The 57671-nt window shown below is 44.5% G+C and carries 51 protein-coding genes and 2 riboswitches (2 of these 53 cut by a window edge); of the genes, 15 read left to right on the top strand and 36 right to left on the bottom strand.

Going from position 1 to position 57671, the window contains the following annotated elements; genetic code table 11:
- From pdhA to AC6RGY_RS10685, 5 genes are all read right to left on the bottom strand, one after another.
- Window positions 1–157: the beginning of a pyruvate dehydrogenase (acetyl-transferring) E1 component subunit alpha gene (pdhA, locus tag AC6RGY_RS10705; protein WP_499862827.1), read on the bottom strand. The gene continues 929 nt to the left of window position 1, outside the view; 157 of the gene's 1086 nt are visible here — the first part of the coding sequence; the start codon lies at window positions 155–157; the stop codon falls past the left edge of the window.
- A gap of 478 nt (window positions 158–635) precedes the next feature.
- Window positions 636–1523: a DUF6612 family protein gene (locus AC6RGY_RS10700; RefSeq protein ID WP_499862824.1), complete on the bottom strand. Its 888-nt coding sequence runs from the start codon at window positions 1521–1523 to the stop codon at window positions 636–638.
- Window positions 1524–1840: 317 nt separating this feature from the next.
- Window positions 1841–2272, bottom strand: coding sequence for a ferritin-like domain-containing protein (locus tag AC6RGY_RS10695; RefSeq protein ID WP_499862821.1), 432 nt, complete (start codon window positions 2270–2272; stop codon window positions 1841–1843).
- A gap of 103 nt (window positions 2273–2375) precedes the next feature.
- A complete protein-coding gene (locus AC6RGY_RS10690) occupies window positions 2376–2774 on the bottom strand; it encodes a S1 RNA-binding domain-containing protein (RefSeq protein ID WP_499862819.1) in 399 nt (132 codons plus the stop codon).
- A 176-nt stretch (window positions 2775–2950) separates the two neighbouring features.
- On the bottom strand, window positions 2951–4390 hold the full coding sequence (locus AC6RGY_RS10685; protein ID WP_499862817.1) for an alanine/glycine:cation symporter family protein: 1440 nt from the start codon (window positions 4388–4390) through the stop codon (window positions 2951–2953).
- A gap of 385 nt (window positions 4391–4775) precedes the next feature.
- Here AC6RGY_RS10685 and AC6RGY_RS10680 point away from each other — a divergent pair, with 385 nt between their 5' ends.
- The gene (locus tag AC6RGY_RS10680) at window positions 4776–5135 is read left to right on the top strand and encodes a zinc-binding dehydrogenase (protein WP_499862815.1); all 360 of its coding nucleotides are present in this window, start codon (window positions 4776–4778) and stop codon (window positions 5133–5135) included.
- A gap of 80 nt (window positions 5136–5215) precedes the next feature.
- On the opposite strand, the gene AC6RGY_RS10675 is transcribed toward AC6RGY_RS10680, so the two are convergent.
- Entirely contained in the window at window positions 5216–6670 is a 1455-nt protein-coding gene (locus AC6RGY_RS10675; RefSeq protein ID WP_499862813.1) for an alanine/glycine:cation symporter family protein, read from the bottom strand.
- 581 nt (window positions 6671–7251) lie between these two features.
- Here AC6RGY_RS10675 and AC6RGY_RS10670 point away from each other — a divergent pair.
- Window positions 7252–8781: a VWA domain-containing protein gene (locus tag AC6RGY_RS10670; RefSeq protein WP_499862811.1), complete on the top strand. Its 1530-nt coding sequence runs from the start codon at window positions 7252–7254 to the stop codon at window positions 8779–8781.
- A 200-nt stretch (window positions 8782–8981) separates the two neighbouring features.
- Here AC6RGY_RS10670 and AC6RGY_RS10665 read toward each other — a convergent pair whose 3' ends face one another.
- The 3 genes from AC6RGY_RS10665 to AC6RGY_RS10655 are packed head-to-tail and all read right to left on the bottom strand — an operon-like array spanning window position 8982 to window position 11813.
- Window positions 8982–9167 carry a hypothetical protein gene (locus tag AC6RGY_RS10665; RefSeq protein WP_499862809.1) on the bottom strand — a complete coding sequence of 62 codons (186 nt, stop codon included), beginning with the start codon at window positions 9165–9167 and terminating at the stop codon, window positions 8982–8984.
- 1 nt (window position 9168) lies between these two features.
- Window positions 9169–11202 carry a BREX-1 system phosphatase PglZ type A gene (gene pglZ, locus AC6RGY_RS10660; RefSeq protein ID WP_499862807.1) on the bottom strand — a complete coding sequence of 678 codons (2034 nt, stop codon included), beginning with the start codon at window positions 11200–11202 and terminating at the stop codon, window positions 9169–9171.
- Window positions 11199–11813, bottom strand: coding sequence for a hypothetical protein (locus tag AC6RGY_RS10655; RefSeq protein WP_499862805.1), 615 nt, complete (start codon window positions 11811–11813; stop codon window positions 11199–11201). The genes pglZ and AC6RGY_RS10655 overlap by 4 nt, the downstream gene beginning before the upstream one ends.
- Window positions 11814–12081: 268 nt before the next feature.
- Here AC6RGY_RS10655 and AC6RGY_RS10650 point away from each other — a divergent pair, with 268 nt between their 5' ends.
- From AC6RGY_RS10650 to udk, 3 genes are all read left to right on the top strand, one after another.
- On the top strand, window positions 12082–12384 hold the full coding sequence (locus AC6RGY_RS10650) for a hypothetical protein (RefSeq protein WP_499862804.1): 303 nt from the start codon (window positions 12082–12084) through the stop codon (window positions 12382–12384).
- A gap of 347 nt (window positions 12385–12731) precedes the next feature.
- Window positions 12732–14315, top strand: coding sequence for a phosphoenolpyruvate carboxykinase (ATP) (gene pckA / locus AC6RGY_RS10645; RefSeq protein WP_499862802.1), 1584 nt, complete (start codon window positions 12732–12734; stop codon window positions 14313–14315).
- A 267-nt stretch (window positions 14316–14582) separates the two neighbouring features.
- The gene (udk, locus tag AC6RGY_RS10640) at window positions 14583–15203 is read left to right on the top strand and encodes a uridine kinase (protein WP_499862801.1); all 621 of its coding nucleotides are present in this window, start codon (window positions 14583–14585) and stop codon (window positions 15201–15203) included.
- A 79-nt stretch (window positions 15204–15282) separates the two neighbouring features.
- On the opposite strand, the gene AC6RGY_RS10635 is transcribed toward udk, so the two are convergent.
- From AC6RGY_RS10635 to AC6RGY_RS10615, 5 genes are all read right to left on the bottom strand, one after another.
- Entirely contained in the window at window positions 15283–15615 is a 333-nt protein-coding gene (locus tag AC6RGY_RS10635; protein ID WP_499862799.1) for a DUF2553 family protein, read from the bottom strand.
- Between the two features lie 155 nt (window positions 15616–15770).
- A complete protein-coding gene (gene gcvH, locus AC6RGY_RS10630; protein ID WP_499862797.1) occupies window positions 15771–16157 on the bottom strand; it encodes a glycine cleavage system protein GcvH in 387 nt (128 codons plus the stop codon).
- Between the two features lie 18 nt (window positions 16158–16175).
- On the bottom strand, window positions 16176–16622 hold the full coding sequence (locus tag AC6RGY_RS10625; protein WP_499863123.1) for a redoxin domain-containing protein: 447 nt from the start codon (window positions 16620–16622) through the stop codon (window positions 16176–16178).
- A 96-nt stretch (window positions 16623–16718) separates the two neighbouring features.
- Complete coding sequence (locus AC6RGY_RS10620) at window positions 16719–17267, bottom strand: peroxiredoxin (protein WP_499862795.1); 549 nt, start codon at window positions 17265–17267, stop codon at window positions 16719–16721.
- A gap of 252 nt (window positions 17268–17519) precedes the next feature.
- Entirely contained in the window at window positions 17520–18200 is a 681-nt protein-coding gene (locus AC6RGY_RS10615) for an SOS response-associated peptidase (protein WP_499862793.1), read from the bottom strand.
- Between the two features lie 225 nt (window positions 18201–18425).
- A riboswitch (FMN riboswitch) is annotated at window positions 18426–18575 on the top strand.
- A 226-nt stretch (window positions 18576–18801) separates the two neighbouring features.
- Here AC6RGY_RS10615 and ribB point away from each other — a divergent pair.
- The 4 genes from ribB to AC6RGY_RS10595 all read left to right on the top strand — a co-directional run bounded on the left by ribB (window position 18802) and on the right by AC6RGY_RS10595 (window position 23365).
- Window positions 18802–19452: a 3,4-dihydroxy-2-butanone-4-phosphate synthase gene (gene ribB, locus AC6RGY_RS10610; protein ID WP_499862791.1), complete on the top strand. Its 651-nt coding sequence runs from the start codon at window positions 18802–18804 to the stop codon at window positions 19450–19452.
- Window positions 19453–19696: 244 nt separating this feature from the next.
- The gene (locus AC6RGY_RS10605; RefSeq protein ID WP_499862789.1) at window positions 19697–21580 is read left to right on the top strand and encodes a M56 family metallopeptidase; all 1884 of its coding nucleotides are present in this window, start codon (window positions 19697–19699) and stop codon (window positions 21578–21580) included.
- 34 nt (window positions 21581–21614) lie between these two features.
- Window positions 21615–21986, top strand: a complete 372-nt coding sequence (locus AC6RGY_RS10600) for a BlaI/MecI/CopY family transcriptional regulator (RefSeq protein WP_499862787.1) — start codon at window positions 21615–21617, stop codon at window positions 21984–21986.
- 302 nt (window positions 21987–22288) lie between these two features.
- Window positions 22289–23365 (top strand): MerR family transcriptional regulator, encoded by a 1077-nt coding sequence (locus AC6RGY_RS10595; protein ID WP_499863120.1) that lies wholly within the window; start codon window positions 22289–22291, stop codon window positions 23363–23365.
- A gap of 115 nt (window positions 23366–23480) precedes the next feature.
- On the opposite strand, the gene AC6RGY_RS10590 is transcribed toward AC6RGY_RS10595, so the two are convergent.
- From AC6RGY_RS10590 to AC6RGY_RS10570, 5 genes are all read right to left on the bottom strand, one after another.
- Window positions 23481–23849, bottom strand: coding sequence for an arsenate reductase family protein (locus tag AC6RGY_RS10590; RefSeq protein ID WP_499862785.1), 369 nt, complete (start codon window positions 23847–23849; stop codon window positions 23481–23483).
- Window positions 23850–23900: 51 nt separating this feature from the next.
- A complete protein-coding gene (locus AC6RGY_RS10585; RefSeq protein ID WP_499862783.1) occupies window positions 23901–24458 on the bottom strand; it encodes a cob(I)yrinic acid a,c-diamide adenosyltransferase in 558 nt (185 codons plus the stop codon).
- Between the two features lie 230 nt (window positions 24459–24688).
- Complete coding sequence (locus tag AC6RGY_RS10580; protein WP_499862781.1) at window positions 24689–25474, bottom strand: heme ABC transporter ATP-binding protein; 786 nt, start codon at window positions 25472–25474, stop codon at window positions 24689–24691.
- Window positions 25475–25550: 76 nt separating this feature from the next.
- A complete protein-coding gene (locus tag AC6RGY_RS10575) occupies window positions 25551–26630 on the bottom strand; it encodes a FecCD family ABC transporter permease (RefSeq protein ID WP_499862777.1) in 1080 nt (359 codons plus the stop codon).
- Window positions 26599–27558, bottom strand: a complete 960-nt coding sequence (locus AC6RGY_RS10570; RefSeq protein ID WP_499862775.1) for an ABC transporter substrate-binding protein — start codon at window positions 27556–27558, stop codon at window positions 26599–26601. Before AC6RGY_RS10570 ends, AC6RGY_RS10575 begins: the two co-directional genes overlap by 32 nt.
- A gap of 268 nt (window positions 27559–27826) precedes the next feature.
- A riboswitch (cobalamin riboswitch) is annotated at window positions 27827–28020 on the bottom strand.
- Window positions 28021–28172: 152 nt separating this feature from the next.
- Between AC6RGY_RS10570 and AC6RGY_RS10565 the strand changes: the two genes are divergently transcribed.
- Window positions 28173–29039, top strand: coding sequence for an alpha/beta hydrolase family protein (locus AC6RGY_RS10565; RefSeq protein ID WP_499862773.1), 867 nt, complete (start codon window positions 28173–28175; stop codon window positions 29037–29039).
- Window positions 29040–29266: 227 nt separating this feature from the next.
- Here AC6RGY_RS10565 and AC6RGY_RS10560 read toward each other — a convergent pair whose 3' ends face one another.
- Together AC6RGY_RS10560 and AC6RGY_RS10555 are read right to left on the bottom strand one after the other, a co-directional pair.
- Window positions 29267–29872, bottom strand: coding sequence for a pentapeptide repeat-containing protein (locus AC6RGY_RS10560; protein WP_499862771.1), 606 nt, complete (start codon window positions 29870–29872; stop codon window positions 29267–29269).
- Between the two features lie 6 nt (window positions 29873–29878).
- Window positions 29879–30673 (bottom strand): DUF2797 domain-containing protein, encoded by a 795-nt coding sequence (locus AC6RGY_RS10555; protein ID WP_499862768.1) that lies wholly within the window; start codon window positions 30671–30673, stop codon window positions 29879–29881.
- Window positions 30674–30880: 207 nt separating this feature from the next.
- Here AC6RGY_RS10555 and AC6RGY_RS10550 point away from each other — a divergent pair, with 207 nt between their 5' ends.
- Window positions 30881–32962: a DUF7948 domain-containing protein gene (locus AC6RGY_RS10550; RefSeq protein WP_499862766.1), complete on the top strand. Its 2082-nt coding sequence runs from the start codon at window positions 30881–30883 to the stop codon at window positions 32960–32962.
- Window positions 32963–33043: 81 nt separating this feature from the next.
- Here AC6RGY_RS10550 and hemY read toward each other — a convergent pair whose 3' ends face one another.
- The 3 genes from hemY to hemE are packed head-to-tail and all read right to left on the bottom strand — an operon-like array spanning window position 33044 to window position 36520.
- Complete coding sequence (gene hemY / locus AC6RGY_RS10545; RefSeq protein WP_499862764.1) at window positions 33044–34474, bottom strand: protoporphyrinogen oxidase; 1431 nt, start codon at window positions 34472–34474, stop codon at window positions 33044–33046.
- Window positions 34471–35424 (bottom strand): ferrochelatase, encoded by a 954-nt coding sequence (hemH, locus tag AC6RGY_RS10540; protein ID WP_499862761.1) that lies wholly within the window; start codon window positions 35422–35424, stop codon window positions 34471–34473. Before hemH ends, hemY begins: the two co-directional genes overlap by 4 nt.
- A 46-nt stretch (window positions 35425–35470) precedes the next feature.
- Window positions 35471–36520 carry a uroporphyrinogen decarboxylase gene (gene hemE, locus AC6RGY_RS10535; protein WP_499862759.1) on the bottom strand — a complete coding sequence of 350 codons (1050 nt, stop codon included), beginning with the start codon at window positions 36518–36520 and terminating at the stop codon, window positions 35471–35473.
- A 336-nt stretch (window positions 36521–36856) separates the two neighbouring features.
- On the opposite strand from hemE, the gene AC6RGY_RS10530 reads away from it, so the two are divergent.
- Window positions 36857–37597: a sulfotransferase family 2 domain-containing protein gene (locus AC6RGY_RS10530; protein ID WP_499862756.1), complete on the top strand. Its 741-nt coding sequence runs from the start codon at window positions 36857–36859 to the stop codon at window positions 37595–37597.
- A 188-nt stretch (window positions 37598–37785) separates the two neighbouring features.
- Here AC6RGY_RS10530 and AC6RGY_RS10525 read toward each other — a convergent pair whose 3' ends face one another.
- From AC6RGY_RS10525 to AC6RGY_RS10515, 3 genes are all read right to left on the bottom strand, one after another.
- A complete protein-coding gene (locus AC6RGY_RS10525) occupies window positions 37786–38349 on the bottom strand; it encodes a glycerol-3-phosphate acyltransferase (protein ID WP_499862754.1) in 564 nt (187 codons plus the stop codon).
- A gap of 14 nt (window positions 38350–38363) precedes the next feature.
- Window positions 38364–39404 (bottom strand): YkvI family membrane protein, encoded by a 1041-nt coding sequence (locus AC6RGY_RS10520; protein ID WP_499862752.1) that lies wholly within the window; start codon window positions 39402–39404, stop codon window positions 38364–38366.
- Window positions 39405–39554: 150 nt separating this feature from the next.
- A complete protein-coding gene (locus tag AC6RGY_RS10515) occupies window positions 39555–42293 on the bottom strand; it encodes a transglycosylase domain-containing protein (protein ID WP_499862749.1) in 2739 nt (912 codons plus the stop codon).
- A 160-nt stretch (window positions 42294–42453) separates the two neighbouring features.
- On the opposite strand from AC6RGY_RS10515, the gene AC6RGY_RS10510 reads away from it, so the two are divergent.
- On the top strand, window positions 42454–42621 hold the full coding sequence (locus tag AC6RGY_RS10510) for a hypothetical protein (RefSeq protein WP_499862747.1): 168 nt from the start codon (window positions 42454–42456) through the stop codon (window positions 42619–42621).
- A gap of 66 nt (window positions 42622–42687) precedes the next feature.
- On the opposite strand, the gene AC6RGY_RS10505 is transcribed toward AC6RGY_RS10510, so the two are convergent.
- The 5 genes from AC6RGY_RS10505 to AC6RGY_RS10485 all read right to left on the bottom strand — a co-directional run bounded on the left by AC6RGY_RS10505 (window position 42688) and on the right by AC6RGY_RS10485 (window position 47754).
- Window positions 42688–43461 carry an SDR family oxidoreductase gene (locus AC6RGY_RS10505; RefSeq protein WP_499862745.1) on the bottom strand — a complete coding sequence of 258 codons (774 nt, stop codon included), beginning with the start codon at window positions 43459–43461 and terminating at the stop codon, window positions 42688–42690.
- 112 nt (window positions 43462–43573) lie between these two features.
- Entirely contained in the window at window positions 43574–43846 is a 273-nt protein-coding gene (locus AC6RGY_RS10500) for a hypothetical protein (protein ID WP_499862743.1), read from the bottom strand.
- Between the two features lie 83 nt (window positions 43847–43929).
- The gene (locus tag AC6RGY_RS10495; RefSeq protein ID WP_499862741.1) at window positions 43930–44877 is read right to left on the bottom strand and encodes an ATP-grasp domain-containing protein; all 948 of its coding nucleotides are present in this window, start codon (window positions 44875–44877) and stop codon (window positions 43930–43932) included.
- 272 nt (window positions 44878–45149) lie between these two features.
- Window positions 45150–46061, bottom strand: coding sequence for an RluA family pseudouridine synthase (locus AC6RGY_RS10490; RefSeq protein ID WP_499862739.1), 912 nt, complete (start codon window positions 46059–46061; stop codon window positions 45150–45152).
- A 19-nt stretch (window positions 46062–46080) separates the two neighbouring features.
- Window positions 46081–47754, bottom strand: coding sequence for a transglutaminase domain-containing protein (locus AC6RGY_RS10485; RefSeq protein WP_499862736.1), 1674 nt, complete (start codon window positions 47752–47754; stop codon window positions 46081–46083).
- Between the two features lie 581 nt (window positions 47755–48335).
- On the opposite strand from AC6RGY_RS10485, the gene AC6RGY_RS10480 reads away from it, so the two are divergent.
- The gene (locus AC6RGY_RS10480) at window positions 48336–49301 is read left to right on the top strand and encodes an alpha/beta hydrolase (RefSeq protein ID WP_499862734.1); all 966 of its coding nucleotides are present in this window, start codon (window positions 48336–48338) and stop codon (window positions 49299–49301) included.
- A gap of 119 nt (window positions 49302–49420) precedes the next feature.
- Here the strand turns inward: AC6RGY_RS10480 and AC6RGY_RS10475 are convergent, their stop codons facing one another.
- Complete coding sequence (locus AC6RGY_RS10475; protein WP_499862732.1) at window positions 49421–50791, bottom strand: tetratricopeptide repeat protein; 1371 nt, start codon at window positions 50789–50791, stop codon at window positions 49421–49423.
- 453 nt (window positions 50792–51244) lie between these two features.
- On the opposite strand from AC6RGY_RS10475, the gene AC6RGY_RS10470 reads away from it, so the two are divergent.
- Window positions 51245–52660: a tetratricopeptide repeat protein gene (locus AC6RGY_RS10470; protein ID WP_499863118.1), complete on the top strand. Its 1416-nt coding sequence runs from the start codon at window positions 51245–51247 to the stop codon at window positions 52658–52660.
- Window positions 52661–52699: 39 nt separating this feature from the next.
- Here AC6RGY_RS10470 and ligA read toward each other — a convergent pair whose 3' ends face one another.
- The 3 genes in view from ligA to pcrB are tightly spaced (at most 59 nt apart) and all read right to left on the bottom strand, a layout consistent with a single transcriptional unit that may run on beyond the window.
- Window positions 52700–54709 carry an NAD-dependent DNA ligase LigA gene (gene ligA, locus AC6RGY_RS10465; protein ID WP_499862731.1) on the bottom strand — a complete coding sequence of 670 codons (2010 nt, stop codon included), beginning with the start codon at window positions 54707–54709 and terminating at the stop codon, window positions 52700–52702.
- Window positions 54710–54728: 19 nt separating this feature from the next.
- Window positions 54729–56921, bottom strand: coding sequence for a DNA helicase PcrA (pcrA, locus tag AC6RGY_RS10460; RefSeq protein WP_499862729.1), 2193 nt, complete (start codon window positions 56919–56921; stop codon window positions 54729–54731).
- A 59-nt stretch (window positions 56922–56980) separates the two neighbouring features.
- On the bottom strand, window positions 56981–57671 hold the 3' portion of the coding sequence (gene pcrB / locus AC6RGY_RS10455) for a heptaprenylglyceryl phosphate synthase (RefSeq protein WP_499862727.1). It continues 65 nt past the right edge of the window; the window shows 691 of its 756 coding nt (coding positions 66–756); the start codon falls outside the window, past its right edge; it ends in the stop codon at window positions 56981–56983.

The following is a 57671-nucleotide window of genomic DNA, read 5'->3' as shown; positions in this document are numbered from 1 at the left end:
GTCCATCAAAAGTACGTAAAGTAAGCATCCAACGATATAGATCTACGATCTCTTCTTCCGATAAATCAGGAACTTGTTGACCCGCATTGATTTCTCCATCGGGATTTAGGATTTGAAACATCTCTACATCTTGCTTTGGCTGTATTTGATAAGCCATACTTGTCACCTCACCTATAGATTGAATCCCATTCTCTTTCATTTAAATGAAAAATGCCTTATGAACATCGTTCGTCTCCGTTTGAGTTCTATCCTGGCTTCCGCTTCAGCGCATATTCCTTCTTATACTTCCTTCGCTTATATGGGTTCATGCATCACGAAAATTAAGTTTCTTCCTTTACCTTTCCCTTATGGCATTTGAGACAAACGCAAATCAGCGCTTCCTGCCACAACAAGTTTCCAGGAATCCGAAGCACACTTAAATCTGTACCACCCAATATAAAGATTCTGTTTGCAATCAACATTCCCTTATAGTATCCTGCAAAATTGCTATTTCGTCAACATCTTTCATCTGTTTAAAACAACTGTACTAATGACTTTGTCTGTTATGTATCAGTTTAATCGAATATATAGAGAGAATATAAAAAACAGCCCTCGCAAGAGCTGCTTTCTTCTTTCTATTGATTAGCATACAAACGTTACGATGAGGAATCGAGGGAGATTGCCTTTTCTTGCACTTCCTCAGGTACCGTAATCTCCTCAGCAAATTCTCCTTCATGAGTCATCGTCATTTCCTGTTTTCCTGTCAATTGGATCTGATCATTTTTGATTTCAATTTCCATCACTTTCTCCAACTTCTCTTGTTGCATTGTCTCTTTGTGAATATAAATGGTTTCCACCATTTTCTTTAACTTCATGTCTTCCTCTTTAACCTCAATCTTGGACTGCTGTAGTTGAGGCTTCATGGTTTCAATGACCTGCTGTTGAAAGTGGTCCAGTATATATTGATCTTCCTCTTCCGTTAACGTCAAATGAATCACGTAATAATCATTCTCTTCCGTCATCGAAATCGGTTGATCTTCCTGACCCTGGATCTCATCTAACATTCCCTGCAAATGAGCCAATTCATTAGAAGGAGATTCCAGTTGAGAGGAAGAATCTGCTTCCACCCCTTCATACTTCACCCAGCTCCCATTTGGCTGTTTCTGATAGGAAGTCCCTTCCACCAAATAGGCTTCCACAGGTGTACTCTTCTCTCCCGCACTTACTTCTCCTTTGATCGTCAATGCATAGGGATCTTTGGTGTAGTTCATCTTCATTTCGGTGGTGGTTTTAATCTGTTTCTTTTGTTCATCCACTTCCACTGCAAATTCTTGACTTCCATCTACTTTGTATGCAATTCCACTCGTAGTATCCAACTTTTCATGCGCTTGCGCAATCACTTGCTCCAATGTTAGCGGCTCCTCCACTACCTCTGGAGCTGGTGTCTCTGTGGATTCATCTTTCTTTTTTTCATTCTCATCACTACATCCCACACCCACGATGAGGATCATAGATAGTGTCATCACGATACTCAACCATTTCATGATGATTCCCCCTTTTCATCTTCATCTTCTCATACAAGCTTATGGACTCTTGCAACTTTTTTATCTAGCAATGTCTGTCTTGCTTATTCTACCTTGACAACGCTACTTCTATAAAGTGGCTTCCCCTCCTTCAAGATGATGATTCCTAGCTCCTCTTTCTTAAAGAATATCATAATGTCCATATGATTATGTCTTTTAGAACTAGATTAAAGGAGAAAGTAACCAGTGAAAAAAGACAGCCCACACGGACTGCCTCTTCAAATCTTCTATTTAAAGTTTCGTGTACCTCTTCATGTACATCGATTACGTTAATGGTATTAAAAACGTGTATCTTTCAGAAGACGATCGATCTCCTCTTTATGAGTGGTTTCGTCGGCAATCATATCTTCCAACTGAATCTTAAGTGCGATCTCACCCGCATCTTCTGCTTGCTGTAATCGCTCTTTATAACGATTGATCGTCGCCAATTCTTCATCCCGTGCGTGTTGCAACATGGAGCGAACGTCGGAAATCATTTTAACGGGCTTGGGCTCAACGACCGGTTCTCCACCCAAGGTCACAATCTTCTCTGCCAAGTACGAGGCATGGCCGATCTCATCTTGCGCTTCTTCTTCAAAGAAAGGCTTCAAGATTTGACGACTCAGACCCGATACCACAGCAGCATTATTCGTATACTGAATGACAGCCGCATACTCATAACCCAAATCTTCGTTCAGACCATCAATTAACGTTTTTATTTTGGCATCCATCAATTATAGCCCCCTCTTTGTCTCTTAGTAGATATATACCCCATCAAAGAGGAAGATAAACAAAAAACACACCTCATATTCATTGAGGTGCGCGAGATAAGGGTTACCGGCCTTTTTTTTGCTTTGCTGCCAGAGCACTTAAGCGTTCTTCACTGCTTTTCATCCACTTCTTCATCATATCTTCAAAGTCTCCTGGACCACCTCGACGGCCGCCACCACCACCACCGCCACCACGGCGATTGTTGTTGCCACCACGAGGGCGATCATCACTCAAAGCTTTGATAGACAAAGATATCTTACCGGAAGGATCCACTTTTAGCACTTTAGCTTTAACCGTATCCCCTACCGATAACTCATCTTCTACTTTCTCTACATATTTTGCAGAGATCTGCGAAATATGAACCAGACCCGTCTCGCCGGATTCAAGTTTTACAAATGCTCCGAAGGGCTTGATTGCGACAACTTCGCCGCTAATGACGGATCCTTCCGTTAGCTGACTCATCCTAACACTCCCGATAAAATATTCATCCTGTACAAAAGTAACACTTATTTAAGGGAAAGTCAATAGGCGTAATCGCGCTTTCGCCTGATAAAAAAGGAGAGAAGCCTCTTAAGATTCCATAACAGAATCCAAATAGACCTCTCTCCTATGGCTAAAATAAACTCACTTTGCTTAGCTTAGCTTGCTTGCTCTGCTCGCTTCTCTTCTTCATCCTCCTGCCAACACTCGACCCCTTTTAGACCTTTAACCTGATTGGCGTAGAAGACAGGATTCTTACCCAGTTCTCTTTGCTTCATATAATCCTTTAATGCAGCGAAAGCATACTTACCAATCATCATAATCGCAATCAAGTTAATAAAAGACATGATCGCCATTGCCAAGTCAGCCAAACTCCAGACAATCTGGAGGCTCGCTAACGCTCCGAAAGCAACCATCCCAAGAGCCGCTACCCGGTAGGCAAACAACACCCACTTGTTCTCATTGATAAAGCGAATATTGGTCTCTCCATAATAATAACTACCAATGATGGAACTAAAGGCAAAGGTGAAGACTGCCACCGCAAGGAAGATACCGGCCCAACTTCCACCGAAATGAACATCCATCGCAGCTTGTGTCAAGTTGACCCCTGTCAACTCTTCTGAACCTTGCACCCCGGATAAGAATATAATAGAGGCAGTTGCGGTACATACCAACAAGGTGTCAAAGAAGACTCCCAGTGCTTGAATGAACCCTTGTTTGACGGGGTGAGAAACTTCTGCTGTTGCAGCAGCATTGGGAGCACTCCCCATCCCTGCTTCATTAGAGAACAAGCCACGCTTTACTCCCATCATAATGGCAGCACCCATACCGCCACCCACGATCTCTTGAATGCCAAAAGCACTTTTAACGATCATCAGCAACATAGCAGGGATCTCTGGTAAATTCATAACTGTTACATATAGTGCCAAAAGCATATAGAAGACTGCCATAACAGGAACGATCGTTTCTGAAACACGGGCAATCCTAGTTACCCCACCAAAGATAATCAGACCAACAATCACGGTTAACCCAATCGCGATGATAGCGGGATCAATGGAGAAGGAGTTAGTGAAGGCTTCCGAAATGGTATTACTTTGTACGGAGTTAAAAATCAGTCCAAAACTGAGGATGATTCCGATAGCAAACGCAATACTCATTGCTTTAGAGCCAATCTGCTTTTGAATGTAATAAGCAGGACCTCCTTTATAACCAACCTTATCTTTCACTTTATAGATCTGCGCCAACGTACTTTCCACGAATGCAGTCGCTCCTCCTAAAACAGCAACGAGCCACATCCAAAAAATGGCCCCTGGACCCCCAGCTGCAATCGCAGTCGCCACACCCGCGATATTCCCTGTTCCAATTCGGGTCGCCGCCCCAATCATGAACGCTTGCATGGCCGAGATCTCATCTTTCCCTTTTTTCGAAATAGACGATTTTTCGAATAGAACGCGAACCATCTCTTTGAAATAACGAATCTGAACAAAGTTCGTACGAATAGTAAAATAAATTCCTAAACCCAATAATAAACCGATCAAAATATAAGACCATAAGATATTGTTTAAGAAATCTACGCTATTCACAAAGAAGTCAAACATTTATCTTCGCCACCTCCACATAAATAATCTTTATTTTTAATAGTTTCTATCTTAATATGAACTTAACAAAAATGAAAGATAATTTTATTGGAATTATTGGTTTTTTAATAGAATAACATGATAGATTATCCAAGAAATCGCCTAAGGAAATGAAATTAAGGTAGGTAAATCACAGTATTGTATCTAAAATGACCTTCACATACAATTAATTGGAAAGTTCTAATATCTAATTATTATGAAAGGGCGATGAAATAAAAGCGGTTCTGTATACCAGTATGGAGCACCAGAGGTGCTACAGCTGCAAGAAGTAGGAAAGCCCATTCCTCAAAACCACGAAATCCTCATTAAGGTATGTGCAACAAAGGTCTCTTCAGGAGATACAAGAATGAGACAGGGCAACCGCCAATCCTTGCCGCTTTGGCCCATTTCCAAAGTAGCCATCGGGCTTAGAAAACCAAAAAGACCCATTCTAGGTATGTATCTAGCTGGGATCATTGAGTCGGTCGGAAAAGAAATGAAGAACTTTAAAAAGGGAGACTCTGTCTATGGGTTTTGTAGCAAGGGTACTTATGCCGAATATGTCTGCCTGCCTGAAGAGGAATTGCTTTATCTCAATGAACTGATTGAAGTTGGAAAGCTTCGACCCGTCATTGATCGTCGCTATCGGATAGAGGACATGGTCCATGCTCATCGATACGTAGATAAGGGGCACAAAAGAGGGGATGTCGTTATTACATTCCCATAGTTAAATAAGAGCCCAGTGGAGGCTTCCACTGGGCTCTTACCAATCTTACTCTACCTATTGAAGGGGAAAAGACGAACTCACTATGCTTCTTTGGACTTCTTCTTACTCTCTGGACTATAGTCCCACGCTTCAATCCCTTTCATTCCTTCAATACTATCCGCATAAAAGACAGGGTCTTTTCCTTCTTTTCGCTGATCTATATAATCCTTTAGTGCGGCAAAAGCAAATTTACCAAGAAGAGCAATCGCGATTAAGTTCGTAAGGGACATAAAAGCCATGGTCAAGTCCGCTAACTTCCACACAATTTCAAGACTAGCCATCGCACCAAAAGCGATCATTCCGAGAGCGAACAAACGGTAGATGAATAAGCCCGTTTTGCTTTTATTGATAAAGCTAATGTTCGCTTCTCCGTAGTAATAGCTCCCAATAATGGAACTAAAGGCAAAAGTGAAGATTGCTATGGCCAAGAATATACCGGCCCAATCGCCACCAAAGTGTATGTTCATGGACTCCTGTGTAAGTGCAATCCCATTGAGGCCATCTTCCGATCCCTCTACACCCGACAGCAAAATGATGAATGCAGTCGCACTACAAACCAAAATCGTGTCAAAAAAGACCCCGAGTGATTGAATAAATCCTTGTTTTGCTGGGTGCGATACGGTTGCGGTTGCGGCAGCATTCGGAGCACTCCCCATACCCGCTTCGTTAGAGAAGAGCCCCCGCTTCACACCCATTAAGATAGCGGCACCAAATCCACCACCAACTGCTTGCTCCAATCCAAAAGCACTTTTAAAGATAAGAGAGATAACTTCTGGTACAGCAGAGATATTCGCAAAGAAAACATAAGTAGCCAAAATAATATAAAAGATCGCCATAAATGGCACAATAATTTCGGAGAAACGGGCAATTCTCTTAATTCCACCGAAAATAATAGCTGCTGTCATAATCGTAAGTGCTACAGCAATCCACCAAGATTCAAACTCGAAAGAAGTGGAGAATGCTTCTGAAATTGTGTTACTTTGTACAGCGTTAAAAGTTAGACCGAAGCTTGCGATAATGGTGATCGCGAAGATCGTACTCAACCACTTGGCACCTAACTGCTTTTGAATATAGTAGCCAGGACCTCCTTTAAAACCAACTTTCTCTTTCACCTTGTAGATCTGCGCTAAGGTACTTTCTACGAAAGCCGTCGCTCCTCCCAAGAGAGCTACGATCCACATCCAGAAGACGGCACCTGGTCCACCAATAGCAATGGCCGTCGCCACTCCAGCCAAGTTCCCCGTCCCGATCCGGGTCGCCGCCCCGATCAAAAACGCTTGCATCGAAGAAATCTGTTTCTTGTCGTCCAAAGAGATGGCGGCTTTGTCAAAAAGAACACGGAACATCTCTTTTAAGTAAGTAATTTGAACCCCTTTGGTGCGGATGGTGAAATAGACACCCACCCCTAGTAACAACGCAATCAATACATAAGACCAGAGGTATTCATTTAGGAAATCTACCACTAAAACAAAGAATTCCGAAATAGCACCCAACATCAACCAACCTCCTTTTATTCATTTATCTAAATATACTATCAAGGCCCCTTTGTGTCAAATTTTTGTCTATATAAAGAATTGCATAAAAAACCCACATGTTTAGTGCCACACGCCTCGGGTGAGAGCAGTCAACATGGGAGCTTCAGGTTCTCTCAGTGCGTGCTTAATGGGCGACGGCATCTCCTATCGCTGCCTGATCCACGGCTCAGAGTCTCTCAAGGAAACACCGCTCACCCATCTTCCTACCATTCCTAGGGTGAGATTTCACCCTTCTCTTCAAGGCTAGTTATTTCACTTAGTGAAACCTGATTTCGTTAAGTGGAGACTTTCATAACCTATCCAGATCCCTCATCCCTGTATCAATCATTTTATACCTTGCTAGTGATGTCATATATAGCATTCATAGAAGAATCTTGGTTGACCCCTTCTACCATTCATTACATAATAGAGTTATATTACACCTTTCCCAAAGACTTCATAGACCACCGTGGGTCTATACTTAACTCCAGAGATAGATAGATCTGCTTCGCGAGTAGCCACATGCTCTCATATCATTCATTTATAGATAGGAGGAAATGACATTGTCTTTATCGAGTATATTCAAGCCGATCATTCTCTTGGTTTGTCTAGCGCTCCTGCCTAGCGGTTGTACGACACTGCTCCAACAAGCTGATTTACCTAAGCAAGAAAAATCCATAGCAAAACCAGAGGACAAAGCAAAAGAAAAAAAAGAAAACAAGAAAACATACCAACCTCCCAAGCCATCCACCGAGTTAGAAGAAATATTGGCGGATGAAGGCGAAGGCATCTATGCAAGTGATCGCTATGACCAAGAGAAAGTCGAAAAAGAGCTGGACAAGATGTCATCGGAACTTACGGAAGAAGAAGTTTATGCGCTCTTGCTCAAGTTAGTAGGAGAAAACTACAAGCAATATCAAGATCGTTTCAACCAAATAAAGAATCCGGATTACCATCAAGATTTCGGCAATATCTTTACCACGGATTCGGAGAAGAAAGAAGGATCCGATCAAACAGAGCAGCAACAAGATCTCAACGTTCAAATCATCTTAGACGCTAGTGGGAGTATGGCTGGAAAAGTAGAGGATGGGGTCAAAATGACATTGGCAAAAGAGGCTATTCAGCAGTTTGCCTCAGAGCTTCCCGCTCACGCTAATCTCTCTTTACGTGTCTATGGACATAAAGGAAGCAATAGCGATAAAGACAAAAAAGTATCATGCCAAAGCACTGAATTGGTTTATAAACACCGTTCTTATGATGATGAAAATTTCCAATCGGCACTAGACCAATTTCAGCCTACAGGATGGACTCCCCTCGCCGCTTCTATCCAAGCCGCTCATCAGGATTTAAAACAGCAGACGAGCAAAAAGGCGAAAAACATCGTTTACATCGTAAGTGATGGCATTGAAACATGTGATGGAGATCCCGTCCAAAGTGCAAAGGCATTGCACGACTCCAATATAGAAGCCGTGGTCAACATTATTGGCTTTGATGTAGACAATGCCGGCCAGCAAGCACTCAAAGAAGTAGCGGCCGCAGGTGGCGGCAAGTTTAAAACGGTTAAAGATAAGAGCACCTTAGAAGAGGCCTTCCGTCATTATTCCCGCGATTGGGAGCGCAATAATAATACCTCCTTTAAGCAAGCGGTAGAAACGATTGATCGGATGTATAGTGAAGATGACGATTCCATTATTAAAATTCGAGATGATGCACTAAGTGCAACTGGAAGGGAACGACCTCGCTTAAGACGCTCCCTAAACTACCTCATCTGGAAAAGGAAAATAACGCAAGATCAATGGATAGAGGTCAGAGGATATATTGACGGTGACCGTTGGAAAGCGGTGAGTGATCATTTTGATCGGGAATGGAATAAAGTTGGAAGCCAAATCGATAAAGAGCTATACCATAGCTATGAAAACGCCAAATCTCAATGGCAAGAAAATGGTTTTAAAATTGACAAAGCGGATGGATCACCTACCATGAGAGTTGGAGGGTATCGCAGTGGAAAGATTCGCATGCCTCAGAGGAGAATGGTATACCCACATTACTATTTAAATTCACCTGAACCTGGAGAAAACTGGGGCAATAAATAGGTCAGAATACAAAATGAGCTACGAAACCCAAACATCCCTTTTTTATAGGAGGGTTTGTTTGGGTTTCCCATCTTCATGATTCATCCCTATTTAAATACTTAAGCGTTAAATTTCATCGTATGACTTCCCACTTTATTTACAAGTTTTAAGCTATATTAACGGATATCCAACGAAGTTTCCCACGAAGAAACGGTCATCTCTTACTCCCAATCATGGACGCGAAGCTCAAAAGCTTCTTCTAGATACCCCTTCGTCTTAGCTCCCGTCACATCCTCCATCCGTAGCACACACGTCTGCCCCAGGGGATACTGATCTTCGATCAGAGAGAACGGTACCGTCAGGTGGCGGTACTGCGCTTCCTCCTGCCGATCAAAAACGAGTGTCACTTCATTGGAGATCCGTTTCCTCCCCTTGATAGAGGGCAATCCGAAGGTGACGGGGTCGGTATTCTTGTGATACCTTATGTTCTTGAAAGAACACGATTTGAAAACGGTAGTCTGTCAGTACTTTGGAACGCGTGGCTACCCGAACATCTACATACCGCTCCTGTGAGCGCCTAGACGTTCCTCGACGTTCTCGATACTGAATCAGAGGGAGAATGGCTTCTTGTGGCATCGCTCCTCCATGCACATAGCGCTTCCCTCCACCAGAAGTAAAGCGATTAATCCCTTTTGCAATGACCGCTTCCAAGTCACTGCCAAGGCACGAAAGAGAAACCTTTTCTGCCCCCTCTGGTAATGAGAGTCCTTTGCCTATCGCGAAGCGACGGTTCATCTCCAAGAGATCGCCTTGTGGTGGTTTAATCATCTGTTCCTTCCCTACCTGTTCTCGCTGAAACAGGAACCCGTGATCAGCAGTAATAAAGACGCGCTTCGCAGCAAAGGTGCCAGATAGTTTCCCAACAGCTGTAGCCAACTCCGCGATGGTTTGATCAACAGCATCAAAGGTGGACGCTTCGGTACTTTGTTGATCACCAATGGCATCGATGCGGTTATGATAAAGGTAGACTAACTTTTTCCCACGCAAGACGGATGCTCCTTCTTCCTTTCCCATCTGCATCAGATCTTCTAGTTTAAGAGCAACCGACTGCGAAACTTTCGCCTTTAAGACGTTTCCTCTTGCCACAAGACCCTTAGTAGAAGCGCCATCCACTTCCACAGAGCCATTCTTATCGATCCCTGTCACCTTCCCTGGGAGGAGACTGGCCATTCCTAGTTGCGTATAGGTAGGAAGAGTAGCTTGCATTGCTTCTAAATCCACTTCAGCGTTAAGACGCTGACCCAGCTGAGCGACCAACTGGGCCCCGGCTTCATAACGGAGACCATCCGATATGACGACAAAGATCCGCTCATTCGTTTTTTCCAAGAGCGGTTCCACTATCGCAGTGAAAAAGTCCTGTTGCTGTGTAACACCCTCCAGTGGCCATTGCCCAGCTAACTTCCGTTCTAACACTTGATCCGTGTAACCAGCCATACGAGGCAGGAACTCGCTTTCATACCAGGTTGTTAATTGATCACATAACGGATGCCATTCATCCGCTTCTTCAATCTCCTTGTATGCTTGCATGAGAAGACGGTACGTTTGATCCACTATATAATCATGCTCAGTATAAGCTCGCAACCAAGCGTCTGTGACCAATTGGTAATGTTCGTTTTTTCTTTCCTTATACGAACGAAAAGTGGACGCAAGTGAGAGGAAGCGATAAGCAATAGACTGAGAGGACTCCTGTGCCCAATAGCTTTGTTGACGTTGTTCAATTAGTTGTTGAACCGTTTCATCACGGATCGCATGTTCATAGATTTGCCGACGTAAATCATCTATGATCCATTCGTCGATCTTAGGAAAGGTCATACAGTCAGCCACTTGTTCCCTCACCAAAGAACCACGCTTCTTTTCCAGTCCCCACTCCACTTCTATTTTTCGCAAGAGAGGTTTTAATTCTTCTCTCCCTCGCTCTTCATTAAACCAGTCATCCAGAAATACTTGACAGGCATTGGGAGTACGGGTTGCATAGTCAGGGAGTACCTTACCCATCTCAGAAGCATGACTGATCACATGGCTATGGACAATCGTCATCAGGACCTCCTTTAATGACGACTCTTCAGCAACTTCGATCCCGTAATGTGCATACAGTATCTCATAGAAATGTTTAAGCGAGCCCCATTTTTCGATCCGTTTCATCGCTGGATGCTCTTCCACTTCCCAGCCTTCGGCTAGGACCGCTCGAAAAATAGCATCCATTTGCGCTCGCCTAGCCCGCGTCAACACGGCCAATACTGTCAGTTGAAGCTCACTTTCTCCTGCTTCCACTGGCATCAGCTTCTTAAACCGTTCTTTCCATCGTTTCTCTTGAAAGAAAGAGCGATACTCCCGGAGGAAGGAGCGACCTACCATCGGATTCAGACCTAATTCTTCGATCAATAGCGCAACATCATCAGCTTGAAACTCAACTGAACACAAGAATAAGTCCAATAAAAATCGGCATGTGGTTCGGGTCTGGCAAAGGGAGCATAGAGAAGAAAAAAGGTTTGTGGTTTCTCCAGGTCCATCATCTTGATTTTCTCTCCAGATTCGGTTTCCACTACCTCCGTTTTCCCCACATCGAATACCTTCTCCACTTGGTCATTGCGGATCGTAATCGCCCGTTTGCGCTGAATCTTCACTTTTTGTTTCGGATCATCATGCAGATAAAAATCTTCACGCACTCCATGATACGCGTTATAAATTTTCCCTAGTTCGGTTCGCCAATCGACAACAACCAAGTCCCCCTTTTCTTCTACTCCGCTTTTCCCAATATAAATCGTATCTTCACCATATTGATCTTTAAAATCCAATCTATCAAAGTATGGATTGGATCGGGATCGCTCCAAAGCAACCAGGGCTTTCTTATGAACCTGACCCATTTTTTCTTCCACGTCATCTCGGGCATGCTTTTGACAGAGCGCTTCGTTCTCTTTTATTTGTCTTTCAATCACCTGAATCGTCTTGTTCAGATATTGTTGCTCCTGCTTTCTATATGCTTGCGAACTCATCACACTCTTCTCCCTTCAATCTATCTTCATACTATTAATTCTATATGATTATAGTAATCAGATTATAGTAATCAAATAAATACCTTGAATGGAGAATACATCCCTCGTTGCATCAATCTAAATTCTATTAAAACCCGAACCTTCTCTCTTAAATTGCATATAAATATAGTAGATGCGGGAGAGAGAAAAAAAGAACGGAAACCACCACTCACACCCCTCCTCCTTCTCTCCCGCATCACTTCATCTCTTCAGAAGAGGAGGTGAAAATATGGCGAGTAATCCACAGAAAAGCCTACTCGGTTCATTACTTCGTTTTACGACCATCGTATCTGCCGGCCTTAAAGGCAATCCCGGTGCCTTCAGTGATTTTGGGAAAATGATCGTTCGTGCGGCTTATCAGTACTTGCTCACAAGAAGTGTCTTTAGCATCCTTTCTGCAGCAAATCAAACAGCTGTAGAAACCGATATTCAAGCCGTCATCGATGCGATTGACGCTGATAGCTTTGCAGCAACCGTCGGCGCTCTCGACTCTTTACGAACTACTTGTCGCACTATTATTGCAAGTCTATAATCTACTATTTAACAAATATAGGTGCAACCGAATGGTTGCACCACTTAATAATCTCTACCTCTTATAAATTGAATATTTTTAAATATAAGTATTAAAAAGATTGATTGTTCTTTCCTTTTTCAAAGGCAACCTTTTTATGATAAATTACGTTTAGTAACGGGTAGAGCTAACGTGAATGGATGATGAGTAGATAGATTCTACATAGTCTTAAAAATTACAAACGGATGACATTTCAGTATGCCTGATTTCAACTGAATTGAAAAATGTGTTATACTTTTTCCGACGTATAGTGACGTATGATGTACATTCCCATAAAATAATGTATCTCCAAAAGGAAGGTTGGACGGATGAGTACTCAATATGGAACAAATAAACAAACTGGAATCACATTTAATGGACCTGTGCATGACAACCTGCCGGTCCCTCTCCTGGTAGAAAAAGCTTTGGAACGACAGGAAGGGAAGCTCACGGATCACGGAGCTTTTCAAGTAACAACAGGAAAATATACGGGTCGATCGCCCAAAGATAAATATATTGTTGATGAACCATCCATACATGACAAAGTGGAATGGGGTACGGTCAACCAGCCGATGGCGCCTGCTACTTTTGAGCGTCTTTTCCAAAAAGTGAAAGCCCATTTGGAGCAACGAGAAACTTTCGTCTTTCGTGGCTTCGCTGGAGCAGAAGGGCCTTACCGCTTGCCTCTCCAGGTAATCAACGAAAAAGCTTGGCAGAACTTATTTGTTCATCAGTTATTTGTCCGTCCCACAGAGGAAGAACTACTCACTCATGAACCTCAATTTACCGTCATTAGCGTACCAGAGTGTAAAGCCGATCCAGAAGTAGATGGGACCCATTCGGAAACCTTTATCGCCGTTAGCTTTGAACGACGCATGGTACTCATCGGCGGAACACACTATGCAGGAGAAATCAAGAAGTCCATCTTTGGCGTAATGAACTTCCTGCTACCAGAACAAGATGTTCTCCCGATGCATTGCTCGGCCAATAGTGGCAAGGAGACCGAAGATGTCTCTCTTTTCTTCGGTCTATCCGGCACAGGAAAAACCACCTTGTCTGCTGACCCTGATCGTTATTTGATCGGCGATGATGAACATGGCTGGTCCGACCACGGTATTTTCAATATCGAAGGTGGTTGCTACGCAAAATGTATCGGACTTTCAGAAGAGAAAGAACCACAGATTTGGAATGCTATTCGCTTTGGCTCCGTCTTGGAGAATGTCATGTTAAAGGAAGACCGTACGCCAGACTTTAACGATAACCGCCTCACCGAAAATACACGCGTTGCCTATCCAGTCGACTTCATCCCAGATGCACGTATACCAGGGACCGGCACGATTCCCAAAGTCATCATCTTCCTCACGGCAGATGCCTTTGGTGTTCTCCCGCCGATCGCCAAATTAACAACAGAACAAGCAATGTATCACTTCCTATCCGGTTACACCAGTAAGTTGGCAGGAACCGAAAGAGGCATTACAGAACCGGAAGCTACCTTCTCTGCCTGCTTCGGCGCTCCCTTTTTACCTCGACCTGCATCCGTTTATGCGGATATGTTAGGAGAGAAAATACTCAAGCATAACGTACGGTGTTACCTCGTTAATACCGGATGGACCGGCGGACCTTATGGCGAAGGCAAACGGATGAAACTAAGCTATACACGCAAAATGGTCAGCTATGCGATCGATGGAACGTTGGAGCAACAATCGTTTGAAGTAGACCCTGTCTTCGGTCTCTCTATTCCTACTTCCTGTCCTGAAATTCCAGCAACCCTTTTTAATCCACGTAATACCTGGTCAGATAAAAAAGCATATGACCACAAGGCTGCGGAACTGGCCGCTCTTTTCAAGCAAAACGCCGAACGATTTACCGGTGTGTCTAGCGAAATCCGAGCTGCGGGACCTGTAACAGAGTAGAGTATACAAACGCCTGCATGAACCATCACCAAACATTTGCGCGCATCAAACAAAGAACGTTGCCTCAACTCCCCCCGAGAGACCGGGAAGAGCAAAGGCAACGTTCTTCCTATAATTTCTCGGAGTTTAAATAAAGCCTCTTCACACACGAGGTTGTTTTTTCTACTTGCAAATTGGACCAGCTATTGCTATGATCATCAAGGGAAAAGTGAAGCCTAGAGAAGAAATTATGCAGAGAAGAGTGAGTAGAAAGGATATACCAAACCAATGAACCGACCAGTAGTAATCGGGGTTGCAGGCGGTAGCGGTTCCGGCAAAACGACAGTAGCACGCAAGATCTGCGGACAATTTTCCGATTCGGTTGTCATGTTAGAGCAAGATGCCTACTATCGAGATCAATCTCACCTATCCATAAGTGAGCGTGTCAAAACCAACTATGATCACCCGTTAGCTTTTGACAATGACTTATTGATCGAACAACTCCTTCAACTCCGCCGATACGAGCCCGTTAAAAAGCCGGTTTATGATTATACGCATCATACACGTTCACACGAAACCGTATTGCTCGAACCCAAAGAAGTTGTCATCCTAGAAGGGATTTTAATTTTAGAGGATGAACGCCTGCGTGACCTCCTGGATGTCAAGATCTTTGTGGATACCGATGCTGATGTACGCATTTTACGTCGGATCGAGCGAGATACAAAGGATCGAGGGCGGACACTCGATTCAGTCATCGACCAATACCTGAGTGTCGTACGACCCATGCATCTGCAATTTATTGAGCCTAGCAAACGTTATGCTGACCTCATTATTCCCGAGGGTGGATATAATGAAGTCGCCATCAATATTTTAGTGAATCAAGTACGCTCCTACTTGGCTAAATCGTAGAAGATAGACAACGAAAACAAGTTAAAAGGAAATAAAAAGAGCCCACTAGGTCCAACCAGTAGGCTCTTTTTATGTGGGATTAGCACCAGCCCATATCGCAATCCTCTACATAGCGCCCTTCTTCTGGGGAAACTGCTTGATTGGTAAAAATATCGGAACCCCGTGCTTCATAGCCATCCACTAAACTCATTTGTTTACTTTGTAAGTCGATGGAACCGATGGAACGCTGGTTGTAGTAAAGAACCATGTTGCCATTGTCCATTCGACCGGTGACATTTTTAGTGATGTTCATCGATTGCGCCAACTGATTTCCTCCTTTACGAACCTTTGCTTTCACATCGATTTTATCCATCTGTTTCGTTTGTAGTCGCCCTGCCTTACTTATTAGTATATCCAGTTTTGTTTCCTTCATCCTATATCTGCTTTTATTTGACTAACTATTCTTAATTTATAGGGCAGAGCGGATGGCTGGTCACACTGTGAACAAAACACAGATAACCAGCCTTTTTCTCTCACTAGAGCTATTCCCTTCGTGGATCATGTTCCGCTTTCAAGAGACGTTTTGACTTATTCGCCAGAAACCATGGCTCCATATTTGTCAGCACTCATCAATTTCTCTAGATCACCCGAATCGGAAAGTTCCACGACGACCATCCATCCACCTTCATAAGGAACTTCATTTACGTTTTCTGGAGAATCTTCTAACTCGCCGTTCACTTCTACAACTTTTCCGCTAACAGGAGCATACAATTCAGAAACCGTCTTCACGGACTCCACGCTTCCAAACGGTTCGTTCACTGTGATTTCATCGCCTTCTTCTGGCAACTCAACAAAAACGATATCTCCGAGCTCCGACTGTGCAAAATCAGTAATACCGATCCGTACTTTCGAGCCACCTTCTTCTTTTACCCATTCGTGTTCATCACTATAACGCAATTCCTTTGGTAGATTCATGATCTCATCCCTTTCAGGCTATTCTTTGATTCCCAGTACACGGTGGAGTGGATTTTGTAGCATGCTAAGCGCCTTCTCACCCGCAGCGCGGTGACGCAATTTCCCTTCTTGATCAAACAAATAGAAGGCAGGGACAAATTGATTCTCAAACGCATCCACAATGCTATGTTGATTATCAATTGCTTGCGGGTGCTTCAATTCATATTTCTCAATGGTTTCTTTCACCGCTTCTTCATCCGTATCTTTCTCTGAACGCGGCATATGAATCCCAATCAGTTGCAAATCTTGTTCCTTAAATTTTTCTCGCATTTCATTGATGTCCGGTAAGCTTTTCTTGCACATGCCACAGCTAATCGACCAAAAATGAACCAACACCGGCTTTCCCGCTACTTCACTCTTGGAAATTTCTCCATTAACCCACTCCGTTGCTCCTGCAAGTTCGGGCATGTCTGTACGTAAACGCATTGGCATAAAAATACCTCCTCTTCATCATGTTCTTTTTCCATTGTTGAAAAGGCCTAACAACATTCGTTAGACCTTTTCATAAGTATTTAACATTCTTTATGATTTAACAAGATGCTTGTCGCCTGGCTTCCAGTCGGAAGGACAGAGACCACCCGATTGAAGTGCGAGCAATACACGAAGGGTTTCATCTACGCTACGACCCACGTTATCATCCGTTACCACTTGATAACGCAAGATACCTTCTGGATCAATGATGAAGAGACCGCGCTGTGCAATGCCTTCTTCTTCGATCAGCACACCGTATTCACGGCTTACTTTGTGGTTATGATCTGCTGCAAGCGGATACTTCACTTCTCCGAGACCATTCTCATCGCGGGAGGTATTGATCCAAGCACGGTGAGTAAAAACAGTGTCGGTGCTTACACCGATGATTTCGGTATCAAGGTCAGCAAATTCTTCGTAGCGATCGCTCAATGCCGTAATTTCAGTGGGACATACGAAAGTGAAGTCCATCGGGTAGAAGAAGAGAATAACCCATTTCCCTTCATAATCAGATAGCCTTACTTTTTCATCTAAAGTTTCGAGGTTTTTGGTGCTTTCCATTTCAAAATTAGGTGCTGGAAGCCCTACAAGACGATTCGCCATGTTTACCTTCCTCCTATACCATCTTTTAAGTATTCGGGAGAGAGCATGCTTCAATCCCCCCTTAACCAATCTCTTGATCGAGGGAGAATAAGCTGACCGCTCACTCTTATCAATCCTATTCCTACCTTACCACTGGGTCTGTTTACAGTCAATACTATCTTAAACTCAATATTATTTGCGAACCATTTTCGTTCATTGATTGTCACTTTCACTACTATCATTTATTTTTATCAAAGTAAAGAGTCCCCTGATTTACACGGGCTCAATACAAGCCGGCTGATCATTTCTGGGTGAATTAACCATCTTCGCTACGGGATAGCTCTTGAGAGCATCAGCCGATAACCCGTTCAATAAGGTTAGCAGTCTCTCTGTTTGCCCGGATTCATGATGGATCCACGTCTCTTCCTCCTCTTGCGGAAGAATCACCGGCATACGGTGATGGATTGAGCGAAACGACGCATCCGCTTCCCGTGTGATAATCGTGAAGGTTCTCCGTTCTTCTCCGCTTTCAGACTTCCACTCGTCCCATAAGCCCGCAAAAGCAAACAGACCTCCTTCTTTTTTCACCACACGAAAAGGCACTTTTCCTCCCTCATCTGTCTGTACCCATTCATAGAATCCATCCGCAGGTACGAGACAGCGATGCCGACGAAACGAACGACGGAATGCTGGCTTCTCTAATACGGTCTCGCTTCGCGCATTGATTAAGCGACTTCCCATCGTTTCATCTTTCGACCAACGTGGAATCAGTCCCCACTGCATCTCTTTTAACTGCCGTTCCCGCGTCTCACTATCTTCCACAACAACCGGAAAAGCTTGTGTTGGTGCCACATTATAGCGAGGAGCAAACTCTGCTTGCTCCTTATCCATACTTACATGAAAACGATCTAGTACCTCCGAAAGTTCCACCGTCAGACTAAACCGTCCACACATTGGCATCCCTCTTTTTTAAAGTGACTTCTTCCCATGACATAACTTACACTCATGGCTTTCTTTCCGAAACTCCGAACGCACGCAGACAGAATGATTCTATAGTCTCTACCTACCCCCTTTATCTTATGTTATAAACTTCTCTTGCAAGAATTGTAAGACTTCATTCGATATATAGGAGAATCTTTCCTCTATTCTCCTTCTTTGTTATACTCAAAGCGAACTCAAATCAACCTTCGGGGCAGGGTGAAATTCCCGACCGGCGGTGATCACCGTACGACGGTAGTAAGCCCGCGACTCGCGGTTTCCTAGAGAAAGCGCGACTGACTTAGTGAAACTCTAAGGCCGACGGTATAGTCCGGATGGGAGAAGGGTGCAAGCATTGCCTTTTTTAAAGAATATAACGGCAGTGCTTCTTTCTGCATGTCTCTCTCGTACCTTGTATACCACCTTTCAGAGTGGTAACTTCAGCAGGAGAAGTACTCTCTTTTTAGGAGGAAGGGACGGAGAAAATTATGATCGCTATTGTCTATCAGGGTACGGGATGAACATGTTCTTTTTCCAGGTTGCATTTGGTTCAAAAATCGAGAGAGGGGATTTTTGAATGAAACAAGTAGCCGTGAGCAAGATGAAGCTCGCCATAGAAGCCATCCAACAAGGAAAGATGGTCATCATTCAAGATGATCAGAGTAGGGAAAATGAAGGTGACCTCGTCATGGCGGCCGAGCACGCGACTGGGGAAGCCATTAACTTTATTGCTCAATACGCACGAGGGCTCATCTGTACGCCGATGATTAAGGAGCGACTTCATGCACTCGGTCTTCCACAGATGGTGCAGGAAAATGAAGAAAGTTTACGAACCGCTTTCACTCTCTCTGTTGATGCCAAAGAAGGAGTGACGACGGGCATCTCAGCTTATGAACGTGCCCACACGATCCGCCAGCTTGTCAATGTCCACTCTACGTCCACCGATTTCGTTCGACCTGGACACGTCTTTCCACTAGAAGCTCGATCAAATGGCGTGCTGGAGCGACGGGGGCAAACAGAAGCCTCTATCGACTTGATGCGACTGGCAGGCTGTCGACCGGCTGCCGTCATCTGTGAGATCATGAATGAAGACGGAACGATGGCACGTCGTCCCGAACTGGAACGTTTCGCGGAAAAACACGAGTTGATCTTATTAACAGTACAGGATGTAGTAGACTTTCGGATGGAGAATGGGTTGCTTTCATGGAATGCCACTCAGGAGGCTTAGGAGCCTACCACAGTCGATAAAAGAAATAACAAAAGAGAAGCTCCTCATTCCATAGGAAAGAATAACTGGCTGGCCCCTTTCATTCATAGGGGGCCTTTTTGCTATACTGCTTTTTTAAGATCATCTTATCTTAAAAAGGGGTTGACAATGATAGACTACAACTGTAGTCTATTTATAAAGAACTGATTACAGTTGTAGTCTTAAACTCCTGGGATGCTATTTTCTTAGAAAGGAGAATATCAGTTTGCCCATCCATGCATTCATTGAAATAGCCAGTTGGGTCCTAGCCACCTCAATCTTGGCGATCCCTCTCATCGGATTGATCATTATTGTGAAAAAAGTACTTCCCCAAAAACTGAAAGTAGAATGGCATTACCTACTCTGGTTTATCTTGCTCGTACGTCTACTTGTTCCATGGACATTGGAAACCCCTTTTAGCATATACAATCTCTTTACGACTCTGATAGAACAAGAGCAATCACCCATTCCCTCTACTGACTCGCTTGATCAAGTAAACAGGGATGAAATCCTAGTAATCCCCAATACGAATGATATGAAGAATGGTAAAAATAATACGGCCGTTCCACAAACGGACATTCCTTGGGTAACACTAACATTGGTGGGGATTTGGCTCATAGGAATCATTTTTCTTACCTACTATCTTGTCCGTGAACAAAGGCGTTTTTCAAAAATCATCTATCAGGAGGTCTCTCCTCCAACACAGGAAATCATCGGTCTCTTGGACGATTGCAAATCCAAGTTAAACATTCGCCGAAAAATTCATATCAATTTCAGTTCATCTATTCAATCCCCTACTTTGTATGGAGTTTTCCGTCCGAAGATACTCCTACCGCAGAAGCGGTTACAGTCTTTTACTCACACTGAACTGCGGATGGTATTGCTCCATGAACTGGTTCATTATAAACGAAAAGACGTGCTTAATAATATCATGTGGACTGTCGTCCTCATCATCCATTGGTTTAACCCTCTCCTCTGGTATAGCTATCGACTCATGCGGGAAGATCAAGAATTAGCTTGCGATGCTAACACTCTTACGTATCTAAAGCGAGAGGAAGCCACTTTATATGGCTATATCATAATCAAGTTATTGGAAAGAGACGCACTTCCCTTGAGAAACCCCATTATCGCCAATTTTTCCGCAAATAAATCCCAAGTGAAAAGGAGAATCTTTATGATTAAGTCGTTTCAACCTCGCTCTTGGAAATGGTCTATTCTTGGCTTAGTCTGTATCATTGCTGTCGGATGCGCTTCCCTAACAACTGCACAACCGACTAAGGAAGAACCCACGGAACAAGCTCTGACATCTAGTGAACAACAGCGTTCGGATCCGAAAGATATCAGTAGTATGGTAATGGATAAATTGGATTCAGAAGGATTCCGCGTCCAAGCAGTGGGATCCGTAGTATCAGGTAAAGAATTTGAGGTCAATTTGTTTGGAACGAAAGAAGAAGTAAAGGCTGTGGAAAACGAAGTAAAAGAGTTGATACATGAGGTATTCCAATCTAAAGGCTATGATGATTATAAAATAGAAGTAACTCACTTTAATGAAGAAGAGTTTTCAAGAGAGACACCACATTCAAAAGAAGATGATAAAGATTCGGATGTAGTCCACAATATCCGTACTAAACTAGATGAACTCGGGTACTTTTCCCAATCCGTCAGCTACAATGGAAATAGCTTTACCATGCAAATCGATAAAAATGAATCAGAAGAAAGGAAATCACAAATAAAAGCCATTATTCAGAATGAATTTGCAGAAAGTAACGTGAATGAAGAGGTTTCAATCAAATTAATTCCTCTGGATAGGGAAAAAGAAAAGCTGGAGAATAAATGGAGAAATCTGATGGGAAATCCTTTTTTCTCCGAAGAGCTCCTTTACAGTTCAGAATACAAGGTTGAAGCTTCTAACTACAAGATAAAGGGAAAGACCACACTGATCCAAATCCGGACTTCAATTACTAGTGACCATCCAGAAGCAGCTCAGCATGGCAGAAAAGTGGAAAAGAAAGTCCAGGATTTCCTCAACACCAAAGAAGCCAAAGATATCATCACTGGAATACCTTATGAGATCATTATTAATAGCAAAGATGGAGAAAAAATCAACTGATTAAATAGAAACAAACTCAAAGGAGATGCACTTTATGTATAACACTCCCAGGATCTCAGAAGCTGAGTGGGAAGTGATGGAGATCTTTTGGTCCCACTCGCCCGCTACAGCTAATGAAGTGATGCAGGCACTTTCCCATACTGACTGGAAACCGACAACCATCAAGAGCCTAATTAGTCGCTTGGTAAAAAAAGAAGCTCTCAGTTTTGAACAAAAAGGAAAGACCTATCTCTACTATCCCTTGGTAAGTAGAGAAGCCTGCTTGAAGAAAGAAAATCGGTCTTTTCTACAACGACTGTATGGAGGAGCGCTGAAACCGATGCTCGTCAACTTCCTCAAAAATGAGAAGCTGAGCGAGGAAGATATTGAAGAGCTGAAACGAATACTCGAGGATAAGAAAGACTAACCCCCACAAAACCCAGGATTGAGGTGATTTAAATGGTGAAATGGTTCTAACTTATTTGCCCAAAAGCATGGTCAATTCCTAGAAGAGAAAGTAGTAAACATGACATGAAGTACCTCTAAGTCTCCCATAACCTGCTGAGCAGAGGGAGGCTTTTTTAATTAACACTTCTTCCCCCTTCATTTATAAACTCTCAAAATCGCCCTCTTTAGAAGGATCTACAAAAATAATCCTTTACCTTCACGTTACGTTAACCTCTACAATAGAGGTAACTTCATCACGAAAGGATGCTCTCCTTGAAAAAAATGCTGATTCATGAGCTTGCCACTCGTTTACAATTATCCACACGAGCCATTCGCTACTATGAAGAAGTTGGGTTAATCTCACCGGAAAAAGATGAGCAGAACCAATACCGCCTCTTTACCCAAGAAGATGCCTGGCGCCTACAGACGATTTCCTCCTTACGAGAGATTGGCCTATCGATTAAGCAAATTCGCCCCATCTTGAACTCAATCGGACAGAAAGAACAGGGGAAGACAGAGGTTCAATATTATTTGGAAGTCCAACGGGCAGCTCTCTTTGATACCTTTGTTCAATTAAAAGAGCAGATTGATACGATTGATCGGATGGTTGAAACACTGCACCAACAAGAGCAATTATCGTTAGAAGACTTGCATCAACTTAGTCAAGCAACACGGCTTGCTCGTACCGAACGGGAGTCATGGATCGACCGTTGGAATTTCGATCAGTTAGCTGCTCGATACGATCATATTGTTTCTGCTGATTTTCGCCAATCTGAAATAGAAAAAGAAGCTTATCCGATTCATGCACGCTATGAAGAAGTTCTTGAACATGTCGTACAACGGATTCACCCCCAACCAGGAGAAGAGGGACTAGAGATTGGAGTGGGCACCGGAAATCTTTCTGGTCGCTTTCTACAACAAGGGATTTCTCTAAATGGAGTGGATCAGTCACAGGAAATGCTCCAAATCTGTCGTGAAAAATGGCCTTCCATGGAAACCAAATTGGGCAATTTCCTCGCTATTCCCTACCTCGATCAGCGTTTTCATTTCATCGTAACGAGCTACGCTCTGCACCATCTAACTGAAGAGCAAAAGGGATTAGCTCTAGCCGAAATGGACCGTGTGTTACAACCTGGGGGACGCATTTGCATTGCCGATCTCATGTTTCGGGATCATGATCATCGCAAAAACTATCTTACCTCCTTAAAAGAAGAGGGGAAGGAGCATTGGGTCGCAGAGATTGAAGATGAATATTATGCGGACCGCTCCCTATTAGAGAAATGGCTCGTATCGCACAACTATGAGGTAGAGTCTGAACAACTGTTAGATTATTTACATGTGGTTTATGCAAAAAAATGAGTCTACACCTCCCGCCAGTAACGGTGATAAAAGAGAAGAAGACCAGGGATTCTCCCTCGCCTCCTTCTCTTTTATCTCTATACTATTCTATCTTTATAATGAGAGATTCTTCCTCTTAACTTTCTGCTACCCACACTTGCTCAAATGTTTCTTCCTTAAACCCGACGGTCACTTTCTCTCCATCTGTCACAATCGGACGCTTGATGAGCATTCCATCCGAAGCAAGCAGATCCAATTGTTCTTCTTCGCTCATCTCTTTCAACTTATCCTTCAGACCTAATTCCCGATATTTCTTGCCGCTGGTGTTAAAAAATTTTTTCAGTGAAAGTCCACTTTTCTCCACTATTTGCGCTAACTGATCTCGGGAAGGAGGATTTTCCACAATATGATGATCCTCAAAGTTGATTCCTTGCTCCGTTAAGTATTTTTTCGCTTTGCGGCATGTCCCACAAGGTGGGTATTCGTACATTTCAATCGTTTTCATGATCTCGCCCTCCTATCCACTGTCCAATCCTAGTATACCCGTACGTCTCCATTAACGAAACACATCACTGCCTCGCTCATACTCCACGTCAGGGTGACCTTCTCGCTTATTGGCTACGCGTGCTACCGTGAAGAAAAAATCAGATAAGCGATTCAGATAACGACGCACTTCCTCATTGGTCTCCTCTTCACGACTCAGCGTCACCACCTGCCGTTCTGCACGACGTGCTACCACACGCACGACATGCAGGCGCGCAGAGATAGGGCAACCCCCTGGCAAGATAAAGCGCTGGATCTCCTCTGTCTCCTGATCATAGCGATCAATCCACTCTTCCAATCGCTTGACCATTTCCGCCTTCACTCGATAGTCGCGCTTTCTTCCTGCTTGAGCAAGATCTCCTCCACAATCAAACAGTTCATGCTGAATGACCGTCAAATCCCGAATCATATCCGCATAACGCTGTTTGTCCATCAGAGCAACTGCGTCACCAATGAAGGCATTGGCTTCATCCACGGTTCCATATGCTTCTACACGAATATCATCCTTCTGCACGCGCCCACCAACGACACTCGTTTTCCCTTCGTCTCCGGTACGTGTATAGATCCGCATCCATTCATCCCCCTCAGAAGTTGATCTTGCGGCAAGTGGAAAAGAAGCCTCTCTATCACCTATCCATGTGGCTAACCCCACTCACTCTTCGTTATCCGTCGTTCCTATCTTACTCTAAGCATGTATGAGAAAGCCTTTGTCCACCCTTACGATAAGGAAGCATTTATCACCCAGTCATCAACCGGTTTCCTTAAAAATAGCACACCCATTTCCTTTAGCACGAACTATCCCTATACACTCCCCCGCGTCGCGGGAAGAAATAGCTGTGGCACATGATCCTGCGGATGGGAGACGATCAGTGGTTTTACACCGTATACATCGGCTAAAAGTTCAGGCATGAGCACTTCCTCTGCCGATCCCGTCCCTACCACGATGCCCTCTTTAATGAGAACAAGTCGATCGCAATGTTGGGCGGCCAGATTAAGGTCATGAAAGACAGCGATCACCGCTAATTGATCTTGCTGACGCCAACGCAGGATATGTTCCATGACTGCCACTTGGTGACCAATATCCAAATAGGTGGTGGGCTCATCGAGTAAAAGCAATTCAGGCTCCTGTGCCATCGCTTTCGCAATAGCAACCCGTTGCCGTTCTCCTCCGCTCAGTTCATCGATCGTACGTCGGTGAAGCGGTCCAATCTCCAATACTTTCATCGCTTGCTGTACATGGTACCGGTCTTCCTTAGTCGGTGGTGCAAAGCGACTCTGATACGGGTAGCGTCCCATCGTCACCACTTCTTCAACGGTATAAGGGACACTCGGTAAACCTTCCTGCGGTAAAACCGCCATCAGCTGTGCACGTTCTCGCTGTGACCATTTCTCGATCGGTTTCTCCATCAGAGAAACTTCTCCCGCACTCGCTCGCTCTTCTCCCGCTAAAATGCGCAACAGTGTCGTCTTTCCACTACCATTGGGACCGATGAGACCAACCATCTCCCCGCGTGTCACTGACAGGTCCACTCCGTGTAAGATCGGCTTCTCATGAATTTTCTTGTGAATGTCCACTGCCTCCAACATAACCTGTCCCACCATTCTTTCGATAAAACATTTTAGAAACCCTACTCTTTATAGAATATGAGGGTTCTTGCCTCTTTCACCCTTGATTATGCCGTCTTAGCAACCAGGCAAAAAAAGGGGCACCGATAAAGGCGGTGATCACACCAATCGGAAGCTCGCGTGGCTCCAGCAACAATCGAGCCAATGTGTCCGTCCATATGAGAAAGATCGCCCCCCCGAGCACAGAAATGGGCAACAGCAGACGGTGATTGGAGCCCACAATCATCCGCGTCATGTGCGGAATCACCAATCCTACAAACCCTATGGTGCCGGATACAGCAACGGCGACGCCAGTTGCCATAGAAGCTAAGATTAAGAGGAGGAGTCGAATTTTCTGCACGGATACTCCCAAATGATAAGCAGAGCGCTCTCCCAGAGCAAACAAATCCAACTCGCGACTAAATAACCAAGCAATCCCTAACCCAAATACGATGAAAGGTAGAATAACGAACGCGTGACTCCATTCCCGTAAAGCGAGGCTCCCCATCAGCCAAAATTGAATTTCCATCATCCGTTCAGCCGATTGTGAGAGGATAAAGGTTAATAAGGAGCCGAAGAATGCCTGAATGACCACCCCAGCCAAAATGAGAGTCGAGGTGCGCATGCCACTTTTTACTTGTGCCAGTCGTAATACCAAGATGAGCGCCATCATGGCAAATAAAAAAGAAAAGAGGGGGACATTCCATATCCCAAGCAGAATGCCTCCCCAACCTGTCAAAATGGCGATGGCCGCGCCCACTGCAGCTCCAGATGATACACCTAAGATATAAGGATCTGCCAGTGGATTGCGCAAGACACCTTGAAAGATCACCCCACTACCAGCTAAGGCTGCACCCACAAGCCCAGCAAGCAAAACGCGTGGTAAACGAATTTGCCATATGATCGCTTCTGTAGTCGGATCACTTGCTGGAAGCGAAAGGAAAGGGATTTTCCCCACGATCGTCCGCCAACTGTCTACCATTGAAATATTAGCGCTCCCAAGAGAAATTGAACCCCCAATGGTTAATAAGAGTCCAGCGCTAAGAAGTATCAGCCAGACGAAAAGCTGTGTCTTCCCGATCCACTTTCTTTGCTTGTTCACTTCCTTAGAATTTTTCTGGGTAAAGCGCTTTCGCAACCTCCAACAGTCCTTTCGTAATACGTGGACCCTGGCGACTGACTAAGTTGCCATCCAGTTGAACCATACGTTCTTCTTTTACCGCGGTAATCTCGCTCCAACCCCCACGGTCAGAAATTTGACTCAAAGTGGCTTGTGCATCCTCTCCATGGGTGAACAGAATCACATCAGGATTCCATTCTACTACCTTTTCTTCCGATACTTGCACCCAGCCTTCCTCTTCTGCTGCCACATTGATGCCTCCAGCCAGTGTGATCAGCTCATTCATAAAAGTACCATTACCCGTTGTATAAAGATCCGATGAAACTTCATACCAGGTGCGAAGCCGCTCATCCTTTGGGATATCCCCTACAGCTTCTTTCACCCCTTCCACATCGGCTTTCATTCCATCGATCACCTGCTGGGCTTCTTCCACTTGATTGGTCGCTTCTCCTACTTTTTCAATTGACTGATAGACACCTTCTAAGTTTTGTCCTTCAACAACCAGTACAGTCAGATCCAATCCACGCAGTTTTTGAATCGCTTCCCCATTCAAATTGGCTGCCAATACTAAGTCCGGCTCGAGTGAAACCACCTTCTCCGCATTGATCTCCATATCTCCTATTTTTTCAATCTCGCTCACTTCAGCAGGGTAATCATCGTTCGAGGTAACACCCACGATACGATCTCCCACATCAAGGGAGAAAGCGATTTCCGTCGCACTCGGAATCAAGGAGATAATCCGCTTCGGCTCCTCTTCAATCGTTACTTCTTCTCCATCATCTCCTGTGATCGTTACAGGATATGTAACTGCATCCGCCTTCTCTTCTACCTGACTCTTTTCTTTTTCTGGTTTCTCTGCTTCGGGTTCAGCGGCACAGCCCGCGGCACTAAATATCATCACCAAAGCGAGTAATAGCGATTGAAACTTCCACCAACGATTCTTCATCTTCTTTTCTCCTCCCATATTGTTCTCCTTCCAGCCGATAAAAAACCTTGTACCTACTGGTACAAGGAGGGTTCGCTTACGGGAGGGCCGCACAATAAAGTCGAAGTGATCTGGTTAGCTGGTTAACCTTTACACATCAAATCTTGACGTTAACCACCACAAGGATTCAGTCTCAGTCTAACCATAGACTGTCCAATCCTCATAAAACCAGTCAGTATTTTCTATTATTTGTGGGTTCCTAGCGTTCCTCCTTTACCGCGAAGGAGAGTAACATTTGCGAGAACAGGCAGGTCTCCTGGCTCATGGTTCATCGCGCCTCCGTCCCTTCCCATCCTCTTGGAGGACAGTGGTCAGTCCTTCGGATTTGCTCCCCATTCACAGTGGCGGGTCCGCGCCGGATTTCCACCGGCCTTCCCTCTTCACTTTCGCTAGTCGCGAAAGACCTGTTCCCCACCAGATAATTTTTTAGGTACCTTATAAATGGCTACCTATCACTTCCATTATACTTCTCCCCTAGGAGGTGTCAATAAAGAAAAGAAGCTTGACATTCACACCTCTCCCGCGTGATAGTAGGAGGTGAAAGTTGATCTATTGAAAGGAGGGAGGCACAACTTGTGCCACCATTCATGCCAACACCTTTTTCGCTTCCAGTGGGTAAAGAAAAGCGCATCATCCGCGGTGATGTCTTTCTCCCCGCTTCCAAGCGTCCTGCCCCAACATTATTGATCTTACATGGCTTTAAAGGTTTTAAAGATTGGGGATTCTTCCCTCATGCAGCCAACCGTTTTTCTGAAGCAGGTTTTGCCGTCGTCACCTTTAATTTTTCCATGAATGGAGTAGGCGAGGACTTTCTTCATTTTACCGAATTGGAGAAATTCGCTCACAATACCTACTCACGCGAACAAGAGGATTTAGATGTGCTTCTTCACGCCATTCGTACACAAACTCTCCCCTTATCCGATCACATGGATAGTGACCAAATTGGATTAGTCGGACATAGTCGTGGCGGAGGCAATGCCCTTCTATACGCGCTCGACCATACCCCTATCCGTGCTGTGGCAACTTGGAATGGCATTAACAAGCTAGATTTGTTCTCTCCTCAGTTAAAAGAAGAGATTCTGCGTAAAGGAGAAGGGTCCATCTATAACAGCCGCACCAAGCAACAGATGCCAATCAGTCAAGAAGTTCTGCAAGATCTAGAAGAGAATAAAGACTCTTTTCATCTCATGAAGCGACTCACCCATTATAAGCGGCCCTTGCTCATCGTGCATGGAAAAGAAGATCTTTCTGTCCCTGCAACGACCGCAATCAACCTGCAGCAAGCCGTCCCTCATGCCCAACTCTCTCTAATTGATGGAGCCAATCATGTTTTTGGTTGTTCTCATCCCTTTCAAGAACCAACCTCGTTGCTTGAGCAAGCCATCGAAACCACCACTTCTTTTATGAACAAACATCTTTCGTCAAATGGAATACAAAAGTGAACAAAAAAAAGACCGGCGGTTTTCCGTGCCGCCGGTTTTCACTCAGGGGGTAAGACTTTTGTTCAAACAAAGGGGGATAATCAGGGCAATCCTTGGTTATCCAAAAGGTATTGAAAGACCATTTGTGCAATCAGCCTTTCAATACTATCAACGACGACTCCATTTCTTTCGTTTCATCAGATTATAAAAAATTATATCTCCAAATATTTCTTTATCGTTTGTTCGCTCTATTCAATCTTAGCACCATACGAACGAGCAAAAGCAACAGCTTCTGCAAACTCCATCTTCACTCCCCGAATATCCAACTGGGTAAAATCGACTCCCGTCACAACCGCACCTCGCAAGTCGGCTTCTCTCATATTCACTTTATTCAACTGGGCACGGGTCAAATCCGCTCCTCGAAGATCCGCTTTCTCCAAGTTCGCTTCATAAAGATCGGCTTCTACTAACCGAACCTTTTGTAGCGATTGCTTGCCCAGATCGGCATGACGTAGAGAAGTAAAGGACCAATCACCCTCCTCTACTTTCAGCCCTGCCAGATTGGCACCCGTTAGGTTAGAACCAACGAGCTTACATTCCAGCAGTTCCGCACAAAAAAGGTTCGCATTTTCAAATTCACAGTTGGTAAAGCTGGATCGTCGATGACAGGAAGCATTAAGATAAGCCCCTCGAAAATCGCAATTGATAAATTGGCAGGCGGTCGTTATCCATTCATCTAGTCGCGCTCCTTGAAAAGAGCAAGCAATGAAGCGGCAGTCACGTAAGTTCGCTCCAATCCAATCCTCTCCATCTACCTCTAGACCTTCTACTTCTCTTGCTTCCCAGTTTTTCAATCAGTTTCACTCCCCAGCAAGTGTCACCATATACCCAGAGAATTTGCGAATATTAACCACCCCCGAATCCAAAATCAAATATTGCCCCTTAATCCCCAATAATGTCCCTTCAATCGTAGGAGTCTTATCCAAATTAAGTGATTTGATTTTTTCAGGAGCTTCCAATTGAGGGTAGTGAAATTCATATACTTCCTCAGGTTCTAACAAGAATTCCGTAAATGTTTCCGGGATTTTTCCCACAATCTCTTGGTAAACATCTAGCAGATCCTTCTCTGCAATTTCATTTTTTAGCATCTTACGCCAATTGGTTTTATCATTCAGATATTGTGTGAGATGAACCTCCAACTCTCCTGCTAACTTGCGGGTGGGAACTTCTGCGATGGGAAGTGCACGTACCGCCCCTTGATCCACCCAACGCCGAAAGCCATTCCCTTTTCGTGTGATGCCTACTTTCACTTCACTGGAAAGCGCCAGATAAACATAATGTGGCTGCATACAATGATGCTCGCCAAAGGCATCGTCACGGCATGTCCCTTCATGATAATGACAGAGATGGGGTTTCACCATACAAAGATCATTCTTCGCTAGATCACGAAAGCATGGATAGCAATAGCCACTATTATATGTCTTTTTGATCTTACGCCCACATTCGATACAGTTGATCTCACCTGAAAAGTGAATAGCCATACGATTTCCTATCCATTTATTTAAACGAACCTGCTCATCACCTACAGAAGCATAGTAGGTAACCGGTTCGGTCGGTTCATGCGCTAATGCACGAAGCATGCCTGTCCATTCCATCCCAATCCCTCCTCCTCTCGTATTGTAACATGGGCAAGCAGGAGGAGGGAGGAGCAAAGCTTGTCAATTGTATCTAAGAACGAAACCCTCGGTTTCCTATGTTAACGATCCATTCCACTAGTGCCAACTAGCATCTTTTTACCATGAACCGAACGCTTTTTTGCTGAATAGACTGAAAAGATTGTATTTTGCAAAGGAGGATGCCCTATGCTTCATCCCTTCCTACGTCCTGCAACACGGCTTTCCGGTTTCTGCAAAGTAGAAGAAGAGATCAATCAGTACCACATGGTCGGAAACGGATTTATCTATTGTTTTGCACAAGAACATTGGAGTTTGGCCATCGACAATCATGCGCTCCTTCACTTTTTTTTCGACCAAAAGCCCACGGATAACCTTCCACATTTGTTGACACGAAAACCCTATTCAATGAGTGAAAATCTTGATATTGAAAGCAAAGCCTCTTTTCACGAGCTATACTATATAAATGTTTGGTCAGGAATTGATCTGCTCTTCTACGAAAAGAATGACGACCTCAAGTATGATCTTATTCTCTCGCCTCACGCCAGCTTAGACGCTATCCGTATGAAAGTAGACGGGGCCGATGACGTTCGTATTAACGAAGACGGCGAACTGATCTTTCACACCTCTCACGGGATCGTGAAACAAGCACACCCGATGAGCTACCAACTTACTCCTCATGGAAAACAAGAAGTGAGTACTCCTTTCACCCTCTATGATTCATCCACTTTTGGGTTCCAACTAAAAGGAGAATATGATCCCACCCTTCCCCTCATCATCGATCCAATCATCCTGTTATATTCCACTTACTTAGGAGGGTCTGCTACCGATTGTGGACTCAGTATCGCGATCAATGCAGATAAACAAGCATTCGTCTCGGGAACAACAGCCTCCGCTAATTTTCCCCTCACAACAGGAGCATTTCAAACCATCCAACAAGGTTTTGAGTCTACCTTTGTTTCCAAATTTAACGCTTCCGGAACTTCCCTACTCTACTCCACCTTGCTATCCGGCAGCGAAGGCGAACGCGGAATTGGTATTAAAGTAGATCCTACCGGGCATGCCTATGTCACGGGAGAGACGACTTCTACTAACTTCCCTGTCACCTCGAATGCTTTGCAAACGATTTTCAGAGGGATCGAAAGTGTGTATGTGACTAAATTGTCCCCAACAGGCTCCAGCCTCATCTTCTCCACCTTATTAGGAGGGAGTGAAAATCAGGCCGCTAACGGAATCGCGCTAGATGGAGATCAAAATGTCTATATAACTGGGATTACACAGTCAGGCGACTTCCCTACGACTAGCGGGGCCTTTCAGACCCGCAACAACGCTGCTTTACAGACCTCTTTTATTAGCAAGCTGGATCGCTCCGGCTCCACTCTCATTTATTCTAGTTATCTAGGCGGAAGCAACTTTGATGCGGGAACTGGGATTGCCGTCGATCAATCACAACAAGCAGTTGTAGTAGGATTAACCGGTTCCAATGACTTTCCTACTACCTCCAATGCTTTTCAAACCGCTGCCCCCGGGAGTACATCCGCCTACGTCACCCAGTTTAATGTCAACGGTTCTTCCTTGGTTTTCTCTACCTTCCTCGGCGGATCAGGGGATGATACTGGTTGTGCCATCAGTTTAAATCGCGGAGGAGAAGCTTATGTAACGGGACAGACACAATCCGATAACTTTCCAATAACTTCGGGTGCTTTTCAGACCGTACGCTTAGGCCAGGATGCTTTCGTTACCCGTTTCAATCGTGCAGGTTCGTCGCTACTTTTTTCTTCTTTTCTCGGCGGAACAGGTTCAGAAAAAGGATTTGGTATCGCTGTCGATCCCTATGACAATCCGTGGATCGTAGGAGAAACCAGTTCCACCAACTTCCCTGTTACAACCGATGCCGTTCAGTCCTTCTTTGCTGGAGGTAGCAATGATGCTTTCGCTACCCAAATCCAATTACAGGCCAACAAGAGTAATCGTATTTCTTACTCTACCTACCTAGGGGGCAGTGGGTTTGATCGTGCGAGTGCCACTGCGACGGATACCACTGCCAGTGCCTATCTTACTGGCGTCACCGCATCTCCCAATTTCCCTGTCCTCTCAAGTGCTTTTCAACCATCTTTCGCTGGCGTAGAGGATGCTTTCGTCACAAAAATCGGGTCTCCTTCCTCTATCCCTGGACCAACGGGGCCAACCGGGCCAACGGGACCTAGAGGTCCACGTGGACCCAGAGGAGCACGTGGACCACGCGGATCGAGTGGCGAAACATCGGGTTAAAGCTCGACCATCAGCCTCTAGTAAACATCTCTACTCTTATCTCGAATAACGCTCTCTTACAAGCGAAAAGACCATCAGCTACTATCCAAGTAGCTGATGGTCTTGTTCGAGGGAAGGACGACCCGTTACGTTGTCCCATATATTCTCTGCTGCGTTTCTTCCTGATTCAATGCAATCCGGTAAACCAACGCCATCGTATGCGGCTCCAGCGATAACCAACCGCGGGAAGTGTTCGGCTAGTTGGGAACGCATCGTTTCTAACCATGCCGCATGCCCCACTTCATATTGAGGCATCGAATCGCGCCAACGAGTCACAACGGAGAAAAGTGGCTCCTTCTCAATGCCTAAAATCTCCTGTAGATCCCGCTTGACGACCGCCACAATCTCTTCATCGGATCGATCCACAATCGCTTCGCTACCTGCACGACCCACATAAGCGCGTAACAAGGCCTTATCTTCCGGGGACGTGTGTGGCCATTTCTTATGGGTCCACGTACATGCCGTAATCGATGTCTCTTCTGTACGTGGTACAACAAAGCCTGTCCCTTCCCAGCGTAAGGGTGCATCTTCTTTGCGGTAACCTAAAGCGACAGTGGCTACTGTCGTCGGCTTCACATCGTTCATCAGTGGATCCAGATACGGGCTTCCTCCCAACAAACGTTGGGTAACAGTATGAGGCACCGCCATTACCACCGCATCGGCTGCTAATGTCTCACCATCACGCAAGGTAAGCTCATACCCTTGTGCTGTTTTGACCACATGGCGCACTTGTGTTTGTGTGCGTATGGAACACGAAGATGCTAGTTTCTCTTCCAATGCCGTCACCAAAGAGGTAAGCCCCTTTTTCAAGGTGAGAAACTGCCCTTTTTTCTTTGCTTGCCCTGCTTCGGGACGTGTCTTCTTCATACCGAGAATCAGGCTACGGTATTGCTCTTCTAGATCGATAAACTGAGGAAATGTTGCCTCAAGGCTCAAGCGATTAATGTCTCCCGCATAAATTCCCGACAGCAATGGCTCAATCACCTGGGTAACCACATCGTTCCCTAGACGCCTTCTAAAAAATTCCCCTACGGAGATATCGTGCGTTCCCGTCGCCGGTGGTAGCAATAGATCCGCTGCTGCGCGAAGCTTTCCGATAGGTGAAATTAAACCTGTCGTAACAAATGGCATCAAACGAGTAGGGATGCCCATAACCGCCCCTTCAGGAATCGGTAAAAGGCGCTTGTGGTTTAAGATATACGCTTGTCCTGTTTCATTTCGTACCAACTCATCTGCTAAACCCAGTTCAGACACAAGCTTTGCCGCTGCCGACTTCCGTTCCAAGAAAGAATCTGGTCCGCGCTCAATCACAAAGCCCTCGTGATACTCCGTATGAATCTTTCCACCCAAATGAGGACCCGCTTCCAGCAGGCTAATCTTGATCGGCTCTTGTGTCTGCTCTTGCGCGCGCTGAAGATAGAAGGCAGTAGCAAGACCAGTCAGCCCACCCCCAATGATGACTACGCGCTTCATGAGTCCACCTTCTCCAGGTGCTCTGACCACTTCAGGAGTACCTCATCCGCTAATCCGGCAATAAAAAGCGGGTCACTATTAGGCATGGGTGGTCGGAGATAGGAAGCCCCTACCTCAACGGTAACCACTTTGCACTCGTAATCGTTATCGTACAATACTTCCAAGTGTTCAGCTACAAATCCGAGAGGGCAGTAGACAAAGGTCTGATACCCCTTCTCTCGATACAAGTCCCTCGTCAAATCTTGTACGTCTGGACCCAGCCATGGATCAGGTGTATTCCCTTCACTCTGCCATCCAATCGCATAGTGAGGAATGGATACCCGCTCAGCCAGTATTTGTGCCGTTTCCTGTAACTGATCCGGATAGGGATCCCCATATTGCAAAATCTTCTCTGGTAAGCTATGCGCTGAGAAAACGACGACACTTTTCTCACGTTCCTCCTGCGACAGTGAAGAGAGAGTGTTTTCTAACTGCTCCGTCCAATATTGTAAGAATTTCTCATTCTTGTACCAACTATTAATAGATATTATTTGCGGACCACCGATCCGCTCTGCTTCCGTAAGTGCCCGTTGATTATAGGATTTGACGCTAAAAGTAGAATAATGAGGAGCGAGCACCATACTGATTGCTTCCTCAATCCCGTCACGATGCATCTCTTGTACAGCATCTTCAATAAATGGAGCAATATGCTTTAATCCCAAGTAGACACGAAATTGAATCTCGCCTTCACGCTGATTTAATTCCGCCTCCAAAGCTGTTCGTTGCTCCTCTGTAATGCGTGCCAAGGGAGAGATTCCACCGATGGCTTCATATCGTTCAGTTAAATCTTGCAGCATTTCTTCTGATGGTTTTCTTCCATGGCGTATATGGGTGTAATAAGGTTCAATCTCTTCTTTACTCCGTGGCGTTCCGTAGGCCATCAGAAGTATACCAATTGTTTTCTTACTCATACGATACCCTCCACGATCGATTTCTTTTCATTTTAGTTATCTTACCCTATTTAACTTCCTTCTTCTCGTGCGAGTAATCATGAACCAGAGAGGTTAAGCGATTCAGTGTTTGAACATCTGCATCAGGAAACACCCCATGACCGAGGTTGAAAATATAACCAGGCTTTTTGGATCCCTCATCCAAAATTTCTTTCGCTTTCTTCTCCAATTGCTCCCACGGAGCGAGTAGCAGTGAAGGGTCTAAGTTGCCTTGCAACGTTTTCTCTACTCCAAGACGCCTCGCTTCTTGTATGCTTGTTCGCCAGTCCAAGCCTAGCACATCAACCGGAAGTTTATTCCATCTAGTAAGCAAATGACCCGCACCCACACCAAAATAGATGGTAGGAGCATTCGTTTTTTGTATCGAGGAGAAGATCTTCTCCATCACCGGAGCGATGTAGTGATCATAATCTTCTTGATTGAGTGCCCCAACCCACGAATCAAATACTTGTACAGCCGAAGCTCCAGCCTCAATCTGAGCAGATAAGTAGGTAATTGTCATGTCTGCTAACTTGTCCATCAGCGCTTGCCAAGCCTGTGGTTGTGCATACATAAAAGCTTTCGTTTTGTGATAATGCTTGGAAGGGCCACCTTCAATCATATAGCTCGCTAGGGTAAACGGTGCGCCGGCAAAGCCAATCAATGGGACTGTCAGCTGTTGTTGCAATATCTTTACCGCTTCTAGAATCATTGGCACATGCTTCGCTGGTTGTAACTCCAATAGTTGTCGAACATCCTGAATGGACGTAATCGGATTGTCGATCACCGGACCAATTCCCGATTGAATCTCCACATCCACACCGATAGGCTTGAGTGGTGTCATAATATCTGCAAAGAGGATCGCAGCGTCGACACCCAACTGCTCTACTGGCAGACGAGTCACTTCCGCACATACTTCCGGATTCTCATTCACTTCAAAGAAAGAGTATTGCTCTCGGATTTTACGATATTCCGGCTGGTACCGACCTGCTTGTCGCATATACCATACAGGAACATACTCCGTCGGTTCTTTCCGGCAAGCACGCAAAAAGGTATCATTGATTGGTCCGTTCTTCATATTCTTTTGCCCCTTTTTTCTCTCAATGTATGATCAATTCGATTATCGCTTTTCAAATAGACAGGGGACCTCCTTAAAGAAATTCCCCATTTCTCTTCATGATATCCTTTTTGCGTTCAGATATATAGTCTCACCGACGAACGGTCAAAAAATTGTTCAAAACAGAAGAGATCCCCCTTGAAAGTAAAGGTAAAAGATCATTAACGGACACAAAATGGCGTTTCTTCCGTCAACAAAGCGACACATTTTTCTAGGCTAGGTACCCTTGACGTTACGTCCTTATAAAGCTCGCATATTATAAGGTATATTTAGTAAAGTAGAAATGAGGTTTATGTTATGAACTCAAAAGTCATTATATTCATGCACCTCCCTAAAACGGCTGGTACAACCACCCGTCGCATCATGGATACTCATTATGGTAGAGAAAATATTTATCGGACCAACGATACATTCCAGCCAGTCTCCCCCTCAGAATCTATCTCAAAAGAAGACAGTCTCCCCTATAAAGCGGTATATGGCCATCGACCCTATGGTGTTCACCAATGGTTTCAAAAGCCTGCAACATATTTTACATTCCTGCGCCATCCATTGGATCGTGTGATTTCCTATTTTAACTATCTACGTGGCACAAAGCAAAATTCATTGCATAACACCGTGAAGAACCTCTCTTTTCATCAGTTTATTCACTATTCCAACCCTGCCCTTCAGCGTGGCCTCCGAAATACACAAACGACTTGGATATCGGGTGACAACCAACCCAATCTCCACAAGGCCCAGCTTCATATACAATCTCACTTTACCATGGTAGGTATCACCGATATGTATACAGAATCTCTCTATCTACTAAACAAGAAATTAGGTTGGAAGAAAATGAAATTTATGAGTGTTCATCAAAGTACCAAGTATATTGGCAAAGAGGAAGTTCCCGCTTCATTAAGGAAAACAATCATTCGCCGTAATCAAAAAGACTTAGAGCTCTACAAATTCTACAAGCACAAATTACGATCTCAGTTCAATCAACTCCCCCCTGAAGAAAAACAAGACTTCCTTCGATTTAAAAAATACATGTCAACTTAGTAGGTGGTGAGAATAGGGAGTCTCTATATTCCAATCCGAAGCCACGTCCCCTTCTATCGGATATAACCTTAAAGTGGCATCAGCATTTCCTTACTGTTCATGTCACCTCAACCAAATGCAACTAGACCGATTGAGTTCCTCTTTCGTCAAGCACTCATTTGAGAGTGAACGCTTAAGATATTTTATTTCTATTTAAAGGGACCACTCCAACGGACAGGAGGTTCCGTCCCTCTGCGAAATTCTTCCCACCACGAGCGATAACGAACCAGCAGGAGGATACCGATCAATGCAACAACCACTAACCCATAAAAATGAATAGGGAAGAAAAGAGCGAGTATCATCACCGCTCCAATGGTAATATATGTAGCCAAGCTACGATAATGGGTAATCAGCAAGGTTAGAAAGTAAATCAATAGGCCACACAAGATGAGGAGCGGACTAAGAATGAGAAACGCCCCTCCGGCGACTGCCAATCCACGCTCACCACGAAATCCAGTAAACACCGAATACGTGTGTCCCACAACTACTCCTACTGCTGCCAAGGAAGCTCCCATCCAGCCTCCCATCAACAATCCGATTAAGGTAGCCACTCCACCCTTGACCATCTCAAACCCACCCCACACGACACCCGAACGAACGGACAAGCGTGCTTGATGGGAAACCTCCATCCAACCACGACTACGTTCCAATACCCACTCCAATGGAAAAGCACCGATCAAATACGACAGAGCCACAATAATGATAAAATTCATCGATTTTCTCCCCTTCAGCTGGATGGATAGCGCCGGATGAGCAAAAGCCCCAATACAGCGATGCCACAATAGCCAAACAATGGATACAAATAACCAATCAATGTGGGAAAGCCAATCATTGAGCACAAATATCCAAGGAAGAAAATGCCTGCCATGAGCGTATTCATCCGTAGACGCGTCACTTGATGAAGATTAGCTGCCAAGCCATATACATTCCCAATTAGGGTCGTAAAGATCTCTCCCCACATCACCACCAAAAAGAAGGTTTTCATCCCTTCACCCAAAGTAGTAATCACAAGGGCAATCGGAATTTCCAACTGATACACCTGTGGAGAGTGAAGGGAAAGCGCAAAGTTACTGGTGATGAGCATCAGCCCTAGCACACACCCACCCATCCAACCACCTAAGCGTAGTACTTTTTCATCCCCTATCTCATGCCCAAGCGGCACCAACACAGCTTGCGACATGGCAAGATTAAACGCCACATAGGTTAGAGCGGAAAGACTCCAATGTCCTTCGTTGGTGGCTTCCTCCATCGCAAACAGCCCTTCTACTCCTCCACTTTGCCAGCCATTGATTCCCACTAAGAGCGTAAATAAAAACATCAACGGCACCACCAATGTGTTGACTGATAAAATCCCATCCATTCCACGAATAATGACAAGAAAGGCAATGAGAGATGTGGCAATCACCCCGAAATGAAAGGAGAAACCCAGTTGCTCCTCAAACAGCGCTCCTGTCCCTGACATCATCGCTGTTGTCACTCCAAAGAGGACCACACCCACAAACCGACTCATCCACTTTCCCCACGTGGGTCCAAAGAGGTGGTCGTTCAATTCTTCGTATGATTCTGCCTGCAGGCGCGCTCCCATCACCATCATGCGCGTTCCCAACCACACAAACAAAGCTGAAACTGCCACAATGGCCCACATGCCACCCATCCCATACACAGTAAAAAACTGCATAATCTCCTGTCCGGAAGCAAAGCCTGCACCAACCACCGTGCCTATATACGTAAATGCCACTCGAAACGCCATCGTCCACTGTGAATTCAAGCCTCATTCTCCTCCTTCCGCCTTGTCCTCATAGGACTAGTCTATGGAGACGAGATAGAGGGTAGAACAAGCAAAAAAGACTAGCCCATAATGGACTAGTCTCCCTTTTACCTTCGTTCACTTCATCATTCGATTGTCTCTAATAGAACGTTATTGTCCACCTGGATTTTGATTTGTTGCTGGAATTTGTACAGTAGCCGGCTGATTCGTTGGAATCTGCTCTCTGGTCAATGGATGGATGGTATATACTTCATACGTGACAGTAGTCGGAGTTGGTTGAGGTTGAATACCTTGATCCACAAAGCTGGTATCCGAAGTCTCCCCTGTGATTGGCTGTCCATCACGATAAAGAACATATTTCGCCCCTTGTTGATTAGAGGGATTCCATTTCACTTTCACCGTTCCATTTCGGTCACGGTAGTCGCCGGATAGATTACTGGCAGGTTGGAATTCCCCTTCTTCCGGTTGCTCCGGCTCCTCTCCATTACCATTACCTGGCTTAATCTCTACTGTTGCTACATTGGAAGGGCTCGTTTCTTGTGTTTCACCTTCATTGGGTTGTGTATCAATAGCAATCACTCGATATTGGTAGGTTTTCTTGTTTCGGCCTGTTAGGTTATCAAAGAATCCACCATCTTCAGGAGGTTCGATACTGGTGTCCGTGTGAGAGCCTGACGTCACTTGTTTTAACTCTTGCCAATTTCCGCCTTCTTCATTACGCTCAATACGGTACACCACACGACTTCCTTGATCTTGGTCTGTCCAGCTAAGGTGAACCGCTTGATTCCCTCTGTCGTAATCTGCTTTCAAGTCGGTGACTTGTTTTAACTGGAATGGAGGTTGTGGATCGGATACACCCTCCGGTTTTTCCAACTTACTTGAGCCTTCGTTGAGGGTTTTGCTCATGATGTCATTAAAAAGTTGTGCCCCATAGGATTTGTCGTCTAGCTTCTTCTTCAAACCCTGAGGGTTATAAACAGTCGTTGCCATCGTGTAATCCTGTGAATATCCAACAAACCAAGAGTCTTTATACTCATTTGTGGTTCCCGTCTTACCAGCTATCTCATGGTTGGGGATATTCACATACTTACGAGCCGTACCATTATCACCTGCGACAACACCTTTTAACATTCTCGTCATATACCAGGCCGTTTGTTTAGGGTGATCAAAAACTTTTTCATTTGTTTCCGGTTTACGAGTGGGCTCTTCTATCTTTTCTTTGCCTCCACGAACATCTTTAATTTCAATGATTGTATGTGCCTCTGTCATTTTCCCCAAGCGTGGGAAAGCGGTATAGGCTTGTGCCATATCCACCGTGGAAACGCCTTTGGTCAATCCACCCAATGCCAACGGAGAAACACCCTTATCTTCCTCTAGCAAGGGAAGTCCAAACCTTTGCACACCATACGCAAATGCTGGTTCGATATTCACATGGTCCACCAAGATTCGAGCGGTTGCTAGGTTTAATGATTGAGCTACAACATCACTCATAGATACTAATCCATAGTCCCTATTCGTGTAGTTGTTAATTTCCAATCCTTGCTCTTCCGCCCACTGTTTATCATCATCAATCTGATAGTACTCATTAAATCCATTTCTATCTACAGCAGGTGAGTATACGGTCAACGGCTTGAGAGAAGATCCCGGCTGGTGTTCTTCTGCTGCTCGCATTTTATAGGAGGGTTTATACTCTCGTCCGCCAGCAATAGCAACAATTCCACCCGTTTTATTATCTATCATGGTGGCAGCCCCATCAACTAAGCCCAGACTTTCAGCTGGATAGAGTGAGTCATCTTTCATCGCTGCTTCCATCGCATCTTGTGCTTTGGGATTAATATATGTCTTGATTTCGAATCCACCTACGGCTAGCTCTTCTTCCGTCAAGCCATAATACTCTTCCGCATCACGAATAACCATTTCCTTATAGGCATCATAACCTGTATCCTTTAAATACTCATTCATGTGCTTCTCATCGTGACTGATCTCCGTTGCTTGTAGCTTTTCTTTCTCTTCTTGCGTAATGATGCCCTCACGAGCCATAATAAACAACACGGTATCCCGTCGTTCTTTCTGTGCTTTCCAGTTCTCTTCCCCTGAAAACGGATTATACTTACTAGGGGCCTTCGGTAAACCTGCCAATATGGCCACTTCTTGTGGTTCTAACTCTTCTTTCATAATATCTTTTCCAAAATAAATCTTCGATGCCATCTGGATTCCTTCGACACCATTCCCAAAATAAATCTTATTGAGATACGCTTCAAAGATCTCTGCTTTGGTATACTTTCTTTCTAAACGCCAGGCTGCCCCGATTTCTTCGAGCTTTCGACTATAGGTTTTTTCAAAGTTATCCAGAATCGCATTTCTTGCCACCTGCATGGTAATGGTACTAGCACCTTCTGCTTTACCACCACTTTTGATATTAGCAAAAACCGCACGACCCATCCCATAGTAGTCCACTCCATTATGATCATTAAAGCGACTATCCTCTACCGCAGTAAAGGTATCCCAAATCAGTTCTTGAGATTTTACCCTCTCCCACTCAATCGGTTCGCTCTCGACCGCTCCGATTTTTGCTACTTCCTTACCATCAGGGTCCATAATAGTAGATGCGAACTCGGTATTTTCCATTTTATCTAAATCTTGAAGGTTAGCCGACATCATAATGGCAGAGCAGCCACCGGCTGCTAACAAAATCGATGTAAATAAGACTAGCAAGATCCATTTCTTATTAAAGAAGCGACGCCAGCCTTTTTTCTTGTCACCGCCTCCACCTTTTCCTCCTTGTAACCGCTGTCCACGCTTACCACTCACACGCGTATTGCGCGAAGTGAGGCGTTCGCTACGCGATCGGGACGGTGTCTCCCATTCGTGGTTTTGAAAATCACTCATTTTGATAAACCTCCTGCTACGCTCTCTTAAGTTGCCACTTTATTTATTGATGGGTAGACGCAATCAATTGATTGGCTTGCGCTCCCCCGTTGATTTCATTCTTGTTCCCGTTCGTTCCAGTCACCTTATTTGTGCTATAGTGTATGAGAGGTGATCATGGATGAATCGGCAAGCCGCCATTTTTGCCTGCCGTTTTACAGGCGGGATCGGAATTCTTTTTTCCCTATTAATCGGAGTAAAGTATGGCCTCTTTCATTTTTTACTTGGCCTCCTCTTTTCCTTTCTCTGGTTTGCTTTTGGACAAATTTTAAACAAAGTAAGTGAATAGTAGAAGATCATTATACCTTATTATAACGCAAATCGAAGGGAGGTTGGTGTCAACCCTTCGATTTTTTCAACTCTGCCTCATAAAATCGTGGTTATCAAAACCTCCACCCACATCTATTACTGTACCAGTGATAAAGTCAGAGTCAGGATCTACTAAAAACCGGATGACCCGTGCTATATCTTCTCCCGTTCCGGGTCTACCCACAGGGTTTTTCTCTTCTTTTTTACCTCGCGCCTCCGTAATCGATGCCTCTTTAAATGGATGACGGATATCTCCTGGGCACACCATATTGACGGTAATCCCATGAGGACCTTCTTCTTGCGCAAGTGTTTTCGTAAGAGAAGTGACTCCCGCTTTGGCTGCTGCATAGGCCACGTACCCTTCCCACGCTGGCGTATGCTCCACGTCAGGGAAACCAAAAGTGATTATGCGACCAAAATGGTGCTCCCTCATGCTGGAAAGAACCGCTTGCGCGCAATAAAAAACACTCGATAAGTTTCCAGAGATCATCTCATCCCACTGCTCTTGATTCAAGTTAGCAAGGGGAATCCGCTGAAAAATCATCGGACCGGCCGTACAGATGAGTACATCAATCCGCCCCCACTCTGCCAGGATGGTAGTAGCCATACGCTCTACATCTTCTCTCTTTCCAACGTCGCCTTGGAGTACCATGCATTCCTTATCAGAAGCAGTAAACGTTGCCTCCAATGCTTGTGCCTCTGCTTTACTCGTACGATAGTTGGTCGCCACGCGAAACCCCGCACGGGATAACTCTTGTAAAATTTGCACACCCAGTCCGCGAATTCCGCCTGTCACCCAAGCAACCGGTTGAGGCTTCATATTCATAACTCCTAACCATTTTTTTCTAACCCTTTATGAATCGAATACGTTTCTATTCTATTCGTTTCTTGGCTGATGTCAAATGAAAAAACCTGCGGATCACCCACAGGCTTTACTCATTGGAAGAAGGTTCTCTCATTGGCTCTAAAATTCGTTTAGCCATCAGTAGAAGGAGCCAAGCACCTAACATCATCCCGACCATTAATGTTACAGGGTGAATGGGCTCCCACAATGCGCCCGCCATCAGGATTACCGCCAATCCACCTAGCGCACAGCACTGAAACAAGCGCTTTTTTGTCCACCATGCTAAGAGAGAAGATAAAAACGTGAGTGTCATCATGGACTGCCATTCCCACAAGGCAAGCATTTCCCATTCGAACATCATTTTTCGCCTCCCTTTTCTCTTACTATCCTTTCCGCTATTGAAGGGAGGCATACAAGAGGGTTACAAAACAGACCGCTCTTTCTCTACTCTTTCACTTCCGCTGCCTGTACTGACCTCCGTTTCTGTGGAAACAAACCAAAGCGAGTCTTAAGATAATGAAAAAGTTCACGAGGAATGTTCACTCCACAAGCTGGCTCCAATCCCTCAAATCCAGGTGAAGAGTTCACCTCACAAATGGTAAAATGATCACCCTCAAACAAGAGATCCACCCCAGCTATATCCAAGCCTAAGATGCGCGTCGATTGCGTAGCCAACCACTCAATCTCAGGCGTGATCGGATACTCTTTCGTACTACCACCACTAGAAAAATTGGCTTTAAAACCCCCACTGGCTGAGTTGCGCTCCATACATCCGACCGCACGTCCTCCAATAACAAAAACACGCAAGTCACGACCGAAGCTAGACTCCACCAACTCTTGTAAAATCATATTAAAGTTTGGGTTGGTCGTCTCCACCAACTGCATCAGATCTTCAAAGTGACTCCTATTTTCCGACAAGAAGACTCCTTTTCCTTGGGTACCGGACAACGTTTTCACCACGATAGGAAAGCCGATTTGCTTCTCCACCAGATCAACGTCCACTGGAAATTTAGCCAACATGGTCTTGGGAACAGGGAGATTTTGTTCCGCTAAGATTTGGTGTGTATACAACTTATCTTTGACCGTCTCGATGCTAAGAGAAGAATTGATACAAGGGACTCCCAATTTTTCGAGATGACGGATAACAGCTAGAGCAAAGTAGGTTGTTCCCGCTCCCATCCGAGGAAGCACAAAGTCAGGAAGTGCCACCGGCTCCCCATCTACATAGATGCTCTTTCGATCTTCTTGGGTAACAATCAGGTCGACTTGGTTTGGTTCCAAGACACGCAGAGAGATTCCTTGACTTTCCCCTTCTTCTAATAGACGTTCAATTTCATACGACTCAGGTTGCGTGTTCACAGCACTGTATTTATAAAAAATCCACCCTTGCACAATACACACCCCTCTTTAACAATTCTTCTTTCGCAACTTTCTTTACTATGCATGGTTATTATACGCAGGAATTAGGCGGTTGAACAGATGATAGTGAATGTTTTAGAAAAATAAAATCCATTCAGATATATTTTCGAGAAAAGAGCGATTAGAAGAGAGCGAGGTGGTCCTTCCTTCCCCGTTCTCTTGCAATCCCTATTCCCTATTCCCTATTCCCTATTCCCTATTCCCTATGACGTTCTCTTCACTCTTTAGGTTTCCCTTCCCTATTCCTAGCTTCTATCTAATCTTCTCCATAATGCCTCCATATCCTGTGGCCAGGGAGAGTGAAACACTTTCTCTGCACCATCGCGCGGATGAACAATGCGTAGCTGTGTCGCATGCAAGGCTTGCCTCTCCATACCTAAGTTATCCCACCCCTCTGCATACATCGGATCACCGATGATCGGGTGACCAGAGTCAGCTAGATGGACCCGAATTTGATGGGTACGTCCCGTTTCGAGATGAAGTCGGAGCAAGGTCGCCTGTTCCTTTCTCTCCACCACGGTGAAGTGCGTAACCGCATGCGCACCACTTTCATGAACCCAACGATGAATCGGTCTTGTCGGATCATGTGCTATGGGACGGTTGATGGTTCCTTCTTCGCTCTCCACCTGACCGTGAACCATCGCAAGGTATTGCCGCTGATAACGCTTGCGCTTCATCTCTTTCGCAAAAAAATCATGTGTGTACGCATGTTTGGCCATAATCAAGAGGCCTGAAGTATCTTTATCCAAGCGGCTAACGGGCCGAATAGGCAATTCCTTTCCCTGTTGTTGGAAGTGATAGGCTAAACCATTTGCCAAGGTTTGATCCGGATAGCCCTTGGTAGGATGGACCACCAACCCTGCTGGCTTTTCTAGTACAATCAGGTCATCATCTTCGTAACAGATACAAATCCGTAACGGTTGGGGTTTCATTTTCAAGGTGGACTCAGGTGGCAAATAGATACGCACCTGATCCCCCACATGAACACGCGCACTTAGGTAGTACGGCTGTCCATTTACCTGTACGTATTCTCCCTGTTTCAACCTACGCAACCATCGACGGGAGAAGTGGTAGCGATTTTTTAGTAACTGGAGCAGTTTCTTTCCGTCCTCTTTTTCCTCAACAGCAAAGGTGCCAAATAGTCCTCGTTCATTCAATCGTTTTCACCATTTCTTTTTAGTAAATAATCCCTGTTCGCTGGTGTGTCTGTGTAAATGTCGTGGGGGAAGGATCAAAGTACTTTTCCGAATAGCTTGGCACAAATACATCATTTTGATTGATGTAACCTGACCCCCAAGTGGGATCCATGGTAAGCCACTCTCCATCTATTTTCACTTCTACCCAGGCATGACGGATTCCATCCGCATAGCCTTCCACAAATCGCGACTCCAGATCACTGGCTCGTAAGAGCGCCACCGCCAAGAACGCATAATCTTGGCATACTCCTTTCTTCTCTTCTAATGTTTTAAGGGCGCTATCGTCTAAAGAGAAGGTATCATTACGAAATTTGGGTACATCGTATCGAATGTTTTTCGCTACATAGTGATAGATGGCTTTCGCCTGCTCCTGCTCTCCATTCACATCTTTCGTCAACGATTGCGCTAATGAGAGGATTTGCTCATCTTGAGACTGCACCCCGCGTGAAGGATAAAGATTTTCCTTTCCTGAGGGCGCAGAGCTGACAACCGAAAACTGGGCTACCCCGAAGAAACGGAAGAAATCCCGATTTTCTGTCGTAACTTCGGGTACATTCACAGTAACTTTATACTCTCCAGGTCCAAATCGGAGCCAGAACGAACCCTTAAACTGATAATCCTTCACTGGGATGATATAGGAAGCCTCTCTATCATCTTTTTCTGTTTGCACAATCACCTGTTTGGTATCTGCAGCATAAGGGGCGTCTGAGTCAATCTTTCCTTCAATCTCAAATGTCTTACCCGCTTGCTCCCCGCTAATGCTTGGAGTAGTCAGCTGAACCCCTCGTTCTTGATAATGCTTATAGTACGTAATCGGAGTTAAAGGCTCACTCGATCCTTTTTTCGCTAGCAGCGAAAGGGCCTTATGATAATATCCCTCTTGTTCTTCACTCGGAACTAATAAACTAAGCTCATGAACACCCTGTTCAAACAACAAGGGTGCGGTCGTGGTAAACGCTCCATCTTGGATGGAAACGACTTTCTCCCACTTCTTTTCCCCCTGCTCGATCCGAACCAGTAATGAGGAGTCCTCTTCTTCAACGGGAACCGTCCCTTCTAGTTGAACCGTATGATCTGCTTCTATGTAACCTTGACTAGGTTCATTCAAGGTAACTTCTTTCTCTAACCCCACCGGGGTAAAAGCAATATCTCTTTGGATCGTTTCATTTACATTAATCACATCAAAACGGGCAATTTCGTGATACTCATCTTCTTTAGTCAAGCTGGGCAATCTTACCGTAACCTGATAGTTACCACTACCCGCAAACAAGTGGATGGTTTGTTTAAAAGCTCCCTTTTGTAAAGGAACATAGTATTCGAAAGGCTTCGCAATCTCGCTTGTGTCCCCTTCTTTCTCAACGGTAATCCAAGCGTAATCAGATTGAAACTCTTTATAGGAAGAAGCCGATCCAGACACGTTCAACTTTTCATTTACAGCAAATTTCTGATATTCAGGAGATGTTAATTGGGCTCCTACTTTATCGGCATAATCCAGCAGTTGGAGAGGTTCTAGATCTATATCATTATTCGTATCTTCTACCTTTTGTAATAGCGGGTCGGTTTGTATCGTCGTCCACATAGAGTTACAGCCACTTATCAGTAGCAATCCGATTACTACCGCCAGGAGGCTTCTTCCAGCTTTCCATCCTTCCATCCCTCTCCCCCCTCTTTTCCACTTTCATTATATGCTGAAGAAGGAATAAAAAAAAGAGATTGCCTTGGGGGCAATCTCCATCCAAGTAATATCGAGACCAAAACATCAACCGGTAAGTTGATTTGTTTTCATCTTACTACAGATTTGCTCTCCCGTGTTTTTAAAAGTTCGACCCCATTCGACATGAAATGACGCCCTGAGCAATGAAAAATGAATCATTTTCATCCTAAGTTTTAAAAATAGGCTTTTGGTGAAGGGACAATTTTCGCTGGATGCCTACAAGTGGGAAAGAAATGATAAAGCTCCCATCAGAAAAGTAGAAGAGCCTATTCCGTATAAAAAGCTTCCTCTTCTGTCCCTCTTCTATTTCCAAGTAAATATAATGATATATTATCCAATAAATTATTAAAGGTGGTTCAATACACCTACTAAATTAAATAGATTCACAAGCCGTTCCTCTTCGTTTTTTATTCATGATCAGAAAAATAAGAGGTATTGTGGGGCCATCTAAGATGATGGGTAGCTTTTTCTTAAGGGTTAGGTTATTATAAGTGATAATCATTATCAATAGGAGTGGCAATATGATTGATATCGAGATTAAAACTCTCTTACATACAGTAGGCAAAGAAATGGCACGTCTAGAGCATCCTAGCTTGAGTAACTTAACACCTAAACAATGCCGGTACTTTTATAAAAAAGGTTTACCCTTCTTTCAATCTGAAAAGATAGAAGTGGGTGAGGTAATCAATAGAACAATCGACAGTAACGGATACCCGCTTCCTATCCGAATATATAAGCCCATCCATGCTAACGAAATATTGCCTGTATTTGTATATTTTCATGGAGGCGGTTGGCTATTTGGGGATCTGGATAAAGATGATTCCTTTTGCCGAAAAGTCTCAAACGATTGCCGATGTATAGTCGTATCGGTCGATTACCGACTTGCACCTGAACATAAATTTCCCATTCCACTAAACGATGCGATAACAGCCACTCAATGGACCGTTGATCATATCCATTCCTATGGTGGAAATCCTTCTAAATTAGTTGTAGGTGGAGAGAGTTCTGGAGCTAATTTAGCAGCATGCACATGTATTTGGTTGAAGAAGGAAGGCCTCCCACAGCCACACGCCCAGCTATTAATTTGCCCAGTTTTAGATTGCAACTTTGAAACGGATTCTTATAATGCGGGATATGAGTACAATCTCACAAAGGAAAAAATGCAGTGGTTCTGGGGTCATTACTTAGAAGGAGATCACCAAATATCCAACGCATTAGCGTCACCGCTACAGATTGAAGATGCCAGAGAGCTTGCACAAGCAATCATAGTAACAGCAGAACTAGACCCGCTACGCGATGAAGGATACATGTATTCCGAAAAGTTAAGAGCAGCCGGTGTGAACACAAAATATAGATGCTATCCCTCTATGGTACACAGCTTTCCACACATGACCGCTTACTCAAACAAAGCTTCTCAAGGATTAGAAAGCATTCTTACAGATTTAAGAAGTTTTATTGAAAGCGAAAAACAACACACCATGTCATAAGATCATCTAATATAAGACATCTAGGAATAACACTTTTTCCTAGATGTCTTAAAAGCACTCGATATCTACAGGAGATAACATTAGAATGACTTCATTAAGGTAACTATCAGATAACACCCCTATACGTATGGATTACAAAGTTCTTGATACGCTCTCATATTTTCAATCTCTTTCTGGGTATCAATCCCTCTATAACAAATAGACAGCTTAAAATAGACAGATTGATACTCCTCCTTATTGCGAAAACGATTTGAAATTTTCATTGCTTGTTCATAATAAGAGATTGCTTGTACTGGTTGATTGGTTTGATAAAATAAATCACCCATTGAGATTAGAAGGCGAACATAGACTTCTCTTTGATAACCTTTACTCTCACAAAATTGCTTTCCTTCTTCATAAATTTCCTTTGCCTTTTTAATTTCCCCTTTTTTGAATAGCAACGTACCAAGCCCGAGATATGCACGAACAGGGATGGCGAGAAGCTTATCCTCCAATATTGGAGAGAAATCAATCACTGAACGATAGGCATCTTCCGCTAAGAAATACTCACCACTTTGAGTAAAGATATCACCCATCAGAACACCGATATTGGAATACTCTTCGAAATTGCTACATTTCAAGGCATAGGCAATCCCTCTTTTCGCCCATAAGATAGCCATATCATAATGTTTTCTTCGAAAGTCTGAAGCAGCTTTTAATTCATAGGCACCAGCCTTTATTCTATCGATCATAGAGTCAATATTGGCCATCAAATAGTCGATAAGATCATCAGCTTCTTTATATTGATTTAACTCATTCAAATAGGAGGCTTTATTATGTAAAACTTTCCAATATAAAGTCCGTCGCTGTTTCGGGGGTTCACCTTCTTCTGGGTCTGACAAATCATAATGATAGAGAGCTTCTTCTATTTCTTCCAGTGCTCCCTCGATATCCTCAGAAAAATACAGGAGAACGCTTAAGAAATTATAAGATGAGCTACTGATATTTAGATAACTATAGTCAGGATACTTTTTAGATTCATTAATCGCTTGAGTAAACTCACTTTCCGCTCTTTTATACTTCCCTCGATAGAAATAATAGACTCCCTTTAGATAATGATAATAAGCGATATAGCCACTATTCTTATCAAATTCTATTTTTTCAAGGTAGTCAAGGCTTTTCAAGTCGATGCCTCGCATATGTTCCGTTTCCATTCTGAATTCAACCGATCCAAAAAAGTGTTCAATTTGAGTCCGCTCTTGTTCACTCATCTTTTTATATATACCTAATTCATCTAAATTGCACCCTAAACATTCCGCGTACTGTTTCACATATCGAATATATTCATCATCACTTCTACCCACTTTAATCCTTCGCTCTATGCGACTTAAAGTTGAACGATTGATTCCACTTAATTCTTGTGCTTCACTAAGGGAAATTCCTCGTTGATTCCTTGTTTTCAAAAGGAGCGTAGCGATTTTTTCCCGTGCGGTTAAATGGATGCTTATCATTAAAACACCTCCAATTTAAGCAAACTTTCGATTTAATATCAGGACAAAACTGATTTCCTTTTGCGCCTAGTTTCCGTTCTAATGACGAGACCAGAATGATTTCGCAATCCTATATACCATATTTTTCCCTCAAGAACAAGGTAGACACAAAATCGTCACAGTGTAAGATATGAGATACAATCTATCTCATATCTTACACTGTGAGACTAACAACTGCTACTTTTATTTGCATTAGAGTTGGTATCCATCAAACACCTCAACCATACCTGTCTCACATCTCGACTTTCGACGTTTTGCGACTTTTTAAGCGAAGATTTTTTGGTTGAATCCAATAATGTTCCTAGACTATATTAATATATAAATCCAGCTATCATGTTTAGCAATAGGAGATCGTTGTGAAGGTCCATCCTATATATAATTATAAGATCCAATAAATAGGATGAATATGCAACGATATACCTCTATTATACGTTTTGGTACAATGAGGCTGAGACGGCATGTTTTATCGCTGTAAAGGGGGAGATCAACATCGGCTTAGGCAATAATCTTCGACGTAGACGAAAAGAGCTCCATATGACACAAGCAGAACTTGCAGAGGGAATTATCTCCGTTCCTTATTTAAGTTTAATTGAGAATGAACGGGTCAATCCTCCCGACGATGTCATTAGCCCCATAGCCGAGCGAATCCAGATGTCGATTCATGAGCTTCATGGAATTACCAATGAAGAGACCATAGAAAAAGCACTTTCCCTCATAGAGAAAGTCCGCTTTTCCATGTTTAACGAACGGCATGAGCAATGCCATCAATATTTCCAAGAATTACAATCACTTATTCCCATCATTCGTGATGAAAAACTCTTAATGAAGATGGATCTCCTCGAGATTAATATAATGGATCAACAGCTAAAAGCAGAACAAGCTCTAGATCTCCTGCAAAAATTCGAGGTTAAATGGGATAATTTTCAATCATATCCAGATATTTTAGTATCTTATTTACGAATGAAAGGCAATATCGAAATTTGCCAAGGCAATTTCTCAAAAGCGGTAACATGCTACCGTGAAGCCCTGCCTTATTTTCCACAAATGACAGACGAATTGGAGAAGGGGTACCTCTACAGTAACTTAGCTTGTAGTTACTTACTTCTATCTAAGCCACAAATGGGCGCGATTTTCTCTTACAAAGCGATGTCCTTACTCTCTAAAATGGATCGTTGGCCTGAACTCAGTGTGGTTTATCACATCATCGGTTGCTGTTATAGCCATATGGGAGAATATGATGAGGCGCAACAATACTTCCAACGAATGCTAAAGATGTCACAGCAGATGTCTGTCGTCTCACCACTCTTTACAGCACGTGCCTATCATGAGATCGGTACTACCCATCATCGGCTGGAGCAGTACGAGGAAGCGCTTCGCTATTTTCATCTTGCACTAGAAACCGCAGACACTGACTTGTTGCCCTACTGGGAAGTAGCCAAAATTTATGAGTCCTTCACTAAAACCTATCTCAAGCTGGGGCAATTAGAGAAAGCGCAACATTACATTGATAAAGCCCTCCACTTATTGACCGACCATAACATTGCCTTAGCAGAAAGTCGGATCCAACAAGGGCAGTTGCATTATGCAAAAGGAGATTTCGATTCCTTTGAACGTGTTTATCGGCAGGCCATTGAAGTGTTTATCGAGCATGAGAATGATAGTAAAGTTGCTCGTGTTGCCCATGCATTAGGGCTCTATTATCACAATCAAAGAGATGTCGAAAAAAGCTCTTACTGGTCACGTTTAGCTAATGAATACTATGGAAAATTAGTACCCGTAGCAGAATTCGATCATATTTTACCTACGCATATTGAGAAGTCCCCTACTTAATCAATAAAACGGCATGAAGAAAGGAATCATGCCGTCTTATTACTCTTTTAACATCTTCAATAAACCCTCTTCATTTACTACCTCCACACCCAACTCCTTGGCCTTTTCCAATTTGGAGCCTGCTTTATCACCAGCAATCACGTAATCCGTTTTACTACTGACGCTACCGGTTACTTTGCCTCCCAGTGCTTCGATTTGCTCCTTCGCTTCCTTTCGGCTCAGAGATTCCATCGTCCCTGTCAACACGACCGTCTTCCCTGTAAATGGACTGTCGACATCTCTTTGTTCCGCAATCGTGGAACCTTTATAGATGAAGTTAACACCCACTGCCCGCAAACGCTCAACTAATTCGTCCACTTCTGGTTTCGCAAAGTAGGTAACCAGGCTGTCCGCCATGCGAGGTCCTATCCCATCTATGGCTTCCAACTCGTCACCACTGGCTTGACGCAAACGATCCAAATCGCCAAAGTGCTGTGACAGCAACTTGGCCGCCTTAGCCCCAACAAAGCGAATACCCAGTCCAAAAAGAAGACGTTCGACTGAGTTCTGTTTGCTCGCATCGATGGCGGTCAGGAGATTTTCTACTGATTTTTGCCCCATCCGCTCCAAAGGTAACAACTCTTCTGCTGTAAGCGTGTACAAATCAGCGACCGAACGGACTAACTCTGCATCGAAAAGCTGGTATACCACCTTTTCTCCCAATCCGTCGATGTTCATCGCCCCGCGTGAGACAAAGTGGATGATTCCCTCTCGTGTTTGTGCCGGACAAGCCGGGTTCATACACCGCAGGGCTACTTCTTCATCCAAATGCTCCAAATGGCTCTCACAAGCAGGACAGTGAGTAGGCATGTGAAAATCACGCTCTTCACCTGTCCGCCTTTCCGGTAAGACGCTCACCACTTCCGGAATAATATCTCCTGCTTTTTTCACCTTAATATGATCCCCGATGAGCAGGCCCTTCTCCCGAATAATATCTTCATTATGAAGCGATGCTCTACTCACAGTGGTTCCTGCTAATTGGACGGGGTCCATGATCGCAGTCGGCGTGATAGCTCCCGTACGCCCCACTTTGATTTCAATATCACGTAGAACCGTCACCGCTTCTTCTGCCGGAAATTTATATGCGATAGCCCAGCGTGGACTTTTGGCTGTTGTGCCTAACTCATTGTAATAACGACGCTCATTCACTTTAATGACAATACCATCGATATCATAGCCGAGCTCTGTCCGTCTACGCTCTTGCTCCTCGATAAAGTGAAGAACATCCTCTATCTGACGTACTGTCCTCCGTTCTGGATTCACCTTGAAACCTAGTTCTTCTAACCAATCGAGGTAGGCTGCGTGCGTAGGCGGTGTTTCTTCCCGCACCAGACCCGTCCCGTATAAAAAGAGATCAAGTGAGCGCGCAGCCGCCAACTTAGGGTCTAGTTGACGCAAGGAGCCGGCTGCAGCGTTACGAGGATTGGCAAAGGGAGCTTCTCCCTTTGCTTCTTTTTCCTCATTCAGACGTGTAAATGCCTCGCGGGGCATAAATGCCTCGCCTCGTACTTCCAAGGTAACCGGTTTTCTTAATTGTAAAGGGAGGGAGCGAATCGTCTTTAAGTTTTGTGTGATGTCTTCCCCAATTTGCCCGTCCCCGCGGGTCGCTCCACGTACAAACCGTCCTTCTTCATAGAGAAGAGATACAGCTAGTCCATCCACTTTCAGCTCACATACATACTCCAGCTCATCGGTACCCACCAAACGCTTAACACGCTCATCAAAATCGCGTAGTTCTTGTTCATCAAATGCATTCCCTAGGCTGAGCATCGGTACTTCATGTTGGACTTTCTCAAAATGAGGAAGAGGTTCCCCACCCACGCGCTGCGTCGGGGATGCCTCTGTTTGCAGGTCAGGAAACTGTTCTTCTAACTCACGCAACTCTTTCATCAGTTGATCGTACTCCGCATCCGTGATCTGCGGTTGATCTTTCACATGATAAAAATAGTTGTGATCCTCAATCACCTGGTGTAACTCTTCTACTCTCTTCTTTGCCTCTGCCCGCTCCACACGCACCTTCTCCTTTGTGTTAACGATTCATCTTCTCAATGGGAGCATACCGTGCTAAGAGTCGCTTTACACCCACAGGAGCAGGGAAAGCGATATTGAGCTCTACTTCTCCCCCATCGGGCTGTACTTTGACCACGGTTCCTTCCCCCCATTTTTTGTGACTTACTTTGTCACCGACGGACCAGTCCACCCCTTCATTGGGTACTGGTCGAGTAGGGGCTTGCCTACGCGCCGATTTCCGAGAAGTTCCCTTCCCTGAGTCGGAAGCCTTCGCTTTTCCCAATCGCTCGATGAGCGTATCCGGAATTTCACTAAGAAAGCGCGACGGAAGGTTAGACTGGGTTTGTCCAAAGAGCATACGCGAATCTGCTCGAGTAAGGTAGAGCTTTTGTTCCGCACGGGTAATGCCAACATAAGCAAGGCGCCGTTCTTCTTCCATCTCCTCTTCTTCCTCCAACGAACGCACATGAGGGAAGATTTTCTCTTCCATCCCAGCGAGGAAAACATAAGGAAACTCTAGCCCCTTGGCACTATGCAAGGTCATCAAGGTAACGCTTTCTTCCTTCTCTTCTTCCTCCAACGAATCCACGTCTGCTACCAACGCCAATTCCGTTAAGAAACCAATCAATGATTTGTCTTCATTTTTTTGTTCGTATTCCTGCCCTACAGATAGAAACTCGTCTAAGTTCTCCAAGCGGCCGGCCGCTTCGATCGTGCCTTCCTTTTTCAATTCTTCCCGATAACCTGAGCGGGCTAACACTTCTTCAATCAATTCGACTGCAGATAAGTATTCTGCCATTGCGTGTAATTCACGGATTAGACGAGCGAATGTTTGTATTGATGTAACAAAACGCGCACTTAAGCCGATCTCATCTACCCGCTCCAAAGCCTTAAAGTACGATATACCCTCTTGCTGAGCAAAATTGGCCACCTTGTCCATCGTCCCTTGACCAATTCCACGGCGGGGCACATTGATGACGCGGTTTAAGCTAATGTCGTCATCGGGATTGACGATTAGGCGCAAATACGCTAATAAATCTTTGATCTCTTTTCGCTCATAGAACTTAATGCCCCCTACCACTTGATAGGGAATATTAGACTTGACCAAAACTTCCTCAATCACACGAGACTGGGCATTGGTACGGTAAAGAACGGCAAATTGTCGTGAAGAGGCTCCCTCACGCTGCGCAGTCACAATCGTATCTGCAATAAAGTAGGCTTCCTCATGCTCGTTGCCTGCTTCATAAAGGACAATAGGCTTTCCTTCTTGGTTATCCGTCCACAGTTGCTTCGGCTTTCGCGCGCTATTATGGCTAATCACATGATTGGCCGCTTCTAAAATACGCTTTGTCGAACGATAATTTTGCTCCAGCTTAATCACGGTCGCATCAGGATAGTCACGTTCAAAGTTTAAAATATTGCTAATGTCTGCACCCCGAAAGCGATAAATAGACTGGTCAGAATCACCCACAACGCAAATATTTCGGTGATGAGCGGCTAAAAGTTTAACCAGTGTATACTGTACATGGTTCGTATCCTGATACTCATCCACATGGATGTATTGAAATTTCTTTTGGTAATAATCGAGCACTTCGGGTACCTGCTGAAACAAGCGAACCGTTTCTACTAACAAGTCATCAAAGTCAAGCGATTGGTTGGAACGAAGCGTCTGTTGATACGATTCATAGACGTTTGCTGTGATTTCATCCAGGTAGCTCTCGGCCCGTTCACGTAGATCTTGAGGTGTATTTAGTTCATTCTTCGCTTTGCTGACCTGGGCTAGTAGTTTACGTGGTTCATATTTTTTCGGATCAAGGTCAAGGGACTTCAACACTTGTTTCATCACCGTGCGTTGATCAGTCGTGTCCAAGATGGTAAAGTTGCGCGAATAACCGATGCGATCAATGTCACGGCGCAACATCCGCACACACATCGCATGAAAGGTAGATATCCAGATCTCTTCTGCTTCCGCTCCCACCAAGTTTCCGATCCGTTCGCGCATCTCACGTGCCGCTTTATTGGTAAACGTGATGGCAAGAATATTCCACGGAAGGATTCGCTTTTCCGCTAGGAGGTAAGCTACGCGATGAGTCAGCACACGTGTCTTGCCGCTCCCCGCACCTGCCACGATGGAAAGGGGTCCTTCCGTTGAGATCACAGCTTCTTTTTGCATGGGATTAAGTCCCGTAATTAAGGTTTGTGCGTCAATCATAAAAAAGTGCATCTCCTTATCTTTTAAACGAGAGATGCCACTCGCCTCCTTTCAATTGGTCAATCCGATTGGGCTCGCAAATGATGGAGAAGAGATTGTAGTTTCCCTTTCGCACTGGTCTTCTCTTCTTTCACCCATTTGACTGTCTTCACTGCTTGTTCCACATTTCGATAAATCAAATTTCCAACAACCACCGTATCCGCTACTCGTGCCATTGTACGTGCTTGCTCTTCTGTCTCGATGCCACCGCCATAAAATAGACGGGTGGAGTTCAATCCTTTATCCGCCGCTTCTACCATTGCTTCTCCACCATACATCCCACTGTATTCCACATAACAGATAGGGAGCTGAAAAAGCTTGTCTGCCATACGCGCATAGGCCGTCACGCTAGCCGTATCTAATGAGGTATTGCTTTCCGTCAACTTTGCCACCTTCGCCTGCGGATTTAAGATGATGTAGCCTTCGACCGCTAACATCTCCCACGGGATCCATTGCCCCACTTTTTTCATCACTTCAAAATGGGCTCCTTTAATCCAATAAGGGTTATCGGTGTTAAGAACCATAGGAATGAGGTAGCCATCAAAACCAAGTACAATCGCATCTTTCGTCGAAACCTCTAGTACACATTCTATTGAATAGTTACGCAATCGGTCTAACAAGCGGTTCGTATTCTCGTAAGTAACGCCATCTGTCCCCCCAACAATAATCGCATCCGTCCCCGAATGACAGATCCACTCTAAGGCCTTATCA

The organism is Mechercharimyces mesophilus, assembly GCF_059818345.1.
This window is presented reverse-complemented; position numbering and strand designations above follow the sequence as displayed.

Coding starts and splice junctions, on each gene's coding strand:
- AC6RGY_RS10480 (WP_499862734.1), top strand. CDS start 48,336: ATGATTGATATCGAGATTAAAACTCTCTTACATACAGTAGGCAAAGAA.
- AC6RGY_RS10600 (WP_499862787.1), top strand. CDS start 21,615: ATGTATAACACTCCCAGGATCTCAGAAGCTGAGTGGGAAGTGATGGAG.
- AC6RGY_RS10650 (WP_499862804.1), top strand. CDS start 12,082: ATGGCGAGTAATCCACAGAAAAGCCTACTCGGTTCATTACTTCGTTTT.
- AC6RGY_RS10510 (WP_499862747.1), top strand. CDS start 42,454: ATGAATCGGCAAGCCGCCATTTTTGCCTGCCGTTTTACAGGCGGGATC.
- AC6RGY_RS10685 (WP_499862817.1), bottom strand. CDS start 4,390: ATGTTTGACTTCTTTGTGAATAGCGTAGATTTCTTAAACAATATCTTA.
- AC6RGY_RS10505 (WP_499862745.1), bottom strand. CDS start 43,461: ATGAAGCCTCAACCGGTTGCTTGGGTGACAGGCGGAATTCGCGGACTG.
- AC6RGY_RS10625 (WP_499863123.1), bottom strand. CDS start 16,622: ATGCGTTTACGTACAGACATGCCCGAACTTGCAGGAGCAACGGAGTGG.
- udk (WP_499862801.1), top strand. CDS start 14,583: ATGAACCGACCAGTAGTAATCGGGGTTGCAGGCGGTAGCGGTTCCGGC.
- AC6RGY_RS10615 (WP_499862793.1), bottom strand. CDS start 18,200: ATGTGTGGACGGTTTAGTCTGACGGTGGAACTTTCGGAGGTACTAGAT.
- AC6RGY_RS10635 (WP_499862799.1), bottom strand. CDS start 15,615: ATGAAGGAAACAAAACTGGATATACTAATAAGTAAGGCAGGGCGACTA.
- pcrA (WP_499862729.1), bottom strand. CDS start 56,921: ATGATTGACGCACAAACCTTAATTACGGGACTTAATCCCATGCAAAAA.
- AC6RGY_RS10690 (WP_499862819.1), bottom strand. CDS start 2,774: ATGAGTCAGCTAACGGAAGGATCCGTCATTAGCGGCGAAGTTGTCGCA.
- AC6RGY_RS10485 (WP_499862736.1), bottom strand. CDS start 47,754: ATGGAAGGATGGAAAGCTGGAAGAAGCCTCCTGGCGGTAGTAATCGGA.
- AC6RGY_RS10500 (WP_499862743.1), bottom strand. CDS start 43,846: ATGATGTTCGAATGGGAAATGCTTGCCTTGTGGGAATGGCAGTCCATG.
- AC6RGY_RS10585 (WP_499862783.1), bottom strand. CDS start 24,458: ATGCGGATCTATACACGTACCGGAGACGAAGGGAAAACGAGTGTCGTT.
- AC6RGY_RS10570 (WP_499862775.1), bottom strand. CDS start 27,558: ATGAAGAATCGTTGGTGGAAGTTTCAATCGCTATTACTCGCTTTGGTG.
- hemH (WP_499862761.1), bottom strand. CDS start 35,424: ATGAGTAAGAAAACAATTGGTATACTTCTGATGGCCTACGGAACGCCA.
- ribB (WP_499862791.1), top strand. CDS start 18,802: ATGAAACAAGTAGCCGTGAGCAAGATGAAGCTCGCCATAGAAGCCATC.
- AC6RGY_RS10590 (WP_499862785.1), bottom strand. CDS start 23,849: ATGAAAACGATTGAAATGTACGAATACCCACCTTGTGGGACATGCCGC.
- AC6RGY_RS10525 (WP_499862754.1), bottom strand. CDS start 38,349: ATGAATTTTATCATTATTGTGGCTCTGTCGTATTTGATCGGTGCTTTT.
- AC6RGY_RS10595 (WP_499863120.1), top strand. CDS start 22,289: ATGCTGATTCATGAGCTTGCCACTCGTTTACAATTATCCACACGAGCC.
- AC6RGY_RS10620 (WP_499862795.1), bottom strand. CDS start 17,267: ATGGCGAATCGTCTTGTAGGGCTTCCAGCACCTAATTTTGAAATGGAA.
- AC6RGY_RS10680 (WP_499862815.1), top strand. CDS start 4,776: ATGAGACAGGGCAACCGCCAATCCTTGCCGCTTTGGCCCATTTCCAAA.
- gcvH (WP_499862797.1), bottom strand. CDS start 16,157: ATGAATCTACCAAAGGAATTGCGTTATAGTGATGAACACGAATGGGTA.
- AC6RGY_RS10550 (WP_499862766.1), top strand. CDS start 30,881: ATGCTTCATCCCTTCCTACGTCCTGCAACACGGCTTTCCGGTTTCTGC.
- AC6RGY_RS10555 (WP_499862768.1), bottom strand. CDS start 30,673: ATGGAATGGACAGGCATGCTTCGTGCATTAGCGCATGAACCGACCGAA.
- AC6RGY_RS10530 (WP_499862756.1), top strand. CDS start 36,857: ATGAACTCAAAAGTCATTATATTCATGCACCTCCCTAAAACGGCTGGT.
- AC6RGY_RS10695 (WP_499862821.1), bottom strand. CDS start 2,272: ATGGATGCCAAAATAAAAACGTTAATTGATGGTCTGAACGAAGATTTG.
- pckA (WP_499862802.1), top strand. CDS start 12,732: ATGAGTACTCAATATGGAACAAATAAACAAACTGGAATCACATTTAAT.
- hemE (WP_499862759.1), bottom strand. CDS start 36,520: ATGAAGAACGGACCAATCAATGATACCTTTTTGCGTGCTTGCCGGAAA.
- AC6RGY_RS10675 (WP_499862813.1), bottom strand. CDS start 6,670: ATGTTGGGTGCTATTTCGGAATTCTTTGTTTTAGTGGTAGATTTCCTA.
- AC6RGY_RS10655 (WP_499862805.1), bottom strand. CDS start 11,813: ATGAGTTCGCAAGCATATAGAAAGCAGGAGCAACAATATCTGAACAAG.
- AC6RGY_RS10700 (WP_499862824.1), bottom strand. CDS start 1,523: ATGAAATGGTTGAGTATCGTGATGACACTATCTATGATCCTCATCGTG.
- AC6RGY_RS10475 (WP_499862732.1), bottom strand. CDS start 50,791: ATGATAAGCATCCATTTAACCGCACGGGAAAAAATCGCTACGCTCCTT.
- hemY (WP_499862764.1), bottom strand. CDS start 34,474: ATGAAGCGCGTAGTCATCATTGGGGGTGGGCTGACTGGTCTTGCTACT.
- AC6RGY_RS10515 (WP_499862749.1), bottom strand. CDS start 42,293: ATGAGTGATTTTCAAAACCACGAATGGGAGACACCGTCCCGATCGCGT.
- AC6RGY_RS10580 (WP_499862781.1), bottom strand. CDS start 25,474: ATGTTGGAGGCAGTGGACATTCACAAGAAAATTCATGAGAAGCCGATC.